This is a genomic window from Mucilaginibacter terrae, from assembly GCF_031951985.1.
Classification (GTDB): domain Bacteria; phylum Bacteroidota; class Bacteroidia; order Sphingobacteriales; family Sphingobacteriaceae; genus Mucilaginibacter; species Mucilaginibacter terrae_A.
On the sequence record NZ_JAVLVU010000001.1, the window covers coordinates 4611473 to 4669143 of the forward strand.

A 57671-nucleotide genomic window follows, 5' to 3' on the forward strand; every position below is an offset into this window, starting at 1 on the left:
TAAGTAATCCATCTTGAATGAAGAGGGTTCGCCTGCCCGTCAAAAAGCAGCACATAAACCGCACTACGCTTTATATCCGACGTGGGCTAATCTTTCGCCCATAGAACGATAGTCCTCATTTGATTGAGGCGCCCATGTGGCCATGCCATCAACGTACCTGTTGAACATGCAAAAAGCAGCGGCAATCAAAATAGTATCGTGTATTTCGAGGTCTGTTGCTCCGGTTTCACGTGCAGCCAAAATATCCTCTTCAAGTACATTCTTACCTCCCGATGCTGTTTTATGCGCGATGTGTAATAATGCTCTCAACTTATCAGATACTTTAGTGGCTTGGAGTCCTGCTTTGATATCATCAATCAAATTTAAATCTGCCTTGAGATGGGCTACGGCGGCGGCACCGTGCGATGTATGGCAAAAATGACATCCATTCCAATGTGAAACAGAGGATGCGATAATTTCGCGCTCAGCACTGGTCAGGGTAGATGGGCCGCGTAACAATACTTCAGCAAGATCAAGCAAAGGCCTCGCGGTTTCAGGATTGTAGTCTAATAGTCCTATAATGCCCGGCAAATTATCATTATTTAATTTAATATGTGCCATTTCTTGTTTTTTTACATAAACATCGGAATTATTTTTAGAAGTCGGGCGTAGTTTTAAGCAGTCTTTCTACCGCGATCAAAAATTGTATGCGCGCTAACACCATAGTTGATATTTTAGTTGGCAGCAATTTGACCGAGCCGATCGTTATACCCGGCGTTAATGTCAGATTGTGGTGTCATAAGCAAACTTTTCTACAGGAGGTGGTCAATTGCAAGGTACTGGTCGGATGTACAAACGACGGCGTGGCGGTTACAAGATCGGGCAGTTCTGCTAATGTAAGCACCAGCGGCTGTTCGTAATGGAGTGCTGCTCAGGAAGGTGATCTTTCCCGAACGGGAAAGTAAGGATGGATGAAATCAAAAGAGGCTGTCTCATAAGTCGAGAACAGCCTCTTTCTTGTTTGATTTATTCGGGTAGGTGGCTGAGATAGTTTTCGTATATCCAAATCTCAGAGCCTCAGTTTTACTTATGAGACAGCCTCTTTCAACACCTTTGATCTTCATTATCGTTTCCCTGGCTAACCCAAATGATCAGGTCATGAATAAACCCCGATACCTGGAAGATGTATTTTTCCTATTGATCTATCTACCGCAACCACGGAGTTAGAATCTGCCTTAAAAAGCTGTGCGGGTTTGATCAAACTTCATACAGATTATTGCAGGACGAGGGAAACATCATCGATCTGGCAGGAAGCACCGGCATCGCCATTTGCTGCGAACCCTATTTCAACTTTTCCGTTCTTTACCGGGATATTTTTCAATTCGATCATTTTCCACTCCGAAATCTCATCTTTTACAGGATAAGCAACACGTTTGCCAGAACTTTCAGCATACACTTCCAGTTTAGTGAACCCTTTGCTGCACCGCAAGAAAGCTTTGAGTGTGTATAAGCCATTCTTTAGTTTTACATAAGGTGTGGAGCTGATCGTCTGGTATACTTTTCTTTCGAAAGGCACACTGTCGCTAATATGGAGGCTTCTTTCCCCGATCACTATTTTCCTTTCCTCCTCAGAATTGGTGTGATTAAGCGTTGGAGAGGTAGTTGAATCAAGGGAGACCTTATTGCCTTTTACAACAACAGTCTCCCATCCCATCAGGAAGGTTTGAACCGGCTTGACCGGGCTGGGCATTTTCTTACGGTCGGCCTCGAAGCTACCATTCAATACAAAATTATTATCGCTGGCAACATTCCATTCACCGGTTTTGGCATTAAGATCCCACGAGCCAAGAGAATTAAAAAAAGGTCTGTCGCCATTGAACGATAACGGTACCCATTGATTGTATCCCAGACCGTTCCCTGCAAAATCAGACCACCTGTCGCCACAATAAATAACGGTTTCCTGTTTAGTGCCTTTAAGAGTTACAAAGAAACCCGTCTGGGTAACGTGAGCGTAGTCTTTATTACTTCCATCCATAACCAGCATGTCATTCTTCGGCTTATAAGGGCCATTGATATGGTCTGCAACGAGGTAGTAGGCCAGTGAAGCGTCCCAACCGTAAAGATTAGAAGCTGCCATATAATATTTACCCTTGTACTTGAACATGCAGTTCCCTTCACGGCCAGCCCCTTCAAATATTTTGATGCAGTCGAGTAAATCTACCTTGCCATTTTTTACTCCTATCTCGGAGATGTAGATCTTATTACGGCCTTTTCCATAGGAATAGACCAGGTAAGACCTGCCGGTATCTTCGTCTGTAAATACAGTTTGATCGCCCGTGTTGGAAGTTCCTATGCGGTCCAGCATGCTTATCTTCTGGTGCCACTTAAAAGGACCTGCAGGGTGTTCCGATACGGCGATAAGCACCTCAGAGCCATGCTGTACCAGCATGGCGTACTTATTTAACTTCTTTACATAGGCCACACCCAGCCGGCCTATCCAGCCGCCCCTTCCGTATTGGGTGGCATCAGTTTTGGTCAATGCATCAGATTCAAAGGTCCAATTAACCATATCGGTAGATGTATAACACGTAACTGATTCAAACCCGCTACCTGGCACGGTTTTGTTAGGAGATTCCCTATAGATTTCTGCGCCCTTATAATGAACGCCGTACCAGTAGAACTTCTCCGTTGCTGTAGCAGGGGCTTTGAACCTGAATATGCCGCCACCCTGACTGTAAATTGGCTGACCACCTCTGGTGTTCCAGAAAACATCATTCTTAATATTTAATGGCTGAGCATTTCCGGGCACTACCTCAAGGATGGTCAGGGCCACGTTTAATATGAAAAAAATTCCATGCCTCAAATATTTCAGCTTAAAATTCACGGAGGTGTTCATTTGTCTTGAATATAGGTAATTGCCGGATGGCCAATATCATCCGTAAGCTAAATATTTGCTAAAGGGTTGAAAGGAAATCATTTATAACCTCAACACTGCGCTCCAATTTGTCGTGATGGAGGTTGTGGGCCGCTCCGTCAATATGCACAAGTTTACCTTTAAGCATAACGGAGGCAGCTTCTTCGTTGCTTTTGCGTACTTCGGGTGAGGCATCGGCCTTTAAAATGATAGCAGGCACCTGGATCTTTGAAAGCGAGTTTCCCACGTTCATGGAGCCGGTCATCGCCTGCGAGCCTTCAGGTGTATAAGGGCCGTGGTATTGTTTTTTCGATAACGCCCAGTATTCAACATCCGTTTTACTCCACAGGGGGCTTTGACGCTGACCGGTTGCTACGAGGTCTTCAAAGCTGTAATTGTTTTGGGCAATAAGAGCTTCCGGACTTCCGAACATGCTTACCGAAAGACGGTTATTTAATGTTCCGGGCTGTGGGGTAGGCTGGGCCTGGGGTTGGGCTTGTGCTTGCGGATTTCGATTTAATGCTGCGGCAGCCGGTGTAACAGTGCGCCTTCTGAGCGAAGGGTCCAGCATAATGACCGCCCGGCCAACTTCCGGGTATTCTGCACCTACGCGCATTACGGTAGCTGCTCCCATAGAATGACCCATCAGTATAGGTCTTTCAAACTTCATGACCTTAACAAAATCTACAACATCTTTGATCAGTGTCTCGCCATTATCGGCAGCGGTAAAAGGGTCAGATAGACCATGTCCACGGCTATCGATCATATAAATATCGTACTTGTCCTGTAGCTTTAAAGTGAGTGTGGCCCAGCATAGTCCGTTATCCGATACGCCGTGAACCATCACTATAACAGGTTTATTTTTTTGGGGTATTGCATGGTAATAGTGCATGCGCATCCCGTTAGTGTAAGCATATCCATCTGACCAGCCGGCCGGAATTTTGACCTGGGCAATTACAAAGGCTGGAGACAGGAGCAGTAGCCCCAGTATCTTTTTTAGGTTCGTCATGAGGTTATCGTTATTGGTCTATTGGTTAGTTGTTATTCCCTAATTGAGAACAGGAATAACCTAAACAAAAGAATCGAAAAATTGGATGCCTGGATTGTACGTTCTCGGATTTTTATTGTCCGATTTCACATATCTGAGTTTGCGGAGGTTGGTGTATGATGAGTAGTGGTGTTAAATAGCTAAATTTATTCGAACCATTAATTTACCTGATCCTATTTACGGACCTTCTCCATAGATCGGTTCAATCTTCTATCATGACAACCAAAAAAATCATTAGTTCGATCTGTATCGTATTATCCTACTTTGAGATGACCTCCTGTACTTCTCATCGCCGGATCGGAGTTGTAAAAGAGAACACGTACCTGGCCATCCCGGCTGCCATGTATCCTCCGGCAGATTCCATAGTCTCTACGTAGAATGAATGGACCCGCGCTAACTACCCCAAAATGATCAAAGTTTTCAAAGCAGATCCCTTGAAGCTACACGATATTGTATTTCTTGGTAATAGTATAACGCGGCAGGGGGGCGATTGGGATAAGCGCTTAGGAAATAAAGCCATCAGAAACAGGGGTATTGCCGGAGATGTGACTGATGGCGTTATAGCACGCTTAGGGGAAATATTTTATGTAAAACCAACAGCGGTCTTCATCGAAATAGGCATTAACGACCTGTATAACCCTAAGTTAGATCCGCAAAGAACCGCGATTAATATTAATAGCATTGCTGAGCGCATCAAACAGCAAAGCCCGGAAACGAGAATCTTTGTTCAAACTGTTTTTCCTACCAGCCACGTTTTTTTGAGAAATAATATCAGTGAAACCAACAAGATCTTGCGCCAGCTCCACAAGCCCAAGGTTTATACAATTATTGAAACTCATCAACTTTTTGCCGATAGTGCCGACCTTATGAAAAAGGAATACACCAAAGACGGTGTTCATCTTACCGAAAAAGGTTACCAGGTGTGGGTAGATCACCTGCGTAAGTTCTTCAAATAGGAAAATGTATTAGTTTGATGCTAACCGATAAATATTCTGCTTTCAAGCATCAGTTTCCTATCCACCAACACCGTAACATCTCAAAAGTTATGAGTAACTGATATGCTCTGGATCTTATTCGATAACCTGTTACACAGCTAATTGCCATAAGAAAATGTGAAAACGCGCTAATTACAAATGAAAATGGACAAATCAATCCGGGTAAAATTGCAGTTATTTACCGCTTGATGATCTTAAATTAAAATAAAGATCACAGAGCCAATTTAAACCGGGATTCCCATATCCCGATACCTGCACAACTCTCAAATGAGAGAATTAACGAGGAACCTTAAATAATTATGGACGATAAACTTTATTGCAATTGGCAGCAAACGCGGCTGGGGAGGTCTGTTTTTATCATACTGATGCTCACCATCAGTATTCTCAGTAGTAACGCCCGGGCTCAATCCCGAACGGAGATAATCTTAAAAAAAGGCTGGAAGTTCTTTCAGGGGAAAAACGAAAAGGGGTATGAGAAAGATTTGGATGATGCTGGTTGGCAAAACGTGACCGTTCCGCATGACTGGGCAATCAATGGGCCATTTGATAAAGAGATCGACAAGCAAACGGTTGCTATTACACAAAACGGTGAGAAAGTAGCCCGGGAAAAGACAGGCAGGACTGGTGCGTTACCTTACATAGGCGAAGGTTGGTACCGGAAACGATTCCGTATACCCAACGCTAATGCGAAAAAAACTGTCCTGCTGCAATTTGATGGTGCCATGAGCGAGCCGCAGGTATATTTGAATGGTGAACTGGTGGGCAAATGGAATTATGGCTACAATTGTTTTTTTATAGATATTTCTGATAGGATTATACCTGGGCAGGAGAATACATTAGCTGTACATATATCCAACCGGCCGAGATCGTCACGCTGGTATCCTGGTGCCGGTCTTTTCCGGAACGTACACTTAGTTGTTAAAGAACCGAGCAGCATTGAGCAATGGGGGGTAACGGTAACCACTCCTGTAGCCAATTTAAAACTGGGAAAGGTAAATATTAAGACCCGCTTCGCCGGATCAGGTATGCGATTGATTACGGAGATATTGGATCGAACCGGTAAAAAAGTGGCCATCGATACCACGACCAAATCTTACGGCAATGAGTTCGAACAGGCTTTTCCGATCACCAATCCCAATTTGTGGAGCCCCGAAAATCCTTATTTATATACAGCGGTATCTAAGCTGTACCTCGCCGGTCGCTTAACCGATGAAGTAAGAACCCAATTCGGCATACGCGATATTCATTACAGTGCGGCTGCCGGTTTTCAGCTTAATGGTGTTTCCCGCAAATTCAAGGGTGTTTGTCTTCACCATGATCTTGGTCCGCTCGGTACCGCGGTAAATACAGCGGCTCTTCGTCGTCAGTTAATGATCTTAAAAGATTTGGGATGTAACTCCATCAGGAGCTCACACAATATGCCATCTCCTGAACAGGTAGAATTGTGCGACGAATTGGGGTTCATGTTTTTGGCCGAAAGTTTTGATGAATGGGCAAAGCCAAAAGTAGCCAATGGCTATCATCTTTTTTTTGACAGTGATGCGGAGAAAGATGTTGTCAACCTTGTAAAGGCTTTCAGAAACCACCCTTCCATTGTGATGTGGAGTGCGGGCAACGAAGTTCCGGATCAGTTTGGGGCAGAAGGAGTGAAGCGGGCGAAATGGCTGCAGGATATTTTCCACCGGGAAGACCCAACCCGGCCCGTTACCGTGGGTATGGACCAGGTAAAAGCTACCATGCAGTCCGGCTTCGGCGCATTGCTGGATGTGCCCGGATTAAACTATCGCGTTCACCTTTACGAAGAGGCCTACAAAGCCTTTCCCCAGGGCTTTATTCTGGGTTCTGAAACCGCCTCTACCGTTAGCTCCAGGGGCGTATATAAATTCCCGGTAGAGAAGGCTAAAGATAAAAAGTATGACGATATGCAATGCTCATCTTATGACCTGGAATATTGCAGTTGGTCAAATCTTCCCGATGATGACTTTGTGTTACAAGATGATAAGCCTTGGGTAATAGGTGAATTTGTTTGGACCGGTTTTGATTACTTAGGCGAGCCGACACCGTATGATGAACGCTGGCCATCAAGAAGTTCTTATTTTGGATTGTGTGACCTGGCCGGCATACCTAAGGACCGGTATTACCTTTACCGAAGCCGTTGGAATACCGAAAGCGCCACGATTCATATGCTTCCTCATTGGAACTGGAAGGGACGGGAAGGCCAGGTAACCCCGGTATTTGTTTACACCAGTTATGACCGTGGTGAGCTTTTTATCAATGGCAAAAGCATGGGTATCAGGAAAAAGAGTAAGTCTTCGCCGTTAGAGCGGTACCGCCTGATGTGGATGGATGTTAAATACGAACCCGGAACCGTGAAATTTGTGGCGATGGATAGTTTGGGTCATAAAGTTGCCGAGAAAAGCATGGTTACTGCGGAGAAACCTTATCAGATCAGACTGGAACCGGATAGAAAAGTGATCCATGCAGATGGTCAGGATATCAGTTATATCACCGCTTACCTGGTCGACCGAAAGGGGAATGTCTGTCCGACCGCGTCAAATACGCTTAATTTTCAGGTTGAGGGGAAGGGGGCTTTTCAGGCGGTCTGCAATGGAGATGCAACTTCACTTGAGCCATTTCAAAAACCCGAAATGAAATTATTCAGCGGGAAATTGGTATTCCTTGTCAAATCGTTAGAAGAAGCAGGAAATATAAATATCAAGGTAACCAGCAAAGGCATTAAAAGTGCCACGGTTCAACTTAGGTCAGAAAAATTTACCCGTTGATAGCATGCCCGTTAACCTTATTGATTTTTGGCTACCGGCCGTGTTTAAATTCATAAATGAAGACACAAAATAACTTGTTTATTAAAGTAAAATTATAAACTTGGGAGCGTGAAAATGCGTGGTGTTGTTTTTTCCTGTTTTCAAATTCTGCTTCAACTTAGCCTTGTTGTGGCTGGATCACTATTTTCAGTATACGCACAGCATAATAACACTTTATCTTTTAGCCGTATAGACCGAAATGAAGGACTGTCTAACAGTTCGGTTGAAAGTATAGCACAAGATAGCCGGGGATTTATTTGGTTTGGCACTACCGACGGGCTGAACCGGTTTGACGGTGCAAAAATGGCGGTGTTTAGGCATGTACGCGGCAATCAGCACAGTCTCAGTAGTAATTTTATCCGCAAGATATTTAAAGACCGCTCCGGACGATTATGGTTAGGAACATCCAACGGCTTAAATTTATTCGAACCCGAAACTAATACATTTTCATCCCACATTCACCGGTCAGCTTATGTGGAAAGTAAGGGTGACCGCATCAATGATATTTATGAAGATGCCGATCAGGCACTTTGGGTGGCCACCGGGTGGGGCTCCATATCCAAAGTAAATGTTAAAGAAAGACGGTTTGAAGATTATTATTTCCGCAATACCCAGTCTGCACCGCAAAACAACAGCAATGTTTATTGTATTGCACACCGCAACGTCACAAGCATGTGGGTGGGTACGCAAAACGGCGTCAGGATATTTGACATAAAGAGCCGTAAGTTCATTGATCCTCCCTATCAGCTTAGCAAAAAAATTCCTTACAGGATACGGACACTGGCTGTAACCCGCTCAGGCCAACTGTGGATAGGAACGGAGGAGAATGGTTTGTTCAGGGCCAACCTGGCTGATGGTAAGCTGGAGCATTTTCAATACTCCCCGCAAAATTCTGGCAGTTTAGGCAGCAACCGTATCATTAGTATGGCGATTGGGGCAAAAGATCAGTTATATGTGGGTACGGTAAACGGCGGGTTCAATGTGTTTAATGAAGAAAACAAAAGTTTTGTTAAATATATTAATGATCCTGCATTACCAAATTCAATTTCGCAGCGGAGTGTATCTGCTATATTTTTAGATAAACAGCAAAATATATGGCTCGGAACACCAAGGGGAGGTGTTGACGTTGCCACCACCAGCCGGCCTAAGTTTGACCGTTATCAGCATAACCCCAACCGGTTAAGCATCAGTTATAACGATGTTAAAAGCTTTTCTGAGGATGAACATGGGAATATCTGGATCGGAACTGATGGAGGGGGATTAAACTATTTTAACAGGGAAACCGGTGCATTCAAGGCGTATCGTAACATACCTGGTAAGTCAAACACGCTGGGGTCTGATCAGGTGATGAGTGTTTTGAGCGACCATGCCGGCAGGTTATGGGCTGGTACATTTGATGGAGGGCTGAACCTGTTCGACCCCACTAACGGAACGTTTGAACGATTTGTTCATGATTCCCGGAACAAAGCCTCGATCGCCTCAAACCTGGTAGAAGATATCCTGGAAGACAGTAAAAAAAGGCTTTGGGTATGTACCTATAACGGAGGACTCAACCTATTCGACCCCCAAAAGAAAGAATTTGTACTGGCAGGGCAAGGTAAAACGCCTGATAAACAGATAAGCGGGGTGAAGTTATTATCGGTTAAAGAAGACCGGCAGGGTAAACTTTGGATAGTTACTGATGATGCGGGCCTAAACCGTTACGATCCGGAGACCGGCGGGGTAAAGCATTATTTTAATAAGGGACTTAATTCCGACCTGACCGCAGTTTTTATTGACCATTACGGAAGGATTTGGGCAGGTAAGAACGGACTCTATCTTTATCATCCTGACGAGGACCGATTTATACTCTACAAAGATGCCGGTGAACTCAAAAATGAATTCATTAAAGGCATCCTTGAAAGTACGCCCGGCGAGTTGTGGATTTCCACCACCAACGGGATCTATCAGTTTAACATTCTCAAAAAAACACTTAAAAACTATAATACCAACGATGGATTGCAGGGGATGGAATTCGAATTTAATTCTTGTTTGAAGGCGAGGGACGGCACCATGTTTTTTGGTGGCACTAACGGATTCAATGCATTTAAGCCTGATTCGATCAAATTAAACAATTTCATGGCTCCAATTTATTTTACCTCGTTGGAGATATTCAATCAAAAAATAAAACCTGCGCCAAACTCTGTGCTGTCAAAGGATATTTCGTACACCGGTGAGATCGTACTTTCGCCCGAACAGACCTCATTTGGTATAGAGTTCGCATTGCTGAATTTTGTAAACCCTGCAAATAACAGGTATGCCTATAAATTAGAAAATTTTGACCGAAAATGGAATGATATAGGGCATTTACACCATGCTTCATACACCAATCTTGATCCTGGTAAATACATATTTAAGGTTAAAGCCGCCAACAATGATGGGCTGTGGAACCCGAAGGTTGCTACGTTAACCGTTATAATAAGTCCTCCTTTTTACAAAACCTGGTGGTTTGCATTACTAACCATAGCAACTGTTTTAACCATTTTATACCTGGCTTACGACTTTAAAAAGAAGCTGGATCATAAGACCCTGATAGAGAAACAAAAAGAAGAGGTGCTTCAACTCCAACTGCAATTTTTTACCAACATCTCTCATGAGTTCAGAACGCCATTAAGCCTGATCGTCGGCCCCCTCGAGGCGTTGAAAAACGAAAATTCTCCTGTGCGTCAAAAGAAGCTATACCAGGTTATAGATCGTAATGCTCAACGACTGATGAGGCTGGTAAATGAACTAATGGATTTTAGGAAACTGCAGTCGGGGGTATTAAGATTGAGCATCAGACCTTACCATGCCAGTGAATTATTTGGCAACATAGCCGCTGAATTTGAGAATATAGCTGCACAGAAAGAGATCAATTTTGAGGTATCAGTTCAAAACGATATCGACACGGTTTGGGTAGATGGAGATTTTGTGGAGAAGATCATCTACAACCTGCTGAACAATGCTTTTAAGTATACCGAAGCGGGTGGCGTGGTTAATTTTAACGTATGGACCAGTATGAAGGAACATACCGCTGCTTTTCAAAACCAATTGCAGTTCCTGCATCCTGTGCGAGCCGAAAAGTATCTGTACATCAGGGTAAAGGATTCAGGTATCGGTATTTCTCCTGAATCTATAGTTCATTTATTTGAACGCTATTACCGCATCAGTAATGCGCACCTTGGATCGGGGATCGGTTTAGCGTTTGTGAAAAGCTTGACCGAATTGCATCGGGGTGATATATATGTTTATAGTGAACGCCATAAAGGGACTGAACTAATTATAGGTTTACCTTACCGAAAGGAAGACCATGAGGCCGGATCGATGGCAGATGCCGGTTATGAAAGTTTGGTTAGGCTGGAGAGCACGGCAGATACAACCGACTTTGAGATTGATGATTACGCCAACGAAGTTCCTGCATCGGGTAAAGAAGAGCATGACCGCATATTACTCGTGGACGATAACCTGGAACTACGTACATTTCTTAAGGACGTTTTGGAAAAGCATTACCACATCATGGAAGCCAATAATGGAAAGGAAGGACTGACCCTGGCTAAAGAAAACTATCCCGATATTATTTTGAGCGACGTAATGATGCCGGAAATGGATGGCATAGAATTTTGTTATCAGGTTAAGAATGATCTGGATACCAGTCATATCCCCTTTGTGATGCTTACTGCAAAAGATGCGATCGAGTCGAAAATTCAAGGTACACAATCCGGTGCGGATGTATACCTTACCAAACCGCTGAGCATGGCCTTGCTGCTGGCCACAGTCAAAAATATACTGGATCAGCAAAAGAAAAGCAGAGAGCATTATATCAAAGATTATTTTTTAGGAACCAAGGATTTGGTGCAAACCACCAAGGACAAAGAGTTTCTGGATCATTTTTCCAATATACTCGACCAGCAAATTACAAATAGCGATCTTGATATGGTGCATCTTTCGCAGGAGATGGGCATGAGTCAGTCTAAACTATACCAAAAGATCAAAAAATTGTCGGGGCAGTCCATTGTGGAGTTTGTGCGGAGCTACCGGTTAAAGAAAGCGGTACAGATCATGGTTCATGAAGATATATCCATCAACGAGGTTATCTACAGGGTTGGCATCCAAACCGCTTCCCATTTTGCAAAAATTTTTAAAAAGGAATATGGCAAAACACCATCTCAATTCCTAAATGAGATCAAGGGTCGCGCCTGATCCCGATTCCTTAAAATAAATTCACCGGCACGTTTCCGAACATGTTCAGCTTTACTAAAAGGGCCTATAATGCCTGAAAATAGCGATTTGGACAACAATTATGCGAATTTGCGATAACGCACAGTCCTCATTCACTTCGTTATTTGCTTGTGAATTCGATGTTACACAGTATCTCATTCTTGCAGCCGGATACAAAATCGCGCTTTAAGAATTCCTGCGAACGTCCTCTTCATTGAGTAAACCAATTTTAACCAGTTAAATTAAATTATGCAAATTTTTACGCTTCAATGCTGGAGACGGTGCGGCATGCTTGCACTTATCATGTCTCTTTTTTGGATGGTCCCTTCCACAGCCCTTGGTCAGGGAATGGTGACGGTTTCCGGAACGGTCAGTTCAAAAGACGATGGAAGTTCTCTTCCCGGTACCTCCGTTAAATTAAAGAACGGTGCCCTTGGTACGACCACCGATGTCAATGGCAAATATTCGATCAGTGTGCCTCAGGGGGCTGTGCTCGTATTTAGCCAGGTTGGTATGGAACAAGTTGAGCAAACTGTCAAGGAAAGTACCATGAACATTGTCATGACTACCAAACAAGGATCGCTTAACGAGGTGGTGGTCATTGGTTATGGTACAACAACCAAGCAAAATCTTACCACGGCGGTAACCAAGATCGATCCTAAAAAGATCCCTACCGCGGCGAACAGTTCTGTACCCGAAATGCTTTTCGGCAGGGCTGCAGGTTTGCAAGTTACCCAGCAAAGTTCACAGCCGGGAGGTAATATCAATATCTCAGTTCGTGGTAAAGGAACGCCGCTTTATGTAGTTGATGGGGTTTTATTCCCTTCTGGTGGCCTGGAGCCCAGCAATGGTTCTTCTATTGAATTACAGGGGGTAAACCGTGGGGCACTGGCCGGATTAAATCCTAATGATATCGAATCTATTGAGGTGCTTAAAGATGCGAGCGCTGCTATTTACGGCGTTTCTGCGGCCAATGGTGTTATCCTGATCACTACAAAGAAAGGCAAGGCAGGCCGTATGAATATCAGTTACGATGGTAACCGTTCACTGGTGAAGAACCTGCCGTACCTGAAACCGCTGAATCCGACCGACTACATGAGTTATTTCAATCAGCTTAATCGCGACAAATATTTGTCGGACCGGAATATGGCGCCATTCGGTACAGTAACTGCAAATTTAAGCGGATACACTCAAACTTATTCTGCAGCACAGATTGCGGCTGCAGGGAAGGGTACCGACTGGTTAGGTCAGGTTTTGCGGAACGGCAGCGTCGACAATCATAACGTAAGCATCAACGGAGGTACGGAAAAATTGACCTATTTTTTCTCCGGACAATATTTTAACCAGCAGGGTACAGTAAAAGGATCTGATTTGACGCGCTATTCTGGCCGGATGAACCTCAGTTTCGAATTGGCATCTTGGGTAAAGTTAAACACCAATATAAGTGCCAACCGTAATAGTTACGGTAACCCTCAGGCTGGCTGGCAAACCGGCGGTTCAGGTACCCAGGGCTTTAATGCACTTCAGGCTGCACTGGCCTATCCCACCAGCGTGCCAGTATATGACGCTACCGGCGCTTATAGTATTTTCAGGAATACGGGCAATCCGCTTTCACTACTGACGATCAATGATAAGACCAAATTCGAGGGGATGCTTTCCAATTTTTCCCTGGATTTTACCATCATTCCCAAGATGCTGACCGCTAAAGTGCTCTATGGTAACAATAGCGAGAACTCGGTAAGGGATTTCTATATTCCTTCGGATGTATTCTTTGGACAATTGTATAAATCAAGAGCCAGCCTTGGCGAGTCAAGACGCCTGAACCAAACCATGGAGGCCTCCTTCTCTTTTAAAAAGAATATCAAGAATATCCTGAACATTGATGCAGTAATGGGCGTGGGCCGTTATTTAAATGATAATTCGGGTTTCGGGATCGAGACCTCCAATGTGCTTGACGCCATTAATACCGAAAATTTGGCAACGGCAACAGGTCCGAGAGTGATCTCTTCATATATCGGAAGGGATCAGTTACGCTCTTTCTTTATCCGAACCAATTTTGACTTCTTGGACCGTTACCTGTTATCCTTAAGCTTACGTCGTGATGGAACAGATAAATTCTATCCGGATAATAAATACCAGAACTTCCCTTCGATCTCAGGTGCCTGGAAGATCTCCAGTGAACCATTCTTCAAAGGCATGGATGTGGTCAGCCTGGCTAAGATCAGGGCAAGTTATGGTACAACCGGTACAAGCCCTGGAACGGCTGCTTATGGTATTTACGGCCCCGATGCAACAGCAATCACTTTCAACAACGGTTCGGTAGTTTATATCCCATACCGCCAGACCGCTTTTGACAATCCTAATCTACGCTGGCCGATCACTAAGACATTAGATCTTGGTTTTGATTTCGGCATCCTAAAAGACCGTATTAACGGCTCGGTAGATTGGTATCGCGAAGAGCTCACCAGGTTAGTGCAAAACGCAGCAACAGCGCAATTGTCGACCATATCGACCGCACCGGTCAATGGTGGGCATCAGCGCAGAGAAGGTATTGACATATCGCTGAATAGCACTAACATTCAGACACAGAACTTTAGCTGGAACAGTAATATCAATTTCACCAATTTTAAGATCCGCTGGGTAGAGCGCTTTTCATTCGACCCGCTTCCAAGAGGAGGTAGTCTGGAAGATCCAATCGGTACCATCTATGTTTATGAAACTAATGGGATTTTGCAACAGGGCCAAACACTGCCAACATCCCAGCCGAATGGTGCCAAAAAGCCTGGTTCGCCAATATTTGTTGACCAGAATGGGAATGGAACACTCGACGATGGAGACATTGTTAAAAGGGCAGGTGTGCCAAAAGGTATTATCGGGTTCGGTAACAACTTCAGGTATAAGAATATAGACCTTGCTGTATTTATGTACGGCCAGTACGGCGCATGGGGTTACGATTATACTACTAAGTGGGGTGATCCTTTAGCGCTGTTAGCGGGAAATCAAAGCGGAACGGACCGGATCAAACAAGCCTGGAGTACCAGTAACACCGCCGGCACATTACCCGGAGCTGCCTATAACGAAACTACGGTTACCGGTTTAAATGCAGGTATTGATACCCGTTTGGCCAAGCGCGACTTTATCCGTTGCCGTAACATTACTGCCGGGTATACCTTCGGTGGTCCTGCCATTCAAAAGTTTGCTAAAAGCATCCGTGTATTTGCTGATGTACAAAATGCATTCATAATTACCGGATTCAAGTCTATCGATCCGGAGATTCAAGCCGCTAATGCCAATGGCGGACCAGCTCCTTATCCAATGGCACGCACGATCTCATTAGGCCTTAGAGCCAATTTTTAATCTTAAACAATATGAAAAAGATAGTATATGCTGTAAGTATCACAGCTACGATGATACTCGGGGCTTGTAACAAGAACTTTGATCCTGTTCTTAATGGTGTGCTGATACCAACAAATTTTCCAAAGACAGAATCTGATTTTGAACTTTATACTCTTCAGGCGTATAAGCCTTTCGGTTCTAAGTGGGGTTATAATGATGTAGCCTATCAAAATATGTTCTTCAGCCCTGAATATGGGCAATTTGTGATGTTCGACCTTCCGACTGACGAATTTAATATCTTCACGGAGCAGGGCGGCGCCTGGGAAGGATTTAGCAAAGCAGATTTTTCTTTCATGCGTACACAGGGCAAAGCCAGCCATTTTGAAAAGGTGAGGTACATCACACGAATGACACAGGTGATCGCTGATCTGCAAAAAGCAAATATTTCAGATGCCAAAAGGAAGCTTTTCATCGCCGAGGCCAGAATGGGACGCGGCTGGGCCATGTATTATTTGTTGCACATGTATGGGCCGGTACCGTTTATAACCGATCCTGCCAAGATCAATACAGAAGCTGAAACCGACCTGACGAGGCCGACCCGCGAAGCATTCGTTAAAGTGATCGAAGAAGACCTAAGGTATGCAGCCGATAATCTGCCGGTGGCTCCTGCACAGTACGGGCGGTTTAATAAAGGGCTGGCACTTGGTAGCCTGATGCGATTGTATCTTAATGAAAAAAATTACGCCAAAGCGGAGCCGGTAGGACGCGAGATTCTGCCTTTAGGATATAGCCTGGTAACTGATTATGCCGGTTTGTTTAGGGAAGTAACGGAAAAGAACAGTGAGACCATTTACGCAATCACGGTTGATCCCGCAGCACCAACAAACGGAGACGGAGGAGGCAACTTCAATGCGATGGCACTTTATTGTCTTCCTAATGATTTTAAAAGTTTTAAACTGAATGGCGGCTGGTACAGTCCTAATGGTATTTATTGTCCAACCTGGCAGTTCTATGATTCTTTTGACGTAAATGATAAAAGGCGTTCGCTAATGATCCCGTCATACATTCCTAAAAATGGCGGTGCCGAACGTAACCGGGCTAATATGCGCGGGCCTGTTTTGAGGAAATACCCGGATGAATCTACCCCGGGAGCAGATGTGCAGGGTAATGACATCCCGCTTTTGAGATATGCAGATGTATTGTTGATGCTGGCCGAGGCCATTAACCATAATTCCAACGGACCTACATCAGAGGCCATTGGTTATGTAAATGATGTTCGTTTTAAACATGGTGGCCTGGGGCCGTTGGCAGCCACTGCAACCGGTTCACTTACCGCATTTGATGAAGCCATTTTGAAAGAGCGGGGCTGGGACCTTTATTTTGAAGGGGTGCGTAAGATAGACCTGATCAGGATGGGTAAATATGCATCAGCATTGCAGTCGGTAGGCAAAATTCCCGGGCCCGAACTTTTTCCGGTACCGCAGTACGCCATAGATGTAAGCAAGGGTAAACTTACACCTACGCCCGGCTATTAATAATACTTAATTGAGTGATAAGTAGTATAAACGAAGTTTTAAACAGACAATTATTTTTTATTTAAATCTACACAATTGGTTTAGGGCTACGCCCGGACGACAGGACCTGCCTCCCCGGCAGGCCTGTTTGTCTTTTTTAGCCGCAGTAAGGCAATTCAATAAGCCCTTCTAAAAATCATTTTGCAAAGAGACTTAAAAAGGCTGTGTAATATAGCCGCCAAATATTTATGAAAAGAAGAGCCTTCTTATTATCCGGTGTACAGATCTCCGCTTTAACGGCCCTGGCATCCACGCAAGGACGATCTTGGGTCAGGCTGATTGATATGCCTGCAAATGCCGGTAATAACGATCTTGACAGGTTGTTTATTAACCCGCCCATGGAAGCCCGGCCTTACACATTGTGGCACTGGATGAACGGGGTGATCAGTAGGGAAGGCATAACGGCAGATCTGGAATCTTTCAAAGAAGCAGGTTTGGGCGGAGCTCAAATGTTTTTGGTAGGGGGAAGTGAAGCTAAAATCGACGATCCGGCAAATCAGATCATGAGTGAGAACTGGAAAGAACTCTTTTCTCATGCCCTAAAGGAGTCTGGGCGTTTGGGTTTGAAATTAGGTACACACAACTCTCCCGGATGGTCTTCGACCGGGTATAAGACAATCGTTGCGGAACAAGCTATGCAACAGGTGGTTTTCACGGAGACGCTTGTTGGTGGAGACCGTTCATATGCAGGGCCTATCCCGCAACCAACTGCCAAAAAAGGGTTTTACAGAGATATTGTTTGTTGGGGTGTAAAAAAGGAAGGGCCGGTCAATGTCAATGAAATGATCAACCTTTCCGGCCATCTCAGTTCAAATGGTGATCTTAACTGGCAGGTGCCCTCAGGTGACTGGGTAGTAATACGTATCGGTCACACGGTCATTGAAAAATTCAATCTTACCGCACCTGTTTCGGGGCAGGGTTTGGAAGTTGATAAATTGGATGCACAGGCATTGCGGGCATACTGGAAGACCTTCCCGGATCAGTTAAATAAACTGGCCGGTAAATTCAATGGCTCTGTATTCAATCGATATGAAGTGGATAGTTATGAGATGGGCACCCAAAACTGGACATCAAAAATGCCGGCAGAATTTAAGAAAAGACGTGGATATGATATACTTCCTTTCCTTGTACAGGTGAGCGGTCGTCTTGTTACCGATAAGGACACCACTTCGCGTTTTCAATGGGATTGGAAAGAGACCATCAAGCAACTTTTTGCGGAGAACTATTATGGCAGCATGCAGCAGCTCATCAAAGAGCAGGGTATGGAATTTATTTTGGAGCCTTACGCCACAGGCCACGATCAGCCGTTTGAAAGCAATAACGCCGCCAAATATGGCGATGTGCTGATGTGTGAGTTCTGGCAAAAGCCTACCACGTGGGGCTGGGATTCTGTCAAGCCCACAGCATCAGGTGCACACACCTGGGGGAAAAACATAGTCGCAGCGGAAGCCTTTACAGGACAACCCAATTCAGCATGGAAGGTCGATCCTTATGCGCTTAAATCCGTTGGCGACCGTGCATTTGCAGGTGGGGTCAATATGTTGTTTTTTCATACCTCAGCCCATCAACCCTGGAAAAATGTGTATCCCGGGATGACCATGGGGCAGTGGGGAACGCATTTCGGCAGAACTCAGCTCTGGTGGAATAAGGGCGGCAAAGAATGGATCAGCTACCTTACCCGTTGCCAGTTTATGCTGCGGCAGGGCAAGCCGGTGACCGACCTGTTGTACCTGGTATATGACCGTGTAACGCCAAAGCCCATACCCGGATTTTATGATGAGACGATCGGAACGGATGCCTTACTCACCAGATTGGAAGTTGTTAACGGAGAACTGGCTTTGCCAGGCGGGTTGAGATACCAGTTGTTGATCCTGCCTGATTCCGCTCAGATGCGACCCGATATTGCCTTAAAGATAAAAAGTTTAGTGAAAGCAGGGGCAAGAATAGTGGGCCGAAAACCTGAACGTGCTCCCGGCCTGACGGATAGGGAAGTGAACGACAGGTTAGTGAAAGACATAGCGGATCAGCTCTGGGGTATGGCTGAATCTGAGAGCCACAACGTATATGGAAAGGGCCAGGTCTTCGCTCTGCAACCTGTTCCTGAAGTTGTTAATAAGCTAAACCTGACCCCGGATCTGGTAAGTGAGAGTAATGGGCAAATGCCTTTGTTGTGGGTGCATCGCCAGCTTGATAATGGAATAGATATTTATTTCATATCCAATCAGGAGGACAGGACAATTCAAGCTTCGATCAGCACCAGAGGCGAGGAGCGCATTCCTGAGCTATGGGCGGCAGATTCCGGCACTTCGGAAGAAGCCCCCTGCTTTCAGTTTAAAGATAAAAGGACGATCACCAGGATCGAGCTTGATCCAAGCGGTTCTGTATTTCTGGTATTCCGGAGAAAAAGACTGGACTCATTACTAACTTTAAATAGTATCCGTCAGGACGGATCTCTGAAGCCGTACCTGGTTAAATTCACGAAAGAAAAGGGTGGAAGAACAACATTGGCTGCCTCCGCCGGAGGAGTCTATTCCCTGGATCTCAGCAATGGAACACAGAAGGTCATTTCCATTGATCAGGTGCCACTGCCGTTATCTGTTAACGGGGCATGGCAATTGACTTTTAAGGAAGATGGTAGAGAAAAAACGATGATGTCCGATAAACTGGGTTCTTGGACAGAAATGGAGGAACTGAAATATTACTCGGGCACCATATTGTATGAGACCACTATACAAATTACCAAGGAACAGGCGACGGGAAAAATAAAAGCCTATCTTGACCTGGGTAAAGTGTTCAATACCGTATCAGTTATGGTTAACGGCAAGGATATGGGATTGCTGTGGAAGCCACCATTTGCCATGGACCTGACAGGTAAATTAAAGACAGGAGCCAATAAACTTTCTTTGCAGGTCACCAATCTCTGGGCTAACCGGCTGATAGGTGATGAACAATATCCTGACGACATGATCTGGGAGAAAAGAAACTTAAAGGAAATCCCGGTATGGTTAGACGATATCACCAAAAGACCTGAACCAAGGAGAAAGACATTTACGACCTTTAAATTTTTTAACAAGGACTCTCCTTTGCTGCCTTCAGGACTGATCGGGCCGGTCTTCATACACTTTGTAAAAAAGGTCCCGGTAAGTTTGTAGCCACTGATAATCAAGCCTGCGATAAAAAACATCCAACGATAGCCCAAGGCGATTGTTTCTGAGTTTATTGTGTCTAATGGCGACTCCCATATGCGTTTTTGTATTTGTTTTGGCAAAGTTAATCCTACCTTAAAATAATAAACTACTCTCAGGGTTCATACCTTTATCAAGAGTAATCTGTACTAAAACTATAAGAAAATAAGGAAAAAGATAGGAAAATGAAGCTATAAATGGGCATCAAAGAATTTCCTACGATTTTGTAACTGAAAATGCTAATTCTGAAAATCGTAAGAAATCTTAGGAAAGTATCTGAAACAATAAGCAGTAAAAACCTTGTTTAAATGAGAATATGAAAGTAAACGCAAGTGTATGATAGTCAATTACTTGCCAATGCAAAACTTCGAAAATATATTATCCAGTAGGTCGTCTGTTGTAACTGCGCCGGTTATTTCGCCAAGGTAGTGTAGGGCTTGTTTAATATCCATGGCTAAAAAGTCGGATGTTACCTGCATGTCAATGCCTTGCAGGGTTTTGATGAGCGCCTGCTCGGTTTTTTGTAGAGCTTCGAGGTGGCGTATGTTGGTTACCAGGGTTTCATTGCCGTTTAGGCGGCCTTGTATAGTGGTATCGTAAATGAGTTGCTTCAACTCGTCAATATGCAGCTTTTCTTTGGCCGATATGGCAACCAGCTTAGCCTCTTCGGGTAATATCAACAGGTATTTATTTATGGCGGTATTAGCCAAATCAATTTTGTTGGCTACAATGAGGGTCGGCATACCGGGTTTGTACAAACTTTCAATATCCTGCTTTAACTCCTCAGGCAATAGGTTTTCTACATCAAAAACATACAGCAGCAAGGCCGACTGACTAATTTTCTCCATGGTTTTTTGCACGCCAATTTGCTCAATGGCATCTGTGGCTTCGCGGATGCCGGCCGTATCAATCAGGCGAAAGTTGATGCCGTTGATGTTCAGCGTTTCTTCAATGGTATCGCGGGTGGTGCCGGCAATGTGGCTTACAATAGCGCGTTCTTCGTTGAGCAGCGCGTTTAAAAGGGTTGATTTTCCCGCGTTTGGCCTGCCTGCTATTACTGTATTAATGCCCTGTTTAACAGCATTTCCTAATTCAAATGATTGTATAAGTTTGCCAATAACGCGTGTTAAATCATGTATAAGCTGTTTTAACTGGGCACGATTAGCAAATTCTACATCCTCTTCCGAAAAGTCAAGTTCCAATTCTATCATCGAGGCAAAATGGACTAACTGCTCGCGCAAAACCTGTAATTCGGTGCTGTATCCACCGCGTAATTGTTGCAGGGCTACCTGTTGAGAGGCTTTGGAGTCGGAGGCTATCAGGTCGGCTACGGCTTCAGCTTGTGATAGGTCGAACTGGCCGTTGAGGAAGGCGCGCATGGTAAATTCGCCGGGTTTGGCCGAGCGTGCGCCTTGTTTAATCAATAATTTTATGATGCTCTGTATGATGTAGTTAGAACCGTGGCACGAGATTTCTACCACGTTTTCTTTAGTGTACGAGCGCGGGCCGATGAAAATGGAGGCCAGTACTTCATCAAGTACCAATTCGCCATCGTTAATGGTACCAAAGTGGATGGTGTGTGTAGCCTGCATAGTAAGGTTTTTACCCTTAAATACGCTGTTAGCAATAGCAATGGCATCCGGTCCCGAAAGGCGGATTACACCAATAGCGCCGGTTCCGTTCGGGGTGGCCAGCGCCACTATAGTATCCTGATCTAAATAATTCATCTTACAAGTACAAAAATGCTCAATATTGTGCTAAAGCATAGCATCACCACTTTGTTTTTTCTTCTGAAAACCGCGAGATTGCCCGGTTTTATCCCGGTGTTTCATAAAGTGTTTTAAGTGCTTGCAACACATTGAACACTGGCAAAATCATGTCACCAATAATTTATAAAATCTTTTTCAACTCAGCAAATTGATTGATGACAGCCACCGGCTCATCATTGGTTTGGCCAAAGCCGTAGTTGGCAAAAATAATTGGTACACCGGCTTTGGTAGCGCTGTCATAATCGCCCTGGGTATCGCCTACGTAAACAGGGGCTTTCAGGTTATAATCATGCACTACATCTAATATGTTCTGAAACTTGGGTTGCCCTTTGGTGCCAAAGCACTGGTGGCCCGCAAATGTATCTTCCATATCATTTAATCTTAAAAAGGTTTCAATATATCCGCATTGGCAATTGCTTACCACAAACAGTTTATAATTGGTTTTCAGGTAATCCAGGGTTTCTTTAAGCCGGGGATACAACTCGCCGCCTTTTTGGTTAAGCACCTCCAATTCGTATTTGGCGCAGCGTGCTTTAAATTCCTCACGCACCTGGGGCTCAAGATAAGGGAAAAGCTTTTCAAAAATGGCGTCGTAAGCCATACCGGTTATGGAGCGTACCGTTTGTTGGGTTATATCGTCTTTAACATAATCAACCTCTTCTTTGGCCTTTTGCCAGGCAGTGGCCACGTTTGCGGTCGAATCCCAAAGGGTGCCGTCAAGGTCAAAGATGATGCTGTCGTATTTGCTTTTTAAATCGATATTCATAACTGCCGCAAAAATAACCTTTTATGCCTGCTGCCCGGTTTTATATTTATAAACTTACATAAGCAAAACATAAAGCTTTAATTTAACCTTGTTACGTATATTAAGCCCTTAAAATTTTAACAATGCGCCACCAGGTTCTACAGTATTTTTTAATGTTAGCAGCAGCCAGTATTATACTTGATATATATGTATACACCGGTATAAAAGTTCTTTTAGCAGGAGTAAAACCACCGGTAAAACGAGTGGTTGCGGCTGCACATTTCATAGTAAATATTGGGGTAATGCTGGCCCTGCTTTGGGGGCTTAACAGTGCTACCAAACCTCCGGGTATGACAATTATACACCAGTGGTTGCTTAGTGTTTTTATAACGCTGCTGGTAACCAAAGTTGTGTTTTCGTTGGTGTTGTTTGTTAGTGATATTTACAGGATGATAGCCGGGCTCATCAACCGCTTTAAAAATAACCATAAGCCCAAAAAAGCTTTACCTACCCGTAGGCGCTTTGTAAGCGAAGCAGGATTGTTACTGGCTTCGGTGCCCTTAACGTCGTTTATATACGCTATGGTTAAAGGCAAATATGATTACAAGGTGCATCGCCATACCTTGTATTTTGAAGATTTGCCCGAGGCTTTTGACGGCTTTACCATTACCCAGCTATCTGATATTCATTCCGGAAGTTTTGATAATGCCGAGGCCATGCAGCGCGGGATTGATCTGGCTAATGCTCAGAAATCGGACTTGTTTGTGTTTACCGGCGATCTGGTTAACAATGTGGCCACCGAAATTGAACCTTACATCCATCGTTTTAAACAATTAAAAGCACCTTATGGTAAGTTTTCGGTGTTGGGCAATCATGATTATGGCGATTATATAAAATGGCCGAGCGATGCGGCTAAAACAGCTAACATGTCGGCCTTATTTGATCATCATAAGGAAATGGGTTTTAAACTCATGCTTGACGAAAGTATTGAACTCAATAAAGATGGCCAGTCTATCACACTTATAGGCGTACAAAACTGGGGGAGCTCGTTTATAAAAGCGGGCAACCTTGATAAAGCGCTGGACGGTGTACAGGCTAAAGCTTTTAAAGTTTTGCTATCACACGATCCAACTCATTGGGAAAAAATTGTACGTTACCATCCATCACATGTGCATTTAACGCTTTCGGGCCACACGCATGGCGCGCAGTTTGGGGTGGAGACCGATAAATTCAGGTGGAGCCCGGTTAAATACCGCTATCTTAATTGGGCAGGGTTAATGATTGAAAACGGCCGAAATTTATACGTAAACCGTGGTTTTGGTTTCTTAGCCTTTTCAGGAAGATTAGGGATTTGGCCGGAGATTACGGTTTTAGAATTAAAGAAGGGCACCGCAACCAAGCCTTCAACAGAAGTGAGGGCCTAAAAGATGTGGTGGATATATAATTTTAATTATCGAAACTTCCGCTTGATAAACGAGCGGAAGTGGTTTCCTTCTACAATGTAACCGTCTTCAAACTATCGGTATTGGTTTTGCTTGATGGCGTTTCCCACAGTAGGGTTGGAGCTGTTAATCTTAAATGCTCAACCGATTTCTTTTTTTGTACGGCATTAGCTACCGTAAGCAATTTCTTTTTTGACGGCTGCTGCTTTTTGGCAGCTTTGAGCGCAGCCAGGGCGGCCAGTTTTTTCTGCTGCTCGGCAATAATTAAATCTTCTTTTTTAATGCTTTCATCCAGGCCCTGAAAAACGTTTTCGGCCGGTGCTACCTGTATAAAGGTGTATAAACGGCTAAAAGTATTTTTCACAGCCGAATCCTGCGAAGCCAGTTTGTTTTTTAAAGCAATGCGGTGTGCTTCTTTCAGGTCTCTTTGCGCCAGTTTGTAGTCTTTAATGTCTATTTTAATAGCTGCTAAATCTACCAGGCTACTCACTATGGCCGGGGCCGATTTTTGCCTGCGCGACAAAGTATTAGCTTGTAGTATGAACCATTTGGCTTGTGTATATTTTTTTTGTGCGCGGTAAGCTTTTGATAAGTTAGTATAGCTATAAACCATACCAGTTGTATCGCTGTACTTGTAATACGTTTTCATGGCCAGCATGGTGTAGTTTATAGCGTTTTCCTGCGATATGCGCTTTATGTAGTTGTTTGCACTGTTTTTAAGCAGGTAGCAGTTAGCAATTTGGGTATATATGCCCGCCTTGGCTACATCATCAGTAGTAAGTTGTAGTTGTTGTTTAAGGCTATCAAGGGTATCGGCTTTTGATGCTAACGTAAACAGTAATAAATATGCTGATAGTAAAACTAATTTTTTCATAAACAGGGCATTAAATGCTTTTGTAATATAAATACAAAACACATGCCTGTTTATGAGATATTAACAATATGCGGTATAAATGTGGATAAATAGAATGCTAAATTACTGAATTATAGCTTCGTACTGGTTAAGCCAGTTATTTATCACCTTTGATTTGGCAGCAATAAAGTTAAATAGTGCAATACCAATAGCTGCAGTGGTAATACCTGCCAGCACATCTAACAAATAGTGGTGGCTGGTGTATACAGCGGCAAACCAAATACCCACTGTTACGGTAATGAAGAAAATATTGGCCCAGCCCAAGCGGTTTTTAAGGCCGTAATATACCACTATAAGCGGGTAGCTGGAGTGTAATGATGGCATAGCCGCAAATACGTTTGAGCCTTTTGAGTAAATGTTTTTAAACAGGTTGATATGAAAGTAAGCATCAAACCTGCTCAGGCCGGCAGTGTTGCCCGGCGTTGCCTTAAAAAAGTGAAAGCCGTGATGCTGTATGTACCATGGTGGTGCAGCAGGGTAGGTGTAATATACTACAAAGCCCAGCAAATTTACCACCACAAACGTTAACGAAAAATACAGGAACTCGCGCTTGCGGGTAAAAAAGAGGTAAGCAGCAAAACCCAATGGTACGGGTATCCAGCATAAGTAAAATATGCCGGATAAAATATCCAAAAAAGTGGAGCTATGTATGCGCCAGTACTCGTTTGGACTAACTATATGGCCGGCCTGGTTTATACCAAACACATGCTTTTCAAAATTATACAGCTCGGCTAAGTGTACCCGGCTGTAATTGTAATTCGGAAAAGCCTTCATGTAATCGAATATTATCCAATACACAATGAAGATCGAAAAGCCCAGCACAAATTTGCGGGTAATGCCCGAGGCATAAAACAAACTGTAAAACAGGCAAATAAGTACGATCTGATCGCCTTTATAGCCAACCAGCAGGTAAGATGCCAGTAAATAGGCAACAGCCGCCAGCGTTACAATCAGGAAGTTTTTGAGGGTAATTGGCGCGCCTTTGGATATGGCAAAACTCATTTTGCCTTCTTCATAAAATCAGAACCAAACACCTTATCCCAAATTGGTGAGCTTACGCCGTAACCTTTGCTGGGGTCCTGGTAATGGTGCAACATGTGGTGCTGTTTAATGGCTTTCCACATCCCGCCTTTAAAGTTAAAGTGATGTATAGCGTAGTGCGATATATCGTAAATTAAGTAACCTATTAAAAAGCCCGGGAAAAACGAGTAGATATATCCCTCTGGTAAGATCCAGTTAAACAACAGGAATAAGATAGTAGCCATAGGTATACTGGCCGATGGCGGCATTACCAAACGCTTGGCATCGCTTGGGTAATCATGATGCACACCATGAAATATAAAGTGTATACGTAATGCCCACTCGGCCTTAGGCACAAAGTGAAAAACAAAGCGGTGCAAAATGTATTCGGCAAAAGTCCAGAATGCTAAACCGGCTACCATGAGGCCAAAAAAGCCGGCAATGGTAACAGTGGTATGGGTAAATGCCCAATAACATAAAAAGCCTATAATGGGTATAAACACATATAAAGGCACTGTCCAATGTACTTTTGAAAGCGCCTCCATAAAGTCGCTTTTAAACATTCGTACAGATTCACTCGAGTTGGAAACGTAATTCTTTTTCATCACTTATCAAGGTTTAAAACGCTCGGTAACTTCTTTACCGGTTACCGGGTCTGATCCTTTAAATTCTACAAATCGCACATTAGGAACCCAAAAAGAGCCTCCCTCTATTCTAAGGAAAATTCGGTTGACTATGAGCTGGCGTTGTGCAATAGTTGCGAAGATATGATATTTTCCGTCAGCAGCCTTCATCAGGGTGAGCGGAAATTTTTTGTATGACACAAATCTGATGTCAAACTTTCCGTTGCCCAATGCTTTTGAGTTAACTCCGTAGGCAAATTTGCGCTGAATAAAATTCAGATCAGCCTTTTCGCCTTTATCATGATACCTTATCCAGTAAGGATGTACGGGTTCGTCCTCGTCTATCTTACCGTCTTTATCAATGTTCAACTCGTAAACAATAGTATTAGCGTTGGGCGTACGTTGCACATAAAATAATCGCTCTACGTTTGCCGGGAGGGCCGGGTAAGGGTTTCCGGGTAAGGTATGAATGTTTTTAGTAGTATCGGCCGGTATTGTATGTGCCGATGCAGTATTTGCGGTAGCTATTAGTATTAATAAGCCACCTATAGTAAATAGGATATTTTTCATTGTAAGGATGTTTAAGCTTGGTTCTCAGCTTCGTCTAACGCTTTTTTGGCATCCATTAAACGCCTGAAAGCTGTTAAATTGGTTAAAACGGCTAAAACGGTAATAGGAAAGGTAAATATCGACATGGTTTCGAACACGTGATATTTGATACCCGGAACATATAATTTATAATCGCCACCCATATAGGTTGATGCTATGCCGCAAATAAGGGCAAACAAACCAATGGTTACCACACGCTCAGGGCGCTGCATTAAACCACCTTTTATTTCAACACCCAAACCTTCGGCACGGGCGCGTACATAACTTACCATCATAGAACCAATGAGGGCAATAAAAGCAAATATAGAGCTCAGGAAGTAGTGATTGGCCACCAGGTAATAGCAAATACCCAGAAACATGATCAGCTCACTGTAACGGTCTAAAACCGAATCGAACAAGGCACCGAATACCGATTTCATGTTACCCAGGCGGGCTACCTGCCCGTCTAACATATCAAACAAACCGGCAAACAAAATAAGTGCGCCGGCCCATCCCACTTCGTTCAAGTTATCGCGTGTACCTTCTTCGGCACCCCAAATAAATACGGCTGCAACACCAATATTTAAAATAAAACCTATGAGTGTTACCGCATTTGGCGTAAGCCCTACTTTAATTAACACCTTTACAAAAGGGTCGATTACGCGGTAGATGCCCAGCTGAAGGTTGTTACGCAGTGATGTTTGTTGTGCCATTGTATATACCGGAAAAACCGGTGCTAAATTAATTAAAAAATAAATTGTATGCGCGTCCTGATACCCCAGGTAGCAATGTTGGCATGGTCGAGGTAGTTGAAACGCTTAACCAGGTCCACCCTTAAAACCTTAAAAATATTCTCAATACCCACGCTGCCTTCTACATATGGTTTGCTGCCCAATGCATAGGTAATAGGATCGCCATTACCCTCTTTCGGGAACTCAAACAACTGCGGATTCAATGCCGGGTTATTCTCGGTACGCACGCCTCCCCATAATGATTTAAACGAGGCAACCTCGCGCCATTTAAGTTTTTTTAACAGGGGTACGCGGTTAAATATTAATCCCTTAAAATGCTGATCAATGTTGATGCTGGCGTAGTGGTCGCTCACAAACTCTAAAAAGTTCATCAGGTTGTAAGAGATCGGATCGTAAGCAAAAGTTTGATTGGCGCGGTGTATGGTTAACAGCGGGTAGGGTACCTGCCCAAAGGTGTTTCCACCCTCAACCCAAACATCGGCCTCACCCAGTTTTTTCAGGAAAAAGTGTTTGTAAATATTAAGCGACACATCGTTATAGTTGTATTGCCCCTGCAAAACATCTTTAAAGCCCTTGCTGTAATTCAAAGTAATTACCGGGTATTTGTTGATGAATGCCTTGCGGTAAACCTTGCCCTGGTAAAACTCTTCGTGCGGGGCATAGCGCAGGGTAAGTGTGGCTTCGGATGTGGTTAAATCATGCACCCGGTTCGATTGGCCATTGATCGTGTTATCAAAGTATAATGAACCTGCTGCCTCCTGGGTGAGTTTGCGTAAGCCCACACCAATAGAGAAGTGGTTGTTAAACTCCTTGAGGTAATCGATGCGGTAATTATCGTTATAGAGGTACTTGTCGTTATTACCACGTTTAAATGATAACAGGAAGTTGTCTTCACGCAGGAATAGTAACTCTTGTCCCGGTATGCGGGTATCGCGCTGAAAACTTACCTTAACATAGTGCTGCGGAAAACGGAAGATGGAACTGTTATTAAGCGAGAAGGTTCCGGCTAAAAAGTATTTCCAGCGTTCATCCTTAAAGCCGTAAGCGGTATAACCTTCGAGCAGTACTCTTTTACTGAACTCTACATTGGTGCGGCCACCCACGCGCAACCTGAAACCCTCTACCGGATTAAAGCTGTAAAAGGCATTGGCCGGACCTAAATCAAACGGTCCAAATTGCTTATAACCAAATAAAAATAATGATGCAATATCAACCGTACGGCGGAAAGATTTCATTCGACCCAAGCTATCAATATTGGCATATACCTTTGATTGCGGACCTGTAAGCGTGTCTTGCCTTTGCTGCGCCCAAAATTCATCACTGCGGTGCTTTACCTCGTCTGATGTAATTTCTTGCGTACCCATATAAGTGGTATCGGGACGGGGCACATTAGTGACGTAGTTGTTAAATGTGGCCAGCCGCTGCCCAAATAAACCTCCTTTTTTGTTTTTCGACATGCCAAAATCGGCCATGGTATTGCTGCGGCTCAGGTAGTAACGGCCATCGGTATTACGGGCAAAGTTAAGGCTTACACTCATGGCCTTAACCCAATTAAGGTTAATGTTACGGTTGATGGTTAGGTCGGCCTTTTGCACGGCATAGTTGCCGTCAAGCGTAATGTATATACTGCCTTCAAACAACTGGTCGTTGGTGTTGCGGGGAGTAAAGCTTAGCTCAACTACTTTAATACCGTCAACCACGGTGGTATCGCTAATAAAAAACTTGTAGCTCGATGGAGCAGCATCCGAGATAGGGCTCAAAAACTCGTTAGTAACCAGTACCGTGCTGTTGGCATATATATCAACGTTTTGGTACAAGTGCTTAAAGTAAACGCCAATGCCCTCACTGTCTAAAAAACTGCCAAAGTTTACGCCTTTTTCTCCAAGTACTTTAGTTTTTTTGCGTTCGGGATTTTTGCTGTAATAGTACTGGTAAACCTTTTCGTTAATATAAACCGGTAACAGGTTTTTGCCAGGTACGGTGGTCGTATCACGGTTATCTAACAAGAACTTATACTTGCGAAAGAATTTCTTGTCGCTAAAGTTTTCGGCTACGTTAATGAACGAGAAGTTAAGCCGTTCATAACCTTTGTACTCTACGTAATTATAAGCTTCGGGGCGGTTTTTCTCTTTGTTGGCAATAACCTTGCGTATGAGTTCTACCGCAGGGTTATCGTTATTGGTATAGCGTTTCTTTTTGCCGCGTTTTATTAAAACGGCATCCAGTTGCTGGTTATCTGATTGTAGTTTTACATTGATGGTTTGCTGTTTGCCGGGTGTAATGGTAAAAACCGAGGTTTTATAGCCCACAAACGAAACCTGTAATATGGTGTACGATTGGTTTGGAGTAGTTAAAGTGTAACGGCCTTTATCGTCGGTATTTACACCGGTAGTGCTGCCTTGAAAGGTTACCGTAACGTATGATAATGGCTGCCGGGTGGTGGCATCGGTTACGGTACCGTTTATTACGGTGCTTTGAGCAAGCGCCATAAGGCTACCCGTTATGGTAAATAAAGCAACTAATAAGTATTTTAAATAACTTTTATAACACATTTTAATTTCAAGGTGCGGCGTGTGCAAACTTCCGAGTAAATAACTAACTGTTTAACCATTTTATTGCCGGGTTGATAACCAGTTTTTAATTTACCCGAGCCGTTAAAAAACTTAACCTAAGACGCTGCTTATTGTAATATGTTACGTAATTATATAATTACTTAGTTTGCTTATTTTTACGCAAAAATACGCAATTAAACGGGAGTATTGTGGTAGAAAAGTAAAAAACTAATCATTTGATTAATTTTTGATGCATGCGGTCTTTTCTCCTGTGTGGCAACAGCTTTAAGGTGATAACTGTTATAAGGTACACCACCATTTTAGTTGAATGTTAACCATTAATGCCTGCTCAAATAAAATATATACAGCAGATGTTTAGTATACTTTAGGCAGGGTATTTACAAAGTCTTCCGTTTTGGCAAACTCGTAACCTTTTGCCTTTGCCCACGCAATAAAAGCGGTCAATCTTTTAATAAATGCATTGCCGCTGTTGCGTACCACGTAACCCGGAAAATTAAAGCGCTCGGGCTGATCCAGATCGGTAAATTCCCAGGGATGAAAGTATAGGTTAAGGTAACCATCTTTACGGTGGGTAGCCGCACTCAGCATTTTAAGCAAACTCATGGGCAGGTTATGAAAACTCAACCAAAATAACGGAAACCTGATCAATGGTGATACCGATGATGGCAGTTGCAGCACATTTTGATGATAGAACCAGGTACGCGGCTTACTAAAGTTATTATAACGCCCAGGCAACCACGTTGGGTTAATGGATGAATTGTATTGGTAACCGGCCTTTTCTATCTCGCGCTCGTCAACCGGCATCATGCGGGCCATGCGGTAGCCTTTAACAGGCACACCACCAATTTCTTCGAGCTTGTTTTTGGATTGCAGCAGGTGCTCGGGCTTAAAATCGGAGTGATAAAAGCCGTGCGAGGCCAGCTCATGCCCCTCGTTAATAATTTGCGTCACTACTTCGGGCTTATGCATGGCATAATTGGCCGTGGTATAAAACGTAGCCTTTACGCCGGCATCCTCCAAAATTTTGAGGATGCTTAACGTGCCCTGTGTTGATATGGCAAGCTGTTCATCAAACGGAATGCTTTTGCCATACTCAAAGGGCATGTCAAACTCCTCAATGTCGAAGCTTAGTAATATCATTGGTAATGCGTTGTAAATTAGTAGAACGTATAATGTAATTAGGGCGTTGTTTTGATTGCATGAACAGCTTGCCCAGGTAAAGGCCAATTATACCCATTACCATCAACTGAACTCCTCCGAAGAAGACTATGGTAGCCAGAATAGATGACCAGCCCAAAACGGCCTCGCCATCTAAATAGCTTATTAAAATATAAGGAATGTACAGTAAGCTGCAGGCCGCAAAAAAGCCACCAATGCCTATAGCCATATTAAGCGGTTTAACGCTGAATGCTGTAATACCCTGTACGGCAAAGCGCAGCATCTTTTTTAAATTGTACTTGCTCTTGCCCGAAAAACGTGCCTCACACTGGTAATGTATACCGTACTGCTTAAAGCCCAGCCATTTAATAAGGCCGCGAATAAACAGCCCGTCTTCGTTTAAACTGGTTAATACATTGGCCACTTTGCGGTCAATAAGCCTGAAATCGGCTGTGCCGCGCTCCAGTTTGGTATCTGATAATGAGTTGATGACCGAGTAAAACAAGTCCGACGATTTGGTTTTAAAGAAAGTGGCCTCGTCCTGGTATTCGCGGCAGGTGTACACTACATCGTAGCCTTCTTCCCACTTCTCCAAAAACTGCGGTATCATATCAGGCGGATGCTGCATATCGCTGTCCATGCTTATTACAGCATCTCCATCGGCATAATCGTAGCCGGCTTTAAGCGCATTTTGGTGGCCAAAATTGCGCGATAGTTCGAGGTAATACAAGTTATCGTCTAAGCCGTGCAAGGCTTTCAGGCTGTTCAGCGTACCGTCCGAACTGCCGTCGTCAACAAAAATAACCTCGTAATCGTAGTTTACTTTTTTAAGCACTTCTACCAGTTTGGTAGCTAACACTTCAATATTGCCTTCCTCGTTAAAGGACGGTATCACCACAGAAATCTTTCTTCTCATTATTGACCCACGTAAACAGGTTTCCGGCTAAAATCCCGGGTTAAACTTTCGTAAACAATTCGTAGCCATATTACAAAGCAGGGCAGGGCCTTTAATGCATATGGTTTTATATAGGTTTTGTTGATGTATTTTGGAAACAGGTCTGACGGCGATAGGCTCGTAATCACCAATGCAAATATGAGCAAGCCAATTTCAAACTTGCTAACCGGTCGCTCTAAATTCATGTACCAGATTGCCACGCCCACAAACGCAATAATATAAGTAGGCGATTCGGACCCGGTACTGAAAATTACCGTAAATATTAAGGTAGATGCCAGTATAAGTAACTGGAATGACGTTTTTTTGAAACTTTTGAACCGGAGGTAAGCCAATCCAAACAATACCAGCGCAGGTGCCATCACCAGTAAATTTGACAATTGTGGATAATTAAATATGCGGCGTATCATCCCCATAACGCAAATATCCTGCATGGTTGAGGTGGCGTTTTGTACGTTTTTTTCAACCAGGCTTTCGTACCAGTCCAGGTAGCTTTGCATTACGAAAGATGGAGACGAAAATGGCATAGGTAAGATAAACAGCACAATACCCCAAAACACGAGCGATAGGATGAATTTAAGTTTATGCTCTGAAAAGAAGAAAAAGGCGAGCCCGACTATGCCATACAGCTTAATGTAAGTACCGGCTACAATAACCAGTGCCGCCCAAAAATCGCGCTTGTTTTTAATAAGGATATAGCTCAGCCCAATAAAAGCCGCCATCATTGGGTTAAACTGCACGTTAAACGATGAGGTCATGAGTTCGTGCGCACAAATGAGGAGCACGGCTGTACGTTGCTGCGCCGTAAGCGGCAAGCGTACAATAACTTCATAAAGCACCCAGGCGTTTACCATCACCCATAGCACAGCACCCACACCATCCGGAAAGAGCGTAAACGGCGCTATCACCAGCGCAAACAATGGCCCGTAGTGGTTGGTATCTAAAAAGTATTTAGGCTGAGGTATATACAAATTTACCCGGTGAACCAGGTTAATAAACGTGTGCTTATAAATGTAATAGTTATTAATGTGCTGATGAAGCACCTGCTTTAGTATGGCAACAAAGCTTAAGCCAAACCAAATTACGGCAACAAAAATGCGGTTGGTAAATAGCTTTAAAACTTTCGACATTAAGGGTTGGGCCGTCATTATTTTGTTACAAATATAGGAATATGTTTAGTTTCTGGTGGTGAAGTTAAGGGTATTCTAAGGCTTGGTGAGCTTATTTCCCCTCTTGAGAGGGGGCGGGCTGATTGTGGGCTGGCAGGGGTGTGTCATTCGCCAACTTTTCTACCCGAAAAGACACACCCCTCTCAAGAGGGGAATCGCACTGACCTCTGTTCTTAATTTTACATAAGAATCAGCCATATCAAAATTTCCAATTTCTTATTATTTTAGGCACATGGCTCAATACAGCATTCCGCTCAAGTACCGTAAGATGGAGAACCTGCACATTGTGTTTTGGTTGTTAAAAGATATAGGCTGGTGCCTGATATGGAAACCGCTAGGCATAGTCATGATCTTCCCTACACTGCTGATAGCTATTGTAATTGCCTACAACACCCGGCAACTGATGTCAGAACTGTGCCACAACCTGGCCATTACCTTTTGGATAAGCGCCAACTCATACTGGATGATCAGCGAGTTTTTGCATATTGATGAACTGCTGGTTTTTAGCAGTGTTACGTATAAGCATCTGGCTTTGATACCGTTTTTGTTGGGTGTAGTATGCTTACTTTATTATTACTTAATTTGGCAGCCCAAGCATCCGGATAGTTTGGAGACTATGTAAAAAATATTAAACTTGAAAAAGTTACCAATCCTGTTTTAATTCTTGGTGATATAAGAAACTCGAAATATTCTCAAGTGCTTCATATATTTCTTTAAATCTGGACACAAAGTTTTCTAAATCTACCTCAACGTTACCAACTTGACTCACGTAAATGTGCGGAGCATATTTCGTGTTGATTGGATAACGTGAGAAATCCATATTATCATTATTTCCAGTTTTGATTTTTGCATATAGCTCATCAATATAGCTTACGAGTCCCGCTGTCTGATTATTGAATTCTTTTAAGCTTAATTGGCCTCCATATTTTTTGATTTTGGCTCTTACAGTTTTGTAAATTTGCTCGATATCATGAGAGCCTTCAATTCGAGATTCTGAGCCTATTATTTTGTTTAAAGTCCAAGTAATAGCTTTTAAATAGAGTTCTATTCCGTGATTGGCATTGGTCAAAATTGCAAAAATTGTAATATCTGCTTGTTTATGAGTATTATCTATTAGTGAATACTCTGCTAACTGAACAGCAGCAGTCAAAAATCCATCTGCAATATTTAACATGTTGAGTATGTTATCTTCTTCGATTCGCCAATTCAAAAAAGCAATCTTATCAACATCATCGTTTCTGGAAAAAATGGGTTTCATAAAGTTAAATATACAAAACTCTTTTAACTCCCTCCCTCCCGGGGAGGGCCGGGGCGGGGCTCCTAAAACATAAAAGACCTCCCTTTCGGAAAGCCTTTTATGCAATTTCAACAGTTAGCAAAAATCTACTAAAATCCCTAACTACTGGTTAATGAGCCGAGGCTAAACTGACCCCTGTTAGCTGATCGGCAAAGGCCACGAAAGCCTTGTTGTCCGATATACGTTGCTGGTGGGTGATCAGATTTTGCAAATTGATTTTTCCTATCACATATTTAAAATCGCCCGAGTAATAGCGTTCATAAATATGGATGAAACCTAAATCCTGCACCAAAAATTCGTCTTCGTAACGCAGGTAAATGTTAAGTTCAATATTGTTAGTGAACTTAAGTCCGTTCTGTAATTTGGCTTTTTTATACTCGTAAGCGTAGTCGTAACGCAACGCGGCAATGTCTGACAGTACGGCTGAACCCGTTGGGTGACCACCCGCTCCCTTACCAAAAAAGAATTGCTGATCGGCAAAGGCGGCTTGTACGGTAACGCCGTTGTACTCGTATTCTACGTTGTATAAAAACTCGCTCTCTTTAACAAACTTAGGCAGTACAAACAGGGCCACATGCTGATCATCAAGCTCAATGGCTACCGGAACCAATTTAATTTTCAAGCATTTTTCGCGGGCGTACTGTAAATCATAGGCCGACAGGGTTTGTATGCCTATGTTAATTACTTTTTCAGGATCAATTACCACACCGTAGGCGTGGGCTGCGGCAATAATCAGTTTAAACTTAGCGTCGTAACCGCCAACATCCATAGTTGGGTCGGTTTCGGCAAATCCTAAATCCTGTGCTTGTTTAAGGGCGGCATCATAATCCAGTCCTTCTAAAAATCCTTTAGAAAGAATGTAGTTTGACGAACCATTGAAAATACCGCTGATAGAGTGTAACAGCTCGTTATCATAATACTCTTCGAGGTTACGAATGATAGGGATACTACCGCAAACAGCAGCCTCGTATAATAATGAGGTACCATGCTCACGCTGCAAATCTAATAACTCCTGTAAATGCAAGGCTATCATTTTTTTACTGGCCGATACCACATTTTTACCGGTTGATAACGCTCGCGACACAATTTCAAATGCGGCTTCGGTATCGTTGATGAGTTCGACTACGGTGTTAATTTCCGGGTCGTTCAGTATTTCGTTACGGTCTGTTGTAAAAAGGGAGGCATCGAGGGTACGCTTCTTTTCAGGGTTTTTGATGGCTATTTTCTTGATCTCGATATTCAGGTTCTTGGTTCTGATGATGTCGTGCAATCCTTGTCCAACTACACCAAAGCCAAACAAACCAATAGTAAGTTTTTTACTCATTAAGCTATTTTTTGTAATTCAATAATCTTTCCTCTAACGTCGGTTTTAATAAACGAGGAAATAATTTTAGTCAGGGTTTCAGTTTCAATTAAAAAGCCATCGTGGGCATAATACGAGTCGAACTCAGAATATGCTGCTTTAGGAATATGCCGGAACAGGTATTGCTGCTCCTCAATAGGAAATAAAATATCAGATTTAATGCCAATAACCAGCGTTTGTGCCTTAATGGTGCTCAGCGCCTTCTCCAACCCGCCACGGTTGCGGCCGGCATGGTGCGAATCCATGGCCTTGGTTAAGTACCAGTAGCTGTAGGCATTAAAACGGTTCACCAGTTTATCGCCCTGGTAACTTTGGTAGCTCGATGCGCGGTAACCATCGGTAATGTTATCATCATCCTCATGCTGGCGAATATTGTAGGCTTTATAACCACGATAAGAGAGTAGGGCCATGCTGCGTGCCGCCTTCAAACCTGCGCTGCCGCCCTCGGGTGTGCCATTGTTAAATGTAGCATCGGCCTGTAAAGCCAGGCGTTGCGACTCGTTAAAGGCAATGCCCCATGGCGAGTGTTTGGCATTGGTGGCTATTAAAATGAGTTGTTTAATACGTTCAGGCTCAATAATGCTCCATTCCAGGGCTTGCTGTCCGCCCAGTGAGCCGCCTATCAACACGTCTATTTTATCAATACCCAAATGATTGGCCAGCAGCAAGTGGGCTTGTACCATATCGCGTATGGTAACCTGCGGAAAGTTAAGATAATAAGGCTGCCCTGTAGCCGGATTGGTGCTTAGTGGATTGGTAGAGCCATAGTTTGAACTCAATACATTGGCACAAACAATAAAATGCTCGTCGGGATTAAAAAAGTAACCCTCGCCCACAATACCCTTCCACCAGTCTAACACGTCCGAATTAGCAGTAAGCGCATGGCAAACCCACACCACATTATCTTTAGCAGCATTTAGCTTACCGTAAGTGTGATAACCAATATCCAAACCTTCGAGCTGTGCGCCCGATTCTAATTCAACTGTGCCGTTATACCGGTAGTATTGTGTACTCATTTTAAATTCTGAAAGCCCCCTCGCTATGCAATTTCATTAAGTTAAGAGTATAAGAAGGTGGTCTGTGGGTACACAGACCACGGCGTGCCAGCCGATGCCTGTGTCCTCACAGGCATCTTTTCCTTAACTTAATAACATTGTCTCTTTTGTAGGGAAAACTTTACTATTAATCAATTAAAAACTATATCAGTTCAGTTCGGCCAATGCGGCTTCCTGTTGTTTAACTTTTTCAAAAGCCTGTTCAAAATCGGCTTTAATATCATCAATATGTTCAATACCCACGGCCACGCGCAGTAGGGTAGGCGTTACACCTGCCGATGCCTGCTCGGCTGCCGAAAGCTGTTGGTGAGTAGTAGCTGCTGGCTGTATAATAAGTGTTTTGGCATCGCCTACGTTAGCTAAGTGGCTCACTAATTCCAATGAATCGATAAAGGCCGATGCATTTTGCTTGTCACCTTTTAGCTCGAACGACAGCACCGCGCCGAAGCCATTTTTTAAATACTTTTTAGCCAGCGTATGGTGAGGAGATGATGGTAAGCCCGGGTAGTTTACTTTTTCTACCTGCGGGTGCTGCTCTAACCAGGTTGCCAGTTCTAATGTATTATCCACATGGCGTTGCACACGCAACGATAAGGTTTCCAAACCCTGAATTAACAGGAATGAGTTGAACGGCGACTGCGATGCACCAAAATCGCGCAAACCTTCAACCCGTGCACGTATAATATACTGGATGTTGCCAAACGGCCCGTTCACGCCAAACACGTCCGAAAAAACTAATCCGTGGTAGCCTTCGGATGGTTGGGTAAATTGCGGATACTTGCCATTGCCCCAGTTGTAATTTCCCCCATCAACTATTACACCGCCAATACTGGTGCCATGGCCGCCTATCCATTTGGTAGCGCTCTCTACCACCACATGCGCCCCATGTTCCAGCGGACGGAATAAATAACCGCCTGCGCCAAAAGTGTTATCAACAATTAAAGGCAAATCATACTTACGGGCTAATGCCGCTATCTGTTCAAAATCGGGGATGTTAAAACCGGGGTTGCCAATGGTTTCAAGGTATATGGCTTTGGTTTTATCGTCGATGAGTTGCTCTATGCTATCGGCATGGTCGTTTTTGGCAAAACGGGCCTCGATGCCAATGCGTTTAAAGGCAACCTTAAACTGGTTATAGGTACCGCCGTATAAAAATGGCGAGGTTACAAAGTTATCGCCTACCTGCAAAATGTTGTTAAGCGCCAAAAACTGCGCCGCCTGGCCCGATGCTGTTGCCAAAGCTGCTACACCGCCTTCTAAAGCGGTAATGCGTTTTTCAAAAACATCGGTAGTTGGGTTCATTAAACGAGTGTAAATGTTGCCAAACTCTTTTAATGCAAAAAGGTTGGCGCCGTGCTCGGCACTGTTAAATACGTATGAAGTAGTTTGATACAATGGCACCGCGCGCGATCCGGTTGTTGGATCGGCTTGCTGGCCTGCGTGTAGTTGTAGGGTTTCGAATTTTAAATTAGATGCTGACATGTTAATACGATTTAATGCTTTTGAAAACTTAGTTGCTTGGTGCTACAGGCGGAGGTAGGCTTACGCACGGGATATAGCAAGGGCCGTTGCGTAAATACACGTTACATTTTGCAGTAAATGCAAAAAATGCCTAACGTGCGGTGCCTTTAACAGCAGCAACACATGCAAATACAAGCATTGGCAGCGTTGTAAATCACAAGTGCACCCGTTGGGGCAGCAAATAAGTTGGCAGTAGTAAAGTAGTTAACTTGTTTCATGGCTATTAACTTATATCCCCCGGCCGTAATATCCAAACCGGGACAGGAATTGGCACCTTCTCCGTTCATCGGAGGGTTGCCAGCGGGTCATGGAGCCTGATCTCTCGCCGCTTCTTTATAAATCAAAACCTCAGTGAAGAGTATTTTTGATCAATGGTGTTTAAACCGTTGGTGCAAATGTAAGTGCTAATAGTTGAACTATGCAAGAATTATTTTGATTTTGTTGCAAAATGCCGCTTACGCTGCTGCAATCATATTTAAATCAGCAAAAATATTACGGCGTATTATAAATAAGTGCTATTTTTCAGCATCCTAAATAATCTGGACTATATGTTTCTGTTATCACAATTAACCGGCCGGGGTGCAAAGCTATCCTTCAACAAGCATCTGTTTGTATTTTTACTAACCCTATTGTTTTCTTTTCAGGCATTTTCGCAATCAGGCTCTAACTACAATCTGTTGTGGCGCATCAGCGGTAAAAATCTTAAAAAGCCTTCCTATTTATTAGGCACTATACATACTAAAAATAAACACGCGTTCGGGTACAGTGATTCGGTTGTGCTTGCCTTGCAAAAATGCGATGCATTTGCCCGGGAGTTACACCCTGATTCTACCGTGGCTGCGGCCTATCGGGCCAGTGCGGCCGAAGAAGACAGCAAACTCCGCAAGGCACTTTCGGCCAGCCAGTATAGTACCTTAGCCCAGCGTTTTGAAGATAAAAAAGGATACCCCATTGCCATTGCCGATGCATACGCCATTCAGGATCTATTAAAGACCGGCAAAGGTAAACCCGATGAAAAAAACACTTTTGCCGATGATTATCTGTACGGCATTGCACGTACCCTGCATAAAAACATTTACGGTCTCGAGAAATTTGACGACCAGATAGCATGGTTGAGTAACGAAGATAAAATTATAACTGCCATAGAGGCTTATGTTGATGATAAACCTTTAACTACCGGAGATGCCTTTGAAGAAAAGCTGGCAGAACTGTATGTTAAAGGTAATTTAGATAATATAAGTAAGTACCTGGAAGAAAGCAGCGCTTTGGATGCCGCATGGGTTACCCGTAATAAAAACATGCTCAATAGCATGCTGGGCGTGATGCCGCAATCATCGTTATTTACGTCCGTAGGCGTAGCGCATTTACCGGGTAAAGATGGTTTGATAGCGCTGTTACAGGCTCAGGGCTATACGGTAACACCTGTACAGTCTGCTTTTTCCGGTATCAGCTCCCAGTTTAAACCCGACCCACTGGTCTACAACTGGGCAACTTTTAACAATAAAGAAGATGGTTTCTCGATAGATATACCCGGGCTGGCCATGTTAGATGATAAGGGCGCCGGTATAAAAGCTGTCGTTTACCCCGATTTGTCTACCGGAATGGTTTACGGTGCATCGGCATTTAACATAGGCGAAAAGCAAAAGGCCGCAAACAACCTTGATGCACTTAAACAAGCGTTTGCCCGATATAAGCAAAACGTTAAAAATAAATATGCTAACGAGAAAAGCGTAACGGTTAATGGCTTACCGGGTATTCAGTTTTTACAAACCGATAGCCTGCAAACGGTGCGCATGCAATTTGTATTGGGTAACAATAAATTGTACCTCATGTACGTAGGCAACCGGCCCGATCTATATGATCAACCGTATGCCAATAAGTTTTTTAATTCGCTTAAAACGTTTAAGACGGCAGCGGCTCCTGTGCCGCAATCAACATGGATACCTTTTAACCATAGCAAAGGTGCGTTTAGTGTTTTATTGCCGGGCGAGCCGCAAGACATGCGCCGCGAAGTGCCCAACCCGGCCGATACCACCGGACCGTCTTACGTGCTGAATATGTACATGGCCAGCGATGTTAAAAATGGAAAAAACTACATTGTGCGTTATAACGATCTGCCAACCGGTATGTACATGAAAGATCTGACCACAGCTTATGAAAGCGTTTTTTCGACCTTGAAAAATAATGGCAAGCTGCTCAATAAACCAACTAAGGTGGTAAGGGATGGTGTTGAAGGGCGTGCGGTAAAAATGTTAATTAAAGATGCTTACCACGCCGACGTTGAGGTTTACATACGCGGAAACAGGCAATATATGTTGTTAAGGCAAAGCTCTGATAACAAGCCGGCTTCTCCCGATGAGTTTTTTGGTTCGTTGAGGTTTACCCCTTATGAGCCATCGCCCGAGTATATTTACAAACCTGCTGACGGTGCCTTTAGTGTCGATATGTTTACCATCCCGCGTACTATTATCGATACTGCGGAATCGACCTCATTTATATTTAATAGCACAACCACGCACGCAACCGACCCGTCGTCGGGTAATGTGTATTTGCTTGAGTACGCCAAAATAAGTCCGTATTATAAAACCCCGCACGTTGATTCGCTTTACCATACCCTTATTCATAATATGGTTAACTACACAGATACGCTGTTAAAGGTTGATACCGTAATGTTTGGTACACTTAAGGGACGCGAATTTATTACACAAAATAAAACTACACTTGATAAAAGGCGCCACCGTATATTATTTGATAACGCCAGTATGGTGTTTATGACTGGACGCATGAACAGTACCGACTATTTTACACCGGTAAGCGACCGTTTTTTTAGTTCTTACACTTCATTGAGCAAAACGCCTGCATTTGATTATGCGGCGCTCAAGGGTGAAAAAATATTGACTGACGTACGATCAACCGATACCTCGGTCGTGCGTTTGGCGCGTGGTGCTTTAAGTTACTACAAGTTTGATAAAACCGAACTGCCCCAGGTGTATGCGGCATTAAAAAAGATTTATCCTGATGATACTTTGGAGAGAGGGGTGCGTTATCGCCTTTTAGGAAATTTAGAGGACACGCACGATGCGCAAACGCTAACCGAGTTAGAAGCGCTATATAATACTCCGGGTACTGCCGATATTATCAAAATGCGTGCATTGGCTGCCATACCTTATTTAGATAAAAAGGAAGGGTATGACCTGTATTTGAAAAACCTAACCGGCAAAACCTTTGTAGCCAGTATAAATAATTACGAGTTATTCAGGCCGCTGAATGATTCATTAGAGTATACGGCTGCAAACTTTAGTAAACTATTGCCACTTTTGCCGCATCCGCAGTACCGCCACCATATTGTACGGCTGGCCAAAACCCTCATGCACGAAGACGATAAGCCGGCTTATAAACAATTGGTGAAAAGCAATTTTGCCACCCTTACCCAATATGCCGGGCAGGATTTTGACAAATATGCAACCGATACCACCGTAACGGCCTACAATACGGGCGTAGTGGCTTATATGGGTTTGATGGATGCACCCGCACCTGATAAACAACTGGTAGATCAATTGACCTCAATACTATTGAAAAGGGGACATGCCGAACCTGAAATGCTGAGCGTAGCTTTAGCACGTATTGCCAATAATTTACCTATGCCAAAGCTCATTAATGATTCGTTGCTGCGAACGCTGTACACCCGGCACGAAATTATGAATGCGTACAACAAGGTTGGTCAGCTCAGTAAGGTGCCGGTAAAATATACCACCCCTGCCGAGTTTGGCCGCGTGTGTATGTACAACTACGCAGGTGCAAATTCAGAAGATGATGAATACCCTGAAACTACCACTTTATTAGGCAACGTAACTTACAAAGGGCAAAACTATTTTGTATACAAGTTTACTTATAATTACGAAGATGAAGTAAACGAGTATATAGGCGTATATCGTCCGCAAAAGGCCGGGGCCAAACTCGATTTTAAAAATTACAACTGCTACACCGACTGGAATGCCAAAAAGAAAAACTGGCAGCAGCAGGCCATCAAAATGATTGCCGGGTGGAAGAAGCAGAAGTAATTTGTTTAACTACTTAACCGGTACGGTTGGGGTACGCTTGGTGATCTGTACCTTGCCAGCTACTTCAGGAAATAGTTGTTTCAACTGCTCGTCCGTCATGCCTCCTGCGTCAACAAAAGTCCAGGTTTTGCCCTTGTCGGTACTATTAGCCAATACGGTTGAGCTATTTGATACTTTTTTACCATTCATACTTATAACAACAGTTTGTAAAAGTGTACTGTATAAACCACTGCCTGTAGTAATAACTTTAGTTGGTTCTCCCATGGTTACGCTTTCAATTTTAACACCCTGAGATTTTACCTGTTCGAGACTTTGTTTTATAAAGCCAAGCATTTTTTCGCTGCCCCCGGCCATAGCAACCAGTTTGGGATGTGAGTATTTTACCACTGTATTATAATCACCATTCATGGTGGCCTTACCCATAAGTTGAGCCGCTGCCTTTATTTGGGCGGCTTGTTGGGCAAATGAATTAACTGCTGTAATTGTTAACAGTAGAAGGATAAGCAAGTGTTTTTTCATCTTGACTAATTTGTGTAAGTAACTGCAAGTGGTCAATATTATATATAATTATCAATAATACAACTACACCTTGTAACACAAATCCTTTATTATTGTTGCTGTTTATATACATGACCATACAGCAAATACTTCAGCATTACTGGAAACATGATACGTTCCGGCCCTTGCAGCAGCCCATTATCGATTCGGTAATGCAGGGGCGCGATACGCTGGCGCTGCTGCCTACGGGTGGAGGCAAGTCGGTTTGTTACCAGGTACCTGCCATGGCTATGGAGGGTATTTGCTTGGTTATTTCGCCGCTTGTAGCCCTCATGAAAGACCAGGTGGATAGCCTGCAGGCTAAAGGTATCGAGGCTATGTCCATCGTATCGGGCATGGGCAAGCGTGAGGTTGATATTGCGCTGGATAATTGCATTTATGGCCCGGTAAAATTTCTGTACCTCTCGCCCGAACGGCTTATGAGCGATTTAGTGCGCGAGCGCATCAAGTACATGAAGGTAAACCTCATTGCCATTGATGAGGCGCATTGTATATCACAGTGGGGATATGATTTTCGCCCGCCTTATTTGCATATAGCCGATCTTCGGCAGTTACACCCTAATGTTCCGGTATTGGCGCTTACGGCCACTGCCACAGCCGATGTGCGCGATGATATTCAGGACAAACTTCTGTTTAAAGAGCGCAACGTTTTTCAGCAAAGTTTCGAACGCAAGAACATCAGCTATCGCGTAGTAAACGAAGAAAACAAACTGCGCCGCATGTTGGATGTAGCCCGCAGTGTAAAGGGCAGCGGCATTGTATACGTGCGTAGCCGTAAAGAAACTACCGAACTGGCTAAGTTTTTTAACGACCACGGCATCCCGGCCGATTATTATCATGCCGGTTTACCTTCCGATTTGCGCACCGCCAAACAGGAGCAATGGAAAAGTAACCACATCCGCATTATTGTAGCTACTAATGCCTTCGGGATGGGGATTGACAAGCCCGACGTGCGCTTTGTGCTGCACCGCGATTTGCCCGAAAGTTTGGAGGCGTACTACCAGGAGGCCGGTCGTGCTGGTAGGGATGAGCAAAAGGCTTATGCCGTATTGCTGTATAATAATAACGACAAGCAAAAGCAGTATCATAAATTTGAGGTTAACTTTCCATCGGTTGATGAAATAAAGCAGGTTTATCATTATTTGGCCAACTTTTACCAACTGGCCTATGGGGCAGGAGAGGGGTTGAGTTTTGACCTTGACGTGGCCGATTTTTGCGGCCGCTTTAAACTCGATGCCCTTAGAACCTTAAACGCCCTCAAGTTTTTAGAACAGGGCGAATACCTGAGTTTTAACGAAAGTGTTTTTTTGCCCTCGCGCTTCGAGTTTGAGATACCGCACGAAGAGCTTTACAACTTCCAGATACAAAATGCAGCGTGGGACCCATTTATCAAAACCCTGCTGCGCTCTTACGGTGGTGCGTTTGATAATTATACCCGCATCCGCGAGTTTGATGTAGCCCGTCGTACCAACCTCAGCGTGCAGCAGGTAACCGATGCCATGCAGCAGTTGAACGATTATGGCGTACTGAGTTATTTGCCTCAAACTGATAAGCCACAGGTTACCTGGCTAAAGCCGCGCCACACCGCAGCCAACTTGTGGATAGACCGCCAATACCTGGAAACGCGCAAGGCCGTATACCTAAAAAAGATGGAAGCTATGCTGGCCTATTGCGAAACCGATAAGTGCCGCAGCCAGCAATTATTAAGCTATTTTAACGAGCCCGATGCCGCCAAATGCGGCGTTTGCGATGTATGCCTGCGCGAAAAGCGACACGAGAACGCCGGAGAACTGCAAAATCAGCTTACTAACGAAATTGTACAGTTGCTCACCTCGTCGCCATTATCGCTCGAGCAACTGGTTACCGGCCTTAAACACGGTAAACAACCCGACAGGTTAACCATAATACGCCAATTACTGGATGCCGGTCGTATAAAAACCAATGGCGATAAGTATTATTTGTGATTTGTGTTTAGGTTCAGCGCATTTTCTATTATTACTTAATTTACCTACCAGGTTACTCTCCCTAACAACGCAACGTTTATAGTAATTCTTAAAAAATCATTAGTGTTTTCTATTTTTAATGTAACTTCCAAACCGAAGCCGTGGTCACACGTTTAAAATACTTATTATGAAAAATCGCATATCACTTTTATTTATTGCCGTAGCTGCTACCGGTTTGTCCGTATTATCATCATGCCATATTGGTTGTATCAAAGGCTCGGGCAACCAGGCTACCGAAACACGCAAAACCGGCGATTTTACTAAAATTGATATTTCGGGCGGTTTTAAAATAATTTTGAAGCAGGATACCTCCAAAACTTTGGCAGTTACTGCCGACGATAACCTGATGAAATACATTCGTACCGAAGTGGGGGGCGGAAAACTACGTATACTTACCCGCAAAAACTTATGTAACGAGGCTCCGGTTAGCATAACGCTTAATGTAGGTGCCATTGATGAAATTGTAAGTTCGGGCGCTGTTGAACTAACTACAGAAGGACGCATTGCCACTCAAAACCTTAAACTTCAGTTTTCGGGGGCGAGCAAAATTGATATGGATTTAAACGCGGCCGATTTGGTAACCCAGGCCAAAGGAGCCACCGATATTATATTGAAAGGTAACGCCGCCTCGCACAGCATGGAAATTGCCGGAACTGCCAATGTAAAAGCATTTGATTTTGTGGTAGGAAATTACACCATCAATACTTCGGGCGCGTCTGATTGCCAGATAAATGTGCTTAAATCACTTATTGTAAACAGCCAGGGTGCTTCAGATATTAAATACAAAGGTAACCCTACCGAAGTGAAAACAGATAAAGCCGGAGCAGCATCGGTTAAAAAAGTAGAGTAATCCTACCCTTCAAACCCCTTTTCTCTTTAGGTGGAAAGGGGTTTGAATAAATTAGGAAAGATTCCCTTTCGCCTTAGGCAGAGAGGGTTGGGGCAATATTATTTCTCCGGATCAGGCGGTGGCGGATTAGGCACTGGGTTTGGCCTGGCATTGGGCACGGGTGCCGGTGTAAGCTTCGCACTGGGCGATGTTCCGCTCGAATCGGCGTTGGCAGGGTTTGCCGGTACCGGACTGTTCTTGTCGATCTTTACCTGCGTGCCGGCCTTGCGCGATTTGCATCCGCTGCTAAAATTTATGGTTAACGCAACGGCCATACACAGCCATAGCAGTTTGCTTCTCCTCATTACTTTATCGTTTTTTATTGTAACACTTAAACCTTGTTTTAGTTTATAGGTCAATGTATGCGTTTTGCAAATAGCATAACATTTTTAAACTATCCTTATCACCATGAATAAATTACTCCTGCTGCTTATGGGAGCAGCCTTATGCTTATTAGTAAGTTGCACCACCACCCGCATGGCACTCACCAACCCTGCCTGGGATAACAATACAGGTTATTTGGTTGAAGGCCGTACCCAAACCGTTTTCCAAAAAAAGCCGCTCCGCTTTGGCGAATTTTACACCACGCAGGTTAAAACCTCGTGGCGGCAATCATTATCTGTTACCACCGATATGAACGGGCGGCTTACCGAGCGTAATAACAAAACGCTGGGTATGTTGTATGAAAAAAGCAAATCATCGCGCAAATTTAGCCTGAGCAATGGCAAAGGAGAGGAAGCACTGGTGCTGACTTTTAACCAGCTTAATTCATCAAGTTACCTGGTAGGCGGCGGTGTCGACTTCAATTTTAACTGGATAAACAAAGCACTGGGTATGCCCTCAAAAATGGAAAACGCCTATTACGTGCAGGTTTATGAACCCGATAACGATAAGCCCTGGGAGTTGGTGCTGGATATGGATGCTATTGAAATGAACCCTAAAAACTACGCCGGGTATTTTGCATTGGATGAAAGTCAATACTATACCATACGTCCCATACGCCATGTGATGGGTAAAAATGGCCCGGTAAAGGTGCCGGTGGGTTTGGTAGGCTTTGAAGTTAGCAATGTCGCCGGCGATGCGGTGGCCGCAGTATCCATATTTGATAAGGGTCTGGTATATCTACAAGATAACCTTACTCCGGGTGAGCGCTTCCTGATGGCTGATTTGTGTGCCGCCCTGCTGCTTTATGAACCAACTGAAGTTGCGCAGTAGCGCTTAAACTACTGATGATTAAGTAGCTGAAATAAAAAATTAATTACGTACCTTTGCGCTCCAAAACCGCTTTGGGTTGTACGGCCCATTTAAGGCGATTTAGTAAACTACTATCATTCAGGTATAAATTATGAATATATCACAGGAAAAAAAAGATAACCTCAACGCGGTTATCAAAATCAACATCAACGCTGAGGATTATCAGGCACGTGTAGATAAAGCAATTAAAGATCAGGCTAAAAAAGCGCAGATCCCGGGCTTCCGTAAAGGTATGGTACCACCATCGCACATTAAACGTATGTATGGTAAAAGCATCCTGGTTGATGAGATTAACAACCTGTTATCAGATACATTAAACAACTACTTAAACGAAGAGAAATTAGATGTTTTAGGTCAGCCATTGCCACAGGTTGATGAAGAGAAAAACTACAACTGGGATTTTACCGATAACTTTGAATTCAACTACGAAGTAGGTTTAGCTCCTGAGTTTGCACTTGATTTTTCATCAAAAGATAAACTGAGCAGCTACAAAATTACTGTAGATGACGAAACGTTAGCTTCACGCATTTCAAACCTGCGTCGCAGCTATGGTAAAATGACAAACCCTGACGTATCGGCAGATGGTGACGTGCTTTATGCCGAATTAGTGCAACTTTCTCCAGATGGTTCTGTTTTTGAAGGTGGAATTACCAATACTGCATCGGTACGTTTAGATCAAATTCAGGATGAGGCTATCAAAGCATCATTAATTGGTTTGAAAAAAGGCGATGTTGTAGAATTCGACATTCAGAAAGCTTTTAACAACGAAGTTGCGCGTGTAGCTGCCCTGTTAAAAATTGAAGAAACCGAAGCTGCTGATCTGAAATCGAAATTCCAGTTAACGGTTAAAAATGTAAACCGTTTAGAGGAGTCAGATCTGGATCAGGCGTTCTTTGACAAAATATTTGGCGAAGGTGAAGTAACTACCGAAGAGGAGTTCCGCACCAAAATTACCGAAGAACTGGAAGGCATGATGGTACAAGATGCCAATCAGCATTTACAGCGCGAAATGTACGAGTACGTATTAGGTAAAGTAAACTTTGAACTGCCCGACGAGTTTTTAAAACGCTGGTTGAAAGCTACCAACGAAAAACTTAGCGACGAAGAGTTAGAAGGTGGCTATGCTGATTTTGCTAAAAACCTGAAATGGACTTTAATAGGCAACAAGATCGTAGCCGATAACGATATTAAAATTGAGTACAACGATGTGCTTGATATTGCAAAAGGCCGTATCGATCAGCAATTCCGTATGTACAGCCCGCAGCCTATCAGCGATGAGCAACTTAACCAGTACGCTGTACAGTTTTTACAGGATAAAGAAAACGCCAACCGTATATTTGAGGAAGCAAAATCTCTTAAAGTATTTGAACACCTGAAAAGCGTGATTACTTTAGATGAAAAACCTATTACTTTTGAAGAATTCAGCAAATTACCGCAAGCGTAATTACTGAATTATTTTATAGTATAAAAAAGCAACCTCATCACCGGGGTTGCTTTTTTGTTTTAAAGGAAACTTAGCACATTGAGATTTGTTCAGCCTGTGTTATCTTCAAAATAACTAAACAAGCCGTCATTGCGAGGAACGAAGCAATCCCTGAATATGCATATCGGATTGTCCTATGCAGAGATTGCTTCGTTTCTCGCAATGACGTTCGGGAGGCTATGAACGAAAACCTATGATAAGCCAAAGGTTGCTGTCGTCACCAACCTCAACCTTTTTATTGTTTTAAGGTGATAATTTTATATTTTGCCACACTAATGTATAGTGCACTAATAACTATATAACATAACAAACCGCCTGCGCCGGATGCACAGAAATATTAAACAAAAAATATCATTACACATGAATATCGATAAAAACGAATTCCGCAAATACGCGGTTAAACATCACCGCATTAACAGCATCTTCGTTGATAAATTTATTTCGAGCGTTGAGCATAAAATGATGCCTCAGGCTATTGCCCACCCGGTTGATATGACGCCTTACATCATTGAGGAGCGTCAGCTGAATGTGGCTCAAATGGACGTGTTTTCACGTTTGATGATGGATCGTATCATCTTTTTAGGTGATGCCATTTATGAAAACATAGCCAACATTATCCAGGCGCAATTACTGTTCCTGCAATCGGCCGATGCCAAGCGCGACATCCAGATCTACATCAACTCTCCCGGTGGTTCGGTTTATGCAGGTTTGGGTATTTATGATACCATGCAGTTTGTAACCAACGATGTGGCTACCATTTGTACAGGTATGGCTGCATCAATGGCTGCAGTATTGCTTTGTGCCGGTGCCGATGGCAAACGTGCTGCCCTGCCGCACTCACGTGTTATGATCCACCAGCCGTTAGGTGGTGCACAAGGCCAGGCATCAGACATTGAGATCACTGCCCGCGAAATCCAGAAACTGAAAAAAGAGTTGTACGAGATCATTTCTAAACACAGTGGTACTTCATACGAAAAAGTATGGGAAGCATCAGACCGTGACCATTGGATGATTGCCAGCGAAGCCAAAGAATTTGGTATGGTTGATGAGATACTCGGCCGTAGCAGCGAGAAATAATTTCAAAAAAAATAACACTAAACCGGCTTAATTTTGGTTAATACAAATTAAGTCGGTTTACTTTTTTATATTTGGTTAGCAAATTATTATCAGATGAACAAAAACAGCAAGGAAATCAGGTGTTCGTTTTGTGGAGCAGGCAAGCAGGATTCCCTCATGCTGATAGCCGGGCTCGACGCTCACATCTGTGATAAATGCGTAAATCAGGCTAACGAAATTTTGGCCGAGGAGTTAAAAGTACGTAAGGTGAAATCAAATTCATCTGCTCCAACTATCCTTAAACCATTTGAAATTAAAGCTCACCTCGATCAGTATGTAATAGGACAGGACGATGCCAAGAAAGTACTTGCCGTAGCTGTTTACAACCACTACAAGCGCCTTAACCAACGTGTTGATAAGGATGAGGTGGAGATTGAAAAATCGAACATTATGATGGTGGGTGAAACAGGTACGGGTAAAACCTTGCTGGCTAAAACCATTGCTAAAATATTGAACGTTCCGTTCTGTATATCTGATGCCACGGTATTAACCGAGGCCGGTTATGTGGGCGAAGATGTTGAAAGTATACTAACCCGCCTGCTGCAGGCTGCCGATTATGATGTAGCTGCTGCCGAGCGCGGTATAGTATATATTGACGAGGTTGATAAAATTGCCCGTAAGAGTGATAATGCATCTATTACGCGCGATGTATCGGGCGAGGGTGTTCAGCAGGCTTTATTGAAAATTTTAGAAGGTACCATGGTTAACGTACCGCCGCAAGGTGGCCGTAAACACCCCGATCAGAAAATGATTACGGTGAACACCAGCAATATCCTGTTTATTTGTGGTGGCGCATTTGATGGAATTGACCGTAAAATTGCCAGCCGGTTACGCACCCAAACCGTAGGTTATAAGTTAAATCGTGATGATAATGAGGTTGATACCAAAAACCTTTACAAATACATTACCCCACAGGATTTAAAATCATTTGGTTTAATACCCGAGTTAATTGGGCGTTTGCCGGTGCTCACTTATTTAAACCCGCTCGATCGCGAGGCGCTGCACAACATCCTTACCCAGCCTAAAAACTCATTGCTTAAACAGTACAAAAAACTGTTTGAATATGAGGGTGTAAAACTGGAGTTCGATACCGAAGTGCTCGACTTTATTGTGGATAAGGCCATGGAGTTTAAATTAGGTGCACGTGGTTTACGTTCTATTTGCGAAGCTATCATGATCGATGCCATGTTTGAGTTTCCATCTAAAAAGGATGTAAAACGCCTTAATGTTACTTTAAATTATGCACACGAGAAATTCGACAAATCAGATTTGAAGAAACTGAAAGTGGCCTAAGTTTCGTTTCCCCTCTCGAGAGGGGGCGGGCGAGGCAGAGCAATGGCAGGGGTGTGTCATTTGAACTTTGCTTTTCAATTATCTAAAAGACACACCCCTGCACCCCTCTCAAGAGGGGAATCGCACATGCCTACGCACTTTTATTTGAAGCATTTTGCATATTACGCAGAAATGCGTATATTTGTAAAATCTTATATACAAAACACACAACCCTGGTGAAACGCCGGGGTTTGTTGTATCCGCAGATTTCGGTGAAAACCCGTATACCAATTGCTCGCTGATGCCTCCGGTCGCGAACGGAACATTAAAGCAATCTTAACGTTAATATCAAAATTAATATGTTGATTTAAAAATCGCCGGCACGCTCCGGGGCTTTGCTGTACAACCGTAAAATCAACGTTTAATATAGAAAGGAGAAAAAGAAAATGAATGAAGAAATAGAAATTAAAAAAGACGCAAAAATTGTTGAAAATGCAAAAGAGGTAAAAGAGGTGCAATCGCCGGTAAAAAGCGGTTTAAAAACCAAAGATTCAATAGTAAATAACTGGTTGCCAAGGTACACCGGCCGCCCGCTCAGCGAGTTTGGAAGCTACATCATCCTCACCAATTTTTCAAAATACCTGCAACTGTTTTCGGAATGGAATAATAATGCACCAGTAATGGGGTTAGATAAGCCCATGCAAAGCGTTACTGCCAACGGCATGACCATCATTAACTTTGGTATGGGCAGTTCGGTAGCAGCCACAGTAATGGATTTGCTTACAGCCATTAAACCTAAGGCGGTTATATTTTTAGGTAAATGCGGTGGCCTGAAAAAGAAGAACCAGGTAGGTGACCTTATTTTACCCATAGCGGCCATTAGAGGCGAGGGTACATCAAATGATTACATGCCTGCCGAAGTGCCTGCATTGCCTTCGTTTGCGCTTCAAAAGGCTATATCAACCACCATACGTGATTTCTCACGCGATTACTGGACCGGAACCTGTTACACCACTAACCGCCGCGTTTGGGAGCATGATAAGGAATTTAAAAAGTACTTGAAAAGCTTACGCGCTATGGCCATTGATATGGAAACGGCAACCATATTTACCACTGGCTTTGCCAACAAAATACCTACCGGTGCATTGCTATTGGTGTCTGATCAGCCCATGATTCCGGAAGGCGTAAAAACGGCCGAAAGTGACTCCAAGGTAACCGAGCAGTACGTGGAAACCCACTTGAAAGTTGGTATCGAATCGCTAAAGCAATTGATCAATAACGGGTTGACGGTTAAACACCTGAAGTTTTAATATGGTAAATTTCCCTCCATAGGAGGGTAGGGTGAGTAATAAGTGATGCACCCAAGCTGTCATATCTAACGATAGTGAGTGATTCTATACGCCTAAAGTTTAAGCGTATAAGATTCCTCCTTTCGTCGGAATGACATTTTTTATTTTAAGACGAATTGGTTTCTGCAAACAATAAAGGCCGCCCTTTTGAGGCAGCCCTTATAACCCGCGTTAAAACCAACTATTACATTGCATCAACCACGTCCTGATAGTACTCCAGACCTAAATGTGTGATCAGGTCTTCGCCCATCATATGGCGCAGGGTGTTTTGCAGTTTGGTTAATTGTTTGAAAATGTCGTGCTCAGGAGCTAAGCCTGGTGCAGTTTGTGGCGATTTTAAGTAAAATGACAGCCACTCTTGTACACCGCTCATGCCGGCACGTTTAGCTAAATCGCTAAATAAAGCTAAGTCTAAAGCAACCGGTGCAGCCAAAATTGAGTCGCGGCACAGGAAGTTAATTTTAATTTGCATTTTGTAGCCTAACCAGCCAAAAATATCGATGTTATCCCAGCTCTCTTTAGCATCGCCGTGAGGAGGATAGTAGTTGATACGTACTTTGTGGTACATATCGCCGTAAAGATCAGGGTTGGCTTCTGGTTTAAAAATTTCTTCCAGCACGCTCAGTTTCGATACTTCTTTTGTTTTAAAGTTATCCGGATCGTCTAATACATAACCATCGCGGTTACCCAAAATATTGGTAGAGAACCAGCCATTAACACCTAAAGCACGGGCAGCTAAACCGGGCGCAACAATGGTTTTCATCAAGGTTTGACCTGTTTTAAAATCTTTACCGGCAATCGGGGTTTCGGTGTATTTGGCTAACTCAACCAATGCAGGAATATCAACCGTTAAGTTAGGGGCACCGTTTACAAACGGAATACCTAATTTTAAAGCTGCATAAGCGTAAAGCATACTTGGGGCAATCAGTTTATCATCATTTGCTAAACCTTGCTCAAATGCAACAATGCTTTGGTGTACTTCCGATTCTTCGAAGTAAACCTCGGTAGAGCCACACCATAATACCACAATACGGTCTAAGCCGTTTTGCTCCTGGAAGTTTTTAATATCCTCGATAAGCTCGTTAGCCATATCTAAACGGGTACCGGTTTTAACGTGGGTGCCGTCTAAGTTTTTAGCGTAGTTTTTGTCGAAAGCGGCTTTCATCGGTTTCACCGATTCCAGTTCGGCTTTAACCGAATCCAGTAAGCTTCTTTCTAAAACCTCGGCATTAACGGCAGCTTCGTACACGTTGTCTGAATATACGTCCCAGCCACCCCAAACAATATCTTTAAGGTTAGCAAGCGGAACAAATTCATTGATCTTTGGGTAGCGGTTTTCGGTTCTTTTACCTAAACGGATGTTACCCATTTGAGTAAGTGCGCCAATTGGTTTTGATAAGCCTTTGTTTACTGCTTCAACACCGGCAATAAGCGTAGTAGCAACCGCGCCCAAACCGGGGATTAGTATACCAAGCTTTCCATTGGCAGGTTTAACGTTGTTTTCCATCTTCTTTTTCTATTGTATTTATTGTAATAACGCTGACCGAGGTCGTTTTTATTAATGTATATATTTTATAAATCAAAATAATAACCCATATTTATTTACGAAACCGTTTTCGTAAATAGGTAAAATTTTATCCCTTAGCGTTGGCTAAGGGATAAAATTTACAACCAGTTATTTTCTTTATACCAGCTCAGTGTTTCGGCCAGTCCACTTTCTAAATCATATTTTGGCTTAAACTCCAGTTCTTGTTGAGCTTTGTTAATGCTGCAAATCCAGCTAACAGCTGTTAGCTCGTTAAGCTTTTCCACATTTAAAGCCGATGCTTTTTTGGTGATCTTGCTCACCCCTTCGGCAATGCCTGCTACCACGCGTATAACAGGAACGGGCAAATGTATTTTAAAAGTTTTTACACTAAGTAAGCGTTTTGTAATATTTGCTAATTCGTAACGGTTATAACGTTTCCCGTCTGACAGTAAATAGGCGCTTTGTTTGCCATGAGTTAGTCCCAACACACAGGCCTGCGCTAAATCCTTCACGTAAATAAAGCTCAGGTGCTGGTCCATTTTGCCTATATAGGGTTCAAAGCCACCTGCAAACTGCTTCAGTATAATGAGTATATCCTTATCGCGCGGACCGTATACGGCAGTAGGCCTTAAAATAACGTAGTCGAGGGCAGTAATTTCTTTTAAAGCCTCTTCAGCGCGTTTTTTGCTATGGCCGTATGCCGTAACCGGCGTTTGCACGCTATCTTCATCAAGGCAACCTTCGGTGCTCGATAGCGGACCAACAGCAGCTAAACTGCTTACAAATACAAACTTTTTTATGCGCCCACTTGCCACCGCTGCCTTAGCCAGGTTAATGGTATAACCAGTGTTAATAGCATCATACTCCGCAGTTGAATTAGCCTTAGTTACGCCTGCAGCGTGTATAATGTAATCGTATTTATTGTCTTCGATCTCTTTGGCTAAAGCCTCAGGGTTGGTAAAATTAGTATAAGCATATTGTATATCAAACTCTTTTAAATGATCTACTTTACTGCTTTTACGTACCGCTGCAAATACCTGCAGGTTGGCTTTTAAAGCCGCTTCAACTAAATGATAACCTACAAAGCCACTTGCACCGGTAATCAGTACACGTTCCTTCATATGGCTTTTTCGTAGAGGCGGTATTTTTTGTATGGATCGCCTTTAATGGCTAAAATGGCGTTGTTGATCAGGTCGTTGCTTTCAAGTGTCCATGATGCTTCGGCATAATCCAATCCTTTACGGCGGTACTCTTTAATAATGGTACCGTACAAACAAGCTTCGATCCCCATTTTACGGTAACCATCAACCACACCAAGGGTGATGATGCGTATACCTCTTATTTTCTTTTTACCTAACAGTATTTTGAATATGCCGGTAGGCAGTAAGCGGCCGCGTTTAACTTTGCGTAATATCTGGTTTAAATCGGGCAATGCTAAGCCAAATCCAATGATCTTGCCTTTTTGCTCGGCCAGTATCAGAAAATCTGGGTCTAACAGCATTTTAAGGTCTTTAGCCAGGTAATCCCATTCCTTATCGTTCATGGGTACAAAGCCAAGGTTTTTATCCCAGGCGGCATTGTATACATCACGAATAGCTAATGATTCCTCTTTAAAGTTTTTCATGTTAACCTTGCGGATAACAATATCGTTGCGTTTAAGGCGCTCCTGCAACCTGTCTAACAGCATGAACGATTTATCATCATAACCTTCTTTGCCAAAGCTAAAGGCCAACAGATCGACCTTTTTTTGCAAACCGGCTTTTTCAACCAGTTCGGCGTAGTAAGAGGCGTTGTAGGTCATCATCACCAATGGTGGCGAATCAAATCCTTGCACAAGCAACCCGCAGGTTTCGTTTGTTGAAAAGTTTACCGGACCTATGATGGTGCTAACTTTCTTATTGCGTAACCATTCCTCAGCGGTATTAAACAGCGTTTTAGCTACTTCGGCATCATTAATACAGTCAAAGAAACCAAAAAAGCCATCGTTGGCTTTATTAAATTCATTGTGGCTGTTGTTAAGGATAGCAGCTATACGTCCCACTACTTTCTTGCCATCGTAAGCTAAAAAGCATTGCAGTTCGTTATGCTCATGAAAGGGGTGGGTGGTTAGCAGGTCGCGCTGGGCGATGAATAATTCCGGAACGTAGTTCGGATCACTCTCGTACAGGTCGTGCGGAAAGTCTATAAAAGCAGCAAGCTCCTTTTTGGAGCTTACTGCGACAATGTTTGTCATATTTTTTCTTTAACGGTGGTTACGCCAACTTCTTTAAATGCCCTTGATATTTTATCTACGGCCTCATCAATTTGGGCAAACGTGTGAGTTGCCATTAATGAGAAACGCAGCAGGGAAGAATCAGATGGAACGGCCGGAGATACAACCGGGTTCACAAACACGCCGTTATCCTGCAATAATTTGGTAACCATAAAGGTTTTATCGTTATCGCGGATGTATATAGGCAGAATAGGGCTTTCAGTTGGGCCAAGGTCAAAACCTTCATCCAATAAAAGCTTCATGGCATAATTGGTATTATCCCATAACTTGTCAATACGCTCAGGCTCGGTTTCAATAATGTCAAGAGCGGCAATAACGCTGGCTACCGAAGCAGGAGGCATACTTGCGCTAAACATTAATGAACGTGCACGGTGCTTTAAATAATCAACAGTTTCATGGTCGGCAGCAATAAAACCACCTAAAGAGGCAAACGATTTACTGAAGGTACCCATAATAAGGTCAACATCATCGTTCATGTTAAAGTGCGATGCAGTACCGGCACCTTTGTGTCCAATTACACCTAAGCTGTGTGCATCATCAACAAATATATTGGCACCATATTGTTCGGCTAAAACAGCAACTTCGGGTAACTTAACAATGTCACCTTCCATGCTAAAGATACCATCAACGGCAATAACCTTAACAGCTTCTTCGGGCAGCAGGGCCAGTTTGCGCTGTAAGTCCTGCATATCGTTATGGGCGTATTTAATTACGCGTGAAAACGACAGGCGGCTACCATCAATTATAGAGGCATGGTCATACTCATCAAGTATTAAATAGTCGTTACGACCGGTAATGCATGATAATACACCAAGGTTAACCTGAAAGCCTGTGCTAAAAAGTACAGCAGCTTCTTT

The 57671-nt window shown here is 43.4% G+C and carries 41 protein-coding genes and 1 riboswitch (1 of these 42 cut by a window edge); of the genes, 17 read left to right on the forward strand and 24 right to left on the reverse strand.

What is annotated here, in order from left to right:
* Nucleotides 1-63 precede the first annotated feature (63 nt).
* On the reverse strand, nucleotides 64-600 hold the full coding sequence (locus QE417_RS19815) for a carboxymuconolactone decarboxylase family protein (protein WP_311952788.1): 537 nt from the start codon (nucleotides 598-600) through the stop codon (nucleotides 64-66).
* Between the two features lie 86 nt (nucleotides 601-686).
* Between QE417_RS19815 and QE417_RS19820 the strand changes: the two genes are divergently transcribed.
* Entirely contained in the window at nucleotides 687-899 is a 213-nt protein-coding gene (locus tag QE417_RS19820) for a hypothetical protein (protein WP_311952789.1), read from the forward strand.
* Nucleotides 900-1252: 353 nt separating this feature from the next.
* Here QE417_RS19820 and QE417_RS19825 read toward each other — a convergent pair whose 3' ends face one another.
* Both QE417_RS19825 and QE417_RS19830 read right to left on the reverse strand, forming a co-directional pair.
* Nucleotides 1253-2812 carry a family 43 glycosylhydrolase gene (locus QE417_RS19825; protein ID WP_311952790.1) on the reverse strand — a complete coding sequence of 520 codons (1560 nt, stop codon included), beginning with the start codon at nucleotides 2810-2812 and terminating at the stop codon, nucleotides 1253-1255.
* A 121-nt stretch (nucleotides 2813-2933) separates the two neighbouring features.
* Nucleotides 2934-3902: an alpha/beta fold hydrolase gene (locus QE417_RS19830; RefSeq protein WP_311952792.1), complete on the reverse strand. Its 969-nt coding sequence runs from the start codon at nucleotides 3900-3902 to the stop codon at nucleotides 2934-2936.
* 446 nt (nucleotides 3903-4348) lie between these two features.
* Here QE417_RS19830 and QE417_RS19835 point away from each other — a divergent pair, with 446 nt between their 5' ends.
* From QE417_RS19835 to QE417_RS19860, 6 genes are all read left to right on the forward strand, one after another.
* Nucleotides 4349-4897, forward strand: coding sequence for a GDSL-type esterase/lipase family protein (locus QE417_RS19835; RefSeq protein WP_311952794.1), 549 nt, complete (start codon nucleotides 4349-4351; stop codon nucleotides 4895-4897).
* 338 nt (nucleotides 4898-5235) lie between these two features.
* On the forward strand, nucleotides 5236-7719 hold the full coding sequence (locus tag QE417_RS19840; protein ID WP_311952796.1) for a glycoside hydrolase family 2 TIM barrel-domain containing protein: 2484 nt from the start codon (nucleotides 5236-5238) through the stop codon (nucleotides 7717-7719).
* A 168-nt stretch (nucleotides 7720-7887) separates the two neighbouring features.
* Nucleotides 7888-11976, forward strand: coding sequence for a hybrid sensor histidine kinase/response regulator transcription factor (locus tag QE417_RS19845; protein ID WP_311952798.1), 4089 nt, complete (start codon nucleotides 7888-7890; stop codon nucleotides 11974-11976).
* Between the two features lie 336 nt (nucleotides 11977-12312).
* Nucleotides 12313-15351, forward strand: a complete 3039-nt coding sequence (locus QE417_RS19850; RefSeq protein WP_311952802.1) for a SusC/RagA family TonB-linked outer membrane protein — start codon at nucleotides 12313-12315, stop codon at nucleotides 15349-15351.
* Nucleotides 15352-15362: 11 nt separating this feature from the next.
* The gene (locus QE417_RS19855; protein WP_311952804.1) at nucleotides 15363-16865 is read left to right on the forward strand and encodes a RagB/SusD family nutrient uptake outer membrane protein; all 1503 of its coding nucleotides are present in this window, start codon (nucleotides 15363-15365) and stop codon (nucleotides 16863-16865) included.
* Between the two features lie 227 nt (nucleotides 16866-17092).
* Nucleotides 17093-20056, forward strand: coding sequence for a glycosyl hydrolase (locus QE417_RS19860; RefSeq protein WP_311952806.1), 2964 nt, complete (start codon nucleotides 17093-17095; stop codon nucleotides 20054-20056).
* 380 nt (nucleotides 20057-20436) lie between these two features.
* Here QE417_RS19860 and mnmE read toward each other — a convergent pair whose 3' ends face one another.
* Together mnmE and QE417_RS19870 are read right to left on the reverse strand one after the other, a co-directional pair.
* Nucleotides 20437-21816, reverse strand: a complete 1380-nt coding sequence (gene mnmE / locus QE417_RS19865) for a tRNA uridine-5-carboxymethylaminomethyl(34) synthesis GTPase MnmE (protein WP_311952809.1) — start codon at nucleotides 21814-21816, stop codon at nucleotides 20437-20439.
* A gap of 163 nt (nucleotides 21817-21979) precedes the next feature.
* Nucleotides 21980-22624 (reverse strand): HAD family hydrolase, encoded by a 645-nt coding sequence (locus QE417_RS19870; RefSeq protein ID WP_311952811.1) that lies wholly within the window; start codon nucleotides 22622-22624, stop codon nucleotides 21980-21982.
* A 152-nt stretch (nucleotides 22625-22776) separates the two neighbouring features.
* Here QE417_RS19870 and QE417_RS19875 point away from each other — a divergent pair, with 152 nt between their 5' ends.
* Nucleotides 22777-24027 carry a metallophosphoesterase gene (locus QE417_RS19875; protein WP_311952814.1) on the forward strand — a complete coding sequence of 417 codons (1251 nt, stop codon included), beginning with the start codon at nucleotides 22777-22779 and terminating at the stop codon, nucleotides 24025-24027.
* 70 nt (nucleotides 24028-24097) lie between these two features.
* Here QE417_RS19875 and QE417_RS19880 read toward each other — a convergent pair whose 3' ends face one another.
* The 9 genes from QE417_RS19880 to QE417_RS19920 all read right to left on the reverse strand — a co-directional run bounded on the left by QE417_RS19880 (nucleotide 24098) and on the right by QE417_RS19920 (nucleotide 33754).
* The gene (locus QE417_RS19880) at nucleotides 24098-24919 is read right to left on the reverse strand and encodes a hypothetical protein (protein WP_311952816.1); all 822 of its coding nucleotides are present in this window, start codon (nucleotides 24917-24919) and stop codon (nucleotides 24098-24100) included.
* A 102-nt stretch (nucleotides 24920-25021) separates the two neighbouring features.
* Nucleotides 25022-25960 (reverse strand): phosphatase PAP2 family protein, encoded by a 939-nt coding sequence (locus QE417_RS19885; protein ID WP_311952819.1) that lies wholly within the window; start codon nucleotides 25958-25960, stop codon nucleotides 25022-25024.
* Complete coding sequence (locus QE417_RS19890; protein WP_311952822.1) at nucleotides 25957-26583, reverse strand: sterol desaturase family protein; 627 nt, start codon at nucleotides 26581-26583, stop codon at nucleotides 25957-25959. The genes QE417_RS19885 and QE417_RS19890 overlap by 4 nt, the downstream gene beginning before the upstream one ends.
* Nucleotides 26584-26589: 6 nt before the next feature.
* Entirely contained in the window at nucleotides 26590-27171 is a 582-nt protein-coding gene (locus tag QE417_RS19895; protein WP_311952825.1) for a DUF4833 domain-containing protein, read from the reverse strand.
* An 11-nt stretch (nucleotides 27172-27182) separates the two neighbouring features.
* Nucleotides 27183-27902, reverse strand: coding sequence for a CDP-alcohol phosphatidyltransferase family protein (locus QE417_RS19900; RefSeq protein ID WP_311952827.1), 720 nt, complete (start codon nucleotides 27900-27902; stop codon nucleotides 27183-27185).
* A gap of 32 nt (nucleotides 27903-27934) precedes the next feature.
* Nucleotides 27935-30430, reverse strand: a complete 2496-nt coding sequence (locus QE417_RS19905; protein ID WP_311952828.1) for a DUF5686 and carboxypeptidase-like regulatory domain-containing protein — start codon at nucleotides 30428-30430, stop codon at nucleotides 27935-27937.
* Between the two features lie 438 nt (nucleotides 30431-30868).
* Complete coding sequence (locus QE417_RS19910; RefSeq protein WP_311952831.1) at nucleotides 30869-31654, reverse strand: polysaccharide deacetylase family protein; 786 nt, start codon at nucleotides 31652-31654, stop codon at nucleotides 30869-30871.
* Nucleotides 31629-32588 carry a glycosyltransferase family 2 protein gene (locus QE417_RS19915; RefSeq protein ID WP_311952834.1) on the reverse strand — a complete coding sequence of 320 codons (960 nt, stop codon included), beginning with the start codon at nucleotides 32586-32588 and terminating at the stop codon, nucleotides 31629-31631. Before QE417_RS19915 ends, QE417_RS19910 begins: the two co-directional genes overlap by 26 nt.
* The gene (locus QE417_RS19920) at nucleotides 32588-33754 is read right to left on the reverse strand and encodes a glycosyltransferase family 87 protein (protein WP_311952836.1); all 1167 of its coding nucleotides are present in this window, start codon (nucleotides 33752-33754) and stop codon (nucleotides 32588-32590) included. Before QE417_RS19920 ends, QE417_RS19915 begins: the two co-directional genes overlap by 1 nt.
* A gap of 271 nt (nucleotides 33755-34025) precedes the next feature.
* Between QE417_RS19920 and QE417_RS19925 the strand changes: the two genes are divergently transcribed.
* Nucleotides 34026-34415: a hypothetical protein gene (locus QE417_RS19925; RefSeq protein WP_311952839.1), complete on the forward strand. Its 390-nt coding sequence runs from the start codon at nucleotides 34026-34028 to the stop codon at nucleotides 34413-34415.
* A 21-nt stretch (nucleotides 34416-34436) separates the two neighbouring features.
* Here QE417_RS19925 and QE417_RS19930 read toward each other — a convergent pair whose 3' ends face one another.
* The 4 genes from QE417_RS19930 to QE417_RS19945 all read right to left on the reverse strand — a co-directional run bounded on the left by QE417_RS19930 (nucleotide 34437) and on the right by QE417_RS19945 (nucleotide 38990).
* Nucleotides 34437-35051, reverse strand: coding sequence for a hypothetical protein (locus QE417_RS19930; protein WP_311952841.1), 615 nt, complete (start codon nucleotides 35049-35051; stop codon nucleotides 34437-34439).
* A 148-nt stretch (nucleotides 35052-35199) separates the two neighbouring features.
* Nucleotides 35200-36414: a homoserine dehydrogenase gene (locus tag QE417_RS19935; protein ID WP_311952844.1), complete on the reverse strand. Its 1215-nt coding sequence runs from the start codon at nucleotides 36412-36414 to the stop codon at nucleotides 35200-35202.
* On the reverse strand, nucleotides 36414-37469 hold the full coding sequence (locus QE417_RS19940; protein ID WP_311952846.1) for a homoserine O-acetyltransferase family protein: 1056 nt from the start codon (nucleotides 37467-37469) through the stop codon (nucleotides 36414-36416). The genes QE417_RS19935 and QE417_RS19940 overlap by 1 nt, the downstream gene beginning before the upstream one ends.
* Nucleotides 37470-37655: 186 nt before the next feature.
* Complete coding sequence (locus QE417_RS19945) at nucleotides 37656-38990, reverse strand: O-acetylhomoserine aminocarboxypropyltransferase/cysteine synthase family protein (RefSeq protein WP_311952849.1); 1335 nt, start codon at nucleotides 38988-38990, stop codon at nucleotides 37656-37658.
* Nucleotides 38991-39254: 264 nt separating this feature from the next.
* A riboswitch (SAM riboswitch) is annotated at nucleotides 39255-39371 on the reverse strand.
* Between the two features lie 206 nt (nucleotides 39372-39577).
* On the opposite strand from QE417_RS19945, the gene QE417_RS19950 reads away from it, so the two are divergent.
* Nucleotides 39578-43090: a TraB/GumN family protein gene (locus QE417_RS19950; RefSeq protein ID WP_311952851.1), complete on the forward strand. Its 3513-nt coding sequence runs from the start codon at nucleotides 39578-39580 to the stop codon at nucleotides 43088-43090.
* Nucleotides 43091-43099: 9 nt separating this feature from the next.
* Here the strand turns inward: QE417_RS19950 and QE417_RS19955 are convergent, their stop codons facing one another.
* The gene (locus QE417_RS19955) at nucleotides 43100-43609 is read right to left on the reverse strand and encodes a hypothetical protein (protein WP_311952853.1); all 510 of its coding nucleotides are present in this window, start codon (nucleotides 43607-43609) and stop codon (nucleotides 43100-43102) included.
* 110 nt (nucleotides 43610-43719) lie between these two features.
* Between QE417_RS19955 and QE417_RS19960 the strand changes: the two genes are divergently transcribed.
* Nucleotides 43720-45612, forward strand: a complete 1893-nt coding sequence (locus QE417_RS19960; RefSeq protein ID WP_311952855.1) for a RecQ family ATP-dependent DNA helicase — start codon at nucleotides 43720-43722, stop codon at nucleotides 45610-45612.
* A 166-nt stretch (nucleotides 45613-45778) separates the two neighbouring features.
* Entirely contained in the window at nucleotides 45779-46501 is a 723-nt protein-coding gene (locus QE417_RS19965; protein ID WP_311952857.1) for a head GIN domain-containing protein, read from the forward strand.
* A 98-nt stretch (nucleotides 46502-46599) separates the two neighbouring features.
* Here QE417_RS19965 and QE417_RS19970 read toward each other — a convergent pair whose 3' ends face one another.
* Nucleotides 46600-46845: a hypothetical protein gene (locus tag QE417_RS19970; protein ID WP_311952858.1), complete on the reverse strand. Its 246-nt coding sequence runs from the start codon at nucleotides 46843-46845 to the stop codon at nucleotides 46600-46602.
* Between the two features lie 103 nt (nucleotides 46846-46948).
* On the opposite strand from QE417_RS19970, the gene QE417_RS19975 reads away from it, so the two are divergent.
* The 5 genes from QE417_RS19975 to QE417_RS19995 all read left to right on the forward strand — a co-directional run bounded on the left by QE417_RS19975 (nucleotide 46949) and on the right by QE417_RS19995 (nucleotide 52975).
* Entirely contained in the window at nucleotides 46949-47755 is an 807-nt protein-coding gene (locus QE417_RS19975; protein WP_311952859.1) for a hypothetical protein, read from the forward strand.
* A 130-nt stretch (nucleotides 47756-47885) separates the two neighbouring features.
* Nucleotides 47886-49238, forward strand: a complete 1353-nt coding sequence (gene tig, locus QE417_RS19980) for a trigger factor (protein WP_311952861.1) — start codon at nucleotides 47886-47888, stop codon at nucleotides 49236-49238.
* A 399-nt stretch (nucleotides 49239-49637) separates the two neighbouring features.
* Nucleotides 49638-50354, forward strand: a complete 717-nt coding sequence (clpP, locus tag QE417_RS19985; RefSeq protein WP_311952862.1) for an ATP-dependent Clp endopeptidase proteolytic subunit ClpP — start codon at nucleotides 49638-49640, stop codon at nucleotides 50352-50354.
* Nucleotides 50355-50447: 93 nt separating this feature from the next.
* A complete protein-coding gene (clpX, locus tag QE417_RS19990) occupies nucleotides 50448-51686 on the forward strand; it encodes an ATP-dependent Clp protease ATP-binding subunit ClpX (RefSeq protein WP_311952864.1) in 1239 nt (412 codons plus the stop codon).
* 425 nt (nucleotides 51687-52111) lie between these two features.
* Nucleotides 52112-52975, forward strand: coding sequence for an AMP nucleosidase (locus QE417_RS19995; RefSeq protein WP_311952865.1), 864 nt, complete (start codon nucleotides 52112-52114; stop codon nucleotides 52973-52975).
* A 223-nt stretch (nucleotides 52976-53198) separates the two neighbouring features.
* Here the strand turns inward: QE417_RS19995 and QE417_RS20000 are convergent, their stop codons facing one another.
* The 4 genes from QE417_RS20000 to spt form a co-directional block, all read right to left on the reverse strand.
* The gene (locus QE417_RS20000) at nucleotides 53199-54521 is read right to left on the reverse strand and encodes an inositol-3-phosphate synthase (protein ID WP_311952867.1); all 1323 of its coding nucleotides are present in this window, start codon (nucleotides 54519-54521) and stop codon (nucleotides 53199-53201) included.
* Between the two features lie 158 nt (nucleotides 54522-54679).
* Nucleotides 54680-55663 (reverse strand): NAD-dependent epimerase/dehydratase family protein, encoded by a 984-nt coding sequence (locus QE417_RS20005; protein WP_311952870.1) that lies wholly within the window; start codon nucleotides 55661-55663, stop codon nucleotides 54680-54682.
* A complete protein-coding gene (locus tag QE417_RS20010) occupies nucleotides 55660-56775 on the reverse strand; it encodes a hypothetical protein (protein ID WP_311952872.1) in 1116 nt (371 codons plus the stop codon). Before QE417_RS20010 ends, QE417_RS20005 begins: the two co-directional genes overlap by 4 nt.
* Nucleotides 56772-57671, reverse strand: the 3' portion of a protein-coding gene (spt, locus tag QE417_RS20015) for a serine palmitoyltransferase (protein ID WP_311952874.1). 306 nt of this gene lie beyond the right edge of the window; 900 of the gene's 1206 nt are visible here — the last part of the coding sequence; its start codon lies beyond the right edge, outside the window; its stop codon occupies nucleotides 56772-56774. The genes QE417_RS20010 and spt overlap by 4 nt, the downstream gene beginning before the upstream one ends.

Coding starts and splice junctions, on each gene's coding strand:
- QE417_RS19815 (WP_311952788.1), bottom strand. CDS start 600: ATGGCACATATTAAATTAAATAATGATAATTTGCCGGGCATTATAGGA.
- QE417_RS19820 (WP_311952789.1), top strand. CDS start 687: ATGCGCGCTAACACCATAGTTGATATTTTAGTTGGCAGCAATTTGACC.
- QE417_RS19830 (WP_311952792.1), bottom strand. CDS start 3,902: ATGACGAACCTAAAAAAGATACTGGGGCTACTGCTCCTGTCTCCAGCC.
- QE417_RS19835 (WP_311952794.1), top strand. CDS start 4,349: ATGATCAAAGTTTTCAAAGCAGATCCCTTGAAGCTACACGATATTGTA.
- QE417_RS19840 (WP_311952796.1), top strand. CDS start 5,236: ATGGACGATAAACTTTATTGCAATTGGCAGCAAACGCGGCTGGGGAGG.
- QE417_RS19850 (WP_311952802.1), top strand. CDS start 12,313: ATGGTCCCTTCCACAGCCCTTGGTCAGGGAATGGTGACGGTTTCCGGA.
- QE417_RS19855 (WP_311952804.1), top strand. CDS start 15,363: ATGAAAAAGATAGTATATGCTGTAAGTATCACAGCTACGATGATACTC.
- QE417_RS19860 (WP_311952806.1), top strand. CDS start 17,093: ATGAAAAGAAGAGCCTTCTTATTATCCGGTGTACAGATCTCCGCTTTA.
- mnmE (WP_311952809.1), bottom strand. CDS start 21,816: ATGAATTATTTAGATCAGGATACTATAGTGGCGCTGGCCACCCCGAAC.
- QE417_RS19870 (WP_311952811.1), bottom strand. CDS start 22,624: ATGAATATCGATTTAAAAAGCAAATACGACAGCATCATCTTTGACCTT.
- QE417_RS19875 (WP_311952814.1), top strand. CDS start 22,777: ATGTTAGCAGCAGCCAGTATTATACTTGATATATATGTATACACCGGT.
- QE417_RS19880 (WP_311952816.1), bottom strand. CDS start 24,919: ATGAAAAAATTAGTTTTACTATCAGCATATTTATTACTGTTTACGTTA.
- QE417_RS19885 (WP_311952819.1), bottom strand. CDS start 25,960: ATGAGTTTTGCCATATCCAAAGGCGCGCCAATTACCCTCAAAAACTTC.
- QE417_RS19890 (WP_311952822.1), bottom strand. CDS start 26,583: ATGAAAAAGAATTACGTTTCCAACTCGAGTGAATCTGTACGAATGTTT.
- QE417_RS19895 (WP_311952825.1), bottom strand. CDS start 27,171: ATGAAAAATATCCTATTTACTATAGGTGGCTTATTAATACTAATAGCT.
- QE417_RS19900 (WP_311952827.1), bottom strand. CDS start 27,902: ATGGCACAACAAACATCACTGCGTAACAACCTTCAGCTGGGCATCTAC.
- QE417_RS19905 (WP_311952828.1), bottom strand. CDS start 30,430: ATGGCGCTTGCTCAAAGCACCGTAATAAACGGTACCGTAACCGATGCC.
- QE417_RS19910 (WP_311952831.1), bottom strand. CDS start 31,654: ATGATATTACTAAGCTTCGACATTGAGGAGTTTGACATGCCCTTTGAG.
- QE417_RS19915 (WP_311952834.1), bottom strand. CDS start 32,588: ATGAGAAGAAAGATTTCTGTGGTGATACCGTCCTTTAACGAGGAAGGC.
- QE417_RS19920 (WP_311952836.1), bottom strand. CDS start 33,754: ATGTCGAAAGTTTTAAAGCTATTTACCAACCGCATTTTTGTTGCCGTA.
- QE417_RS19925 (WP_311952839.1), top strand. CDS start 34,026: ATGGCTCAATACAGCATTCCGCTCAAGTACCGTAAGATGGAGAACCTG.
- QE417_RS19930 (WP_311952841.1), bottom strand. CDS start 35,051: ATGAAACCCATTTTTTCCAGAAACGATGATGTTGATAAGATTGCTTTT.
- QE417_RS19935 (WP_311952844.1), bottom strand. CDS start 36,414: ATGAGTAAAAAACTTACTATTGGTTTGTTTGGCTTTGGTGTAGTTGGA.
- QE417_RS19940 (WP_311952846.1), bottom strand. CDS start 37,469: ATGAGTACACAATACTACCGGTATAACGGCACAGTTGAATTAGAATCG.
- QE417_RS19945 (WP_311952849.1), bottom strand. CDS start 38,990: ATGTCAGCATCTAATTTAAAATTCGAAACCCTACAACTACACGCAGGC.
- QE417_RS19950 (WP_311952851.1), top strand. CDS start 39,578: ATGTTTCTGTTATCACAATTAACCGGCCGGGGTGCAAAGCTATCCTTC.
- QE417_RS19955 (WP_311952853.1), bottom strand. CDS start 43,609: ATGAAAAAACACTTGCTTATCCTTCTACTGTTAACAATTACAGCAGTT.
- QE417_RS19960 (WP_311952855.1), top strand. CDS start 43,720: ATGACCATACAGCAAATACTTCAGCATTACTGGAAACATGATACGTTC.
- QE417_RS19965 (WP_311952857.1), top strand. CDS start 45,779: ATGAAAAATCGCATATCACTTTTATTTATTGCCGTAGCTGCTACCGGT.
- QE417_RS19970 (WP_311952858.1), bottom strand. CDS start 46,845: ATGAGGAGAAGCAAACTGCTATGGCTGTGTATGGCCGTTGCGTTAACC.
- QE417_RS19975 (WP_311952859.1), top strand. CDS start 46,949: ATGAATAAATTACTCCTGCTGCTTATGGGAGCAGCCTTATGCTTATTA.
- tig (WP_311952861.1), top strand. CDS start 47,886: ATGAATATATCACAGGAAAAAAAAGATAACCTCAACGCGGTTATCAAA.
- clpP (WP_311952862.1), top strand. CDS start 49,638: ATGAATATCGATAAAAACGAATTCCGCAAATACGCGGTTAAACATCAC.
- clpX (WP_311952864.1), top strand. CDS start 50,448: ATGAACAAAAACAGCAAGGAAATCAGGTGTTCGTTTTGTGGAGCAGGC.
- QE417_RS19995 (WP_311952865.1), top strand. CDS start 52,112: ATGAATGAAGAAATAGAAATTAAAAAAGACGCAAAAATTGTTGAAAAT.
- QE417_RS20000 (WP_311952867.1), bottom strand. CDS start 54,521: ATGGAAAACAACGTTAAACCTGCCAATGGAAAGCTTGGTATACTAATC.
- QE417_RS20005 (WP_311952870.1), bottom strand. CDS start 55,663: ATGAAGGAACGTGTACTGATTACCGGTGCAAGTGGCTTTGTAGGTTAT.
- QE417_RS20010 (WP_311952872.1), bottom strand. CDS start 56,775: ATGACAAACATTGTCGCAGTAAGCTCCAAAAAGGAGCTTGCTGCTTTT.